The following is a 57,671-nucleotide window of genomic DNA, read 5'->3' as shown; positions in this document are numbered from 1 at the left end:
ACAGCAGATCAAAGTAATAGGTAATAGCCCGCATCGTCACTTCTTCGGTAGCTGTGATAAATTCCGCTTTCGCTTCGGCATATCGCACAGGTTCTATACGCCTGTTCCACTTCACATTATTCACACCAAGAATAGGTTGGGTCAGTTTTAAAGTAACAGGAACGGACATCAGATGGCGATCACCGCTATTACCCAGTTGCTTTAGGTAGTCGAGGGAAGAGGTTAGTGAAAGTTGTCCACCGGTAAGCCAGATATTCTGGTCGATGGAAAGTTCACCGGAAAGACCTAAGGCGCTGTTGCGGACAAAGCTGTAAGAACCGTCCGGATTCTGATAGGAGCCGTAAGATTTATTGTAATTAGGCAGTGTTCCTTTCAGATTGATTTCCGGAAGAAGATCGGCACGGAATGTGCGATATTCCCAATAAGATGTTTTCAACTCATTCAAGGCAACGGCAGCGTCAACAGACTGCATACGCGCCATAGCGATAGCTTCGTTCAAGGTGATTTCCCTCTCTTTCTGTGCCGACACTGCCAAAGGCAGACAGATTGCAGCCAGAACAAACAATATACTTTTCTTTTTCATTGTACACGGTATTTTCCAGTCAGATAGAATCAAACCATGTGCCAAAAGAATAATACATTTACTATCAATCGGTTAGAGAAATGTATCAGTGTTCATTTTCGGACACTATGCACAGAAATGAACGTTCAGTCTTATTCGCAGAAATTCGGGATACGTACAGTAAAGCGAGTTCCCCTGCCTACTTCGGAAGTCACAAAGATCGTTCCTCTCAGACGTTCGACAATCGTCTGGCAGATACTCAATCCAAGACCGGCTCCCTGTGTAAAGTTGTCCACCTTATAGAATCGTTCGAAGATATGACGGATACCTTCTTCGGAAATGCCGACTCCCGTATCTTCCACAAAGATTCGGGTATATTCGGGATCTTCATCTTCCTCATATCCGAAAGTAATGGAACCGTAAGTCGTAAACTTGGCAGCATTATTGATCAGATTATTGACGACTTGTTGGAGACGGACATTATCTGTCACCAGATATTTTTTCTCATTATCGGGCATACGAAGCAACAGTTCCACTCTCGGAGGCATATTCAGTTGTTGAGAATCATGCACTGTCTTCAGCAGCAGAGGCAAATTATGATTGGCAAACATAAATTCCATTGTTCCTGACTCGATACGCGACAGATCGAGAATATCATTAATCAATGCAAGTAACAATCCGCAATTCTTATTGATCGTTGCTATAAATTGCCCTATTTCCTCTTCTGTAAAGCCGCTTGTATCGCTCAACAAGTCGGAGAAACCGACAATAGCATTCAGTGGTGTACGGATTTCATGACTCATATTGGCAAGGAAAGCAGATTTCAGTTTGTCAGCCTGAAGTGCCTTATCACGCGCCTCCCTCATTTCCTGTTCTGCTGTCTTATAACGTTGGATACTTTGGCATACACCTAATATATTATATAGCGAATCTCTCGTCAGACCGGAAATAACAGAGGAACGGTATTCCCACCATTCATATTCTCCATTGGCATTGCGCTGACGGAAATTCAAACGGGTATTGGTTTCTTTTCCCGCCAATGTTTTATCAAAGAGAATACGCATTTCCTTCAAATCCTCCGGATAAACCATACGATCCATTTCGTCGCGGGTGATGGAAGTAATCGACTCATCATAACCAAAACGAACAAGAAAACCTTGCGGAAAGATGAAACTATTACTCTCCACATCAAACTGCCAAGGGTAAATAGAACTTTCCTCCACGGCCATGTCAAAGAAACGTTTCTGCATTTCTTCATCCGATACGTTGCGTGCCGAAAGTGCCATACCGGTAATCTGCCCGCCTGAATGAATCGGAACAACTTCCCCGGAAACCGGGAAATAATGTTCGCTATGTACTTCTTTCATAAAAGCCCCATCGGGAATAATGACACTCTGCCCAGTCTCTCCCACCTTCTTCAATATCTTGTAAAGGATATCCTGACCGTTATAGTATATTTTGAAAATACTGCCCGCCATCATTCCTTCATAATTCCGTCCGCCCGATTCTGAGGGTAAATGAAGGATCTTCAGCAGAGAACGGTTGGTAAAGTGAATATGAAGATCAGTATCATATGTGATCACACCGTCGCGTATGGAATGGAAGATATTATCAAACTCATTCCGCTGTTCCACCAGTTTATTCTGCACCAACAAGCGGGTCTGGGCATGTATCCGTCGCTTAGCTTCACGACGGTTGACACGAATGAGCCACACGATAGAGACGATCAACAATGCCAGGATAGATGGATAAAGAAGAATAAACAATAATTTATATCTTTCCCAATACGGCTGATTAACAACACTGCCACTGGAGGAAACCTTATCCGGGTCTATATGAAAGAAGTCCAGCTGTTTATAATCGTAAATAAATCCCTGTTCCGTCTCCGTCACACCCAGTTTCAAGGGAGATTCCCCCTTCAACACTCGCGATGCCTTCTTTGCAGCAGACATCGCAGAGGTATAGGCGTCTGCGTCATATGCCGCAAATACACCGTTCATCAGCCCCACATTCTGACTGGAGAAGACCGGTGCTTTGGAGTTCTTGCCTACAAACGAAAGGAACGGTGACCATTTGGGAGCAACCACAACCCGAGCATAACTATTGCGGGGATAACAGATAGCCGCAATAATATGATTGGTTGATTCATGCTGGGTATTGTAGAGTTTCATCTTGTAATCTGGATTCTCTTCCTGAAAAAGCTGCCATTCTTGTTTGAAGTCCTCACGTCCCTTATTACTCAGAAAACTGTTGTCAATCACACATATCACTTCTTTCCGTTGGGGAAATACCTTTTGTGCCTGCTTTAAGATCACATAAAAATCGGGATTAGCGGTGAATCCGCATACATTGGGAAGACTCGCTATAAGTTCTTTATCGGGATATTTGATTCCGAAAAACACAACCGGAACTTGGTAAGGCAACGAATCGCCGGAAGAGAAAAGAGTGTAAAAAGCCTCATCGCTGGCTGTGATAATCATATCCGTCTTTCTGTCACGGGCACGCTGACAAAAACGCTGCATAATCACTTTCTCCGAACTGAATGACCAAAAATCGGCATCCAAATATTCAGTAGTAATATTTACTTTCAGTCCATTCTCTTTGAATCCCTTGGTCAGCCCCTCATTCAGGTCGTTATGCCAAGGGGTTTGCGAGGTATAAGATTGAATAAAAAGTATGTTGTATGTATGTTCTGCTGCCGCCGCCCGGGCAAAAACAACGAAGAACAAAACAACAAACAAACAGTAATATTGTCGGTTCATAAGCAAAAAACAGCATTGTTTTTCAACATTTTGCCTACAAAGATAAGTTATTATATTGAAAACAATGCAAATAGCTTCAGTTTTTTATTCCTCGCGTAAGGCTTCTGCCGGCTGTATACGGATCGCCTGCCGGGCGGGGAACCAAATGCCTATGAGTATCATCAAAGCCATCAAAAGACTTGTCACACAAAAAGTGATAAGAAAACGAATGATACTCCACTCTATACCACCTTCCGTCAGTTCCAGATAACCTATATTATAACAAATAATTGCAGCAGGCAAAGCAGCCAGTGCCAGTAGCAACAAGCCTTCTTTATTAAGACGATGCCAGAGTCCCATGCGGGTGGAACCGACTGCGACACGAAGTCCGAGTTCTCCACGACGATGCTGGGTACGAAACCAGAATGTACCGACTATTCCCAACAGGATATTCACCAACAAAAAGCCCATCATCCAAAACCGCGTCTGCATCTGATTGACATTGGTACGATTATAATCCTCACGTATCATCTCGTAATCGTGTACCTTCAGTATAAAAAGATTTCCCACACTGAACTGGGTATCCGACTGTTCCATCAGACGCTCCGGAAAGCCGGGAGCCGTATTCGGCTTTACACGCAGGCAAACTTCCGTATTGAGCGGATACAGGTCATCATTAATCTCGGCCAATTGTGCTTCCGTAAGAGGAATAGCCATATAGCGATCGCTGTAATTTGGCCAAAAATCATTGTAACGTACCTTAGTCGATACGGCAGCTATTTTATAAACGTCTGTAGAATCATCCACATTCATGACTTCTTTTCCCAACAACGTACGGTCACCCTTATAACCGTCAGGCCATATATTCTCGCTGAGAACCGCATTTCCGTTTTTTATAGCCTGCATTAAAGGCTGATATCCCTGTCCATCCGCACTTTGATAACGGAACACCTGAAAAAACTCCGGTGTTACCGGACGTCTCAACGGACTGCGCACCAGCGTATCAAGGCGAAAACGGATGCCGGAATTACTTCCTATATACGGACGTGCATTCACTGATATCGAGACAGCCTCTACTTCCGGCAAGCGACGGAGTCGGTTAGTCAGTTCAACAATGTCCTGTCCCGTCGTCGTTTCCTTCTGCCCTTTCGGAATATAAGAATCACTCTTATTGTTTTTCAGACTGAGTTCCAGATAGTAAGTATTGGTGATGTCATATCCCAGCGGTTCGTAATAAGTACGCGCTGTTGCATACGTCCAATCGACAATATACCACAACACCACGAAAACAATCAGCAATTCTGCCCACAGCCACCCGTTCGAGCGACGTTCGTTCCATATTTGTTTTAACAGTTGCATCTTCTTAAAAATTAGTTTGTTGAATGTTTCGGTTATCTCTCATTGATGGCATCCACAATATTTGTCCGTGTCACTCTCCATGCCGGAATGGCAGCACTCAATAAATTAAGTGCAAAGCAGGCAAAAAATGCGAGCAAGAACACAACCGGGTCAAACAGCAGATCCATACACATGGTCCGCAAATCCGTCACACCATTACCCATAAAGTCAATGGAAAACAGCATACTTCCCAAAAAGAAAGTTGCGCCATAACTCAGAATTAATCCGAGCACTCCACCCAACAGTGAATAAAGCATATTCTCAGAAAGTACCTGTATCATCAGTTCGCGTCTGGGCGCACCGAAAGCTTTTCGAACACCGATTTCAGAAAGGCGTTTGCGCATACGCGACAATGTCAGTCCGGAAAGGTTGACAGCAGGTACGATCAACAGAATGATTAACGTTATTATATACTGACGGACAGCCTGCTTCACAGCCGGAGGATTATTGGCTGAATATCGTTGCGCCGCCACAAAATAAGTATCCGGCTGGTCACGATAGAGCAATTCATAATCCGGATAACCTTCCATATATCTGTCCCTGAGACGTTCAGCTTCCATACGGATTGCCGGAAAGTCATCCTGAGATTTAGCCAAAATGTAGACACTCACCATTCCCATAATTCCATATTCACCCCAACTGGCGGTAAACGCATCTGTTGAACTTAAAGGAATCCAAATCTGGGCATAAGCATACCGTGCCAGTTTGGATACGGGACGCACAACTCCACAAATCATATAAGCGGAGTGATTTAAAAGGAATGTTTTTCCGACTACATCCGATGTTCCGAACAATTGCCGGGCTATATCCTCAGATATTACTGCTTTGGTTGCACCGGCATCAAAAGTAGCCTTATCAAACGGATATCCCGAAAGGAAATCGAACTTAAATACTTTCCAGAAATCATCATCCACCTGCAATACACTGCAACTAACCTTCTCTCCCGCTGGCTTGGCAGCCAGCATCGTTTCCGAGAAACTGCTGGTTATAGTAACTGCTTCAGGGGCAGCCATTTCTTTAAAACAGGCTTTCGCTGTCTTATAAGAAACAGGTCCGTTACTCTGCCAGTTCTCGTTTGTTTTATACTGAAATCCCGCATACCTGAAAATCAACATACGGTCACGATAGCTTTCCGGAGCAAAGGGTGCAATAGTAGCACGCAATGTGATCACAATCACCATAATCATAGCAATAGCCAATGCCGTACCTATGATAGAGATAGAAGAAAGTAACTTATTCTCCCTCAACAGGTGAAATGCTTGTTTGAAATAGAGTTTTATCATTGTAATCTCATTATCTTCTCATTCATTTTCATACTTATCAGAATCCCCAGCCTTTCGTGCTCACATCCGGGCATTTCAGGCCTTTATGATTGATTCTGCCTACTCCGTCACGCTTCAGAGAAGCTCTGTCTGCCTTGCCGGACAATTTGATATTTCCGACTCCATCCACTTTGGCTTTCACAGTATTGCAGTTTACATTGACATTCATATTCCCTACCCCGTCTACCATTAATTCCAACTCATCACAATGGAGCTTTTTCACCTCACAGTTTCCCACTCCATCGAGTTTGAAAGTTACATTTTTCAGTTTCAGGGTTTCTTTAGCATTGAAGTTGCCGACACCATCGATCTTTACACTCTTCAAATCAGGGGCTGTGATATAGAACGTCAGGTTCTTAACGTTTTTTACATTCTTCTGCTTATATTCGATAACCAATGTTTCTCCTTTTACCGTTACTTTTGTTTTATCGACATATTCAAAAGGACCTTCCATCCGACAGGAATAAGTATCGGACTGAGTGAAAATAATGTTACCTACCGACCGCAGATTGATAGCGGAAAATTCGCCTACTTTACAATCTTCACTCACATTTTGTGCCCAAAGCGGGCAAAAGGCTACACTTAATAATACCGCAACAGCAGTTATAAAAATATTCTTTGTCATGATTAGCTTTTTTAGAGTTTAAAAGGGGATTACTGTACCTGACGGCCATCGAAGAAACGGATAGTTCTTGAAGTCTGTTTCGCCTGTTCTTCATTATGCGTCACCATAACGATAGTTCGGCCGTCTTCCTTATTCAGCCGATGGAGAAGTTCCATGACTTCGGCACCCATCTTAGAATCCAGATTACCGGTAGGTTCATCGGCCAGAATTATCTCCGGATGACCGATAATTGCACGCGCTATGGCCACACGCTGACACTGACCACCGGAAAGCTGTGTCGGAAAGTGATTCATACGATGACTCAATCCGACTTTTTCCAGTACCTCCTTCGCCAAACGCTTGCGTTCACCGCTGCTGATACGACGATAGAGTAACGGTAACTCAACGTTATCCATCACATTGAGTGAATTAATCAGATGGAAAGACTGGAATACAAAGCCCAGTGTTTTGTTACGGAAAGCCGCCAGTTGCTTATCTTTCATTCCCTCAGTGTGCGTACCGTTAATTTCAACAGTTCCTGTTGTGGGTGCATCAAGCAGTCCCATAATATTCAACAAAGTAGATTTGCCACATCCGGACGGCCCCATAATGCTTAGAAATTCTCCGCGGTCTACGGTCAGATTCACGTTTTCCAGTGCTACCGTTTCAATCTCGTCCGTACGGTAAATCTTAGAGAGAGAAGTCAATGTTATCATAACTATAAGTATTTAATTTAGATCGTTTTTATCTCATTTTCAGCTTATTCTTGTTCTTATAAGAGCTCATATCACTGACTACCACTACATCTCCCGGTTGTAAGCCACTCACCACTTCCACATATTCAAAGTTGGAATCGCCCAGCTGTACTTTACGTTTCACCAGTTCGTCATCAGATGTCCGGACAAAAAGATCATACTCACCACGTCCCACATAGAAAGAAGCGTTTGCCATCCGCATCACATCTTCCTTTACGGCATTCATCACATAAACGTCCGTTTTCAGTCCCGAACGTAAACGGTGGTTATTATCGTCTTTCAACTGCACTGTAAAAGAAATGACTCCGTTTTTAGACAGGGGTGTCACACTGCTGACCGTTCCTTCCAGTTTGTCATTGCCTATCTTTACAACCGCTTTTCCTCCGGCAGCTACCCGGTCACCGTAGGTATCGGCTATTTCACCTTCTACCTTAAAATGGCTTAAGTCTGAGATGATGGCCACCTGTCCGCCTTGCGAAATCTGAGCACCGATCTGATTATTAATGTAGGTAAGAATCGCTTTACGCGGAGACCGAATCTGGGCATCGTCCAGTGTACGCTTCATTTCGGCAAGACTTTTACGGAAGATATTGAAATCCAGTTCCTGCACTTTCAGTTCGGCAGCCGCTACTTCTTTTTCGTTCTTATATTGTTGTTGGAGCTGTTCGTATTCCAGTTGTGCTACGTTATAGCTCAATTCTGCCTGACGCACTTTATCTGTTGTTCCCGCTCCCAGACTGTCCAGATAGTGTTCGTTCCGAAGTTCCACTTTCATGCGGCTCAATTTCATGGCAGAGACCTTAATCTGCATCGCCATATCGGAAAGTTTCGTCTGATTATTGACGCGAAGCTGATCCAGCTTATAGCGGCGCATCTGTTCTTCGTCAAGCAGTTTTTTATATTCCGTTTCCGTGCTCTGAAGGTCGAGTTTCAGAATCGGAGTACCGATTTCCACACTGTCTCCACCTTTTCTATATACTTCAACAATACGGCTGTTAATGGGAGAATTGATGATTTCTTCAAATGCAGGGACTACCTTGCCGGAGGCACTGACACTAACTTCAATCATTCCCTTATCAACTGTAGAAAGTACCAGATCCTTTTTTTTCCACTCCTGTCCGCATGACAGATATAAGTATGCCGATAACAACTATACCGGCCACTCCTATCGATGAATAACGGATGATCTTTTTATTGCGTTCTTTGTTACGCACTTCTTTGGGTATTTCTCTGTCCATATCTAAGTATTTACAATTTCACTTTCAGTTGTTTTACCTTTTATTATACCAAATCTATGCCAAAAGCATAATCAACTGATTAACAGAGAATAATAAAAAAGAGAAGGTGTCCGATATCGGACACCTTGTACGAATTTACCGTTTAAAAAACATGGTGTCACTATACTGTTGTTATAGTGTCACTATCTCCTTGTAATAGTGTCACTATACCGACCGGATAGTGACACCATCGCAAAACGGTGCTATACTATTTCTTTTGAGTTTGGTTGCGGTTCTTGTTTGGCCGGTTGCGGCTCCTGCATGAGGTCTTTCCCCCAATGGGTAGTTGCCTCAATTGCTTCCCGGTCACGGATCTCTTTCGCCTTGCGGGCATAGACAATCATTCTCATGGACTGATCATAGGTGAAGTAATTCCATACCCAGTTCAACAACACCACTACTTTATTGCGTACTCCCAGAATAGAGCGCAGATGTACTACCAGCCACATTACCCAGGCAAACCATCCCTGCATCTTCACCTTGCTGAATTCCGCCACGGCACGATTACGCCCGACAGTCGCCATCGACCCCAAGTTACGATAATGAAAAGGCTTCATCTCTTTTCCTTTTTCCAGGCGGATCAGATTCTTTGCCAGCAATTCCCCTTGCTGGATGGCAACTTGTGCCAGTTGAGGATGTCCGTTCGGATAATCTTCGTCACCGGAAAGAATACATAAGTCACCAATGGCAAACACATTATTCGTTCCTTCTACCCGATTGAAGGCATCTACTTTGATACGGCCTCCACGACCGATTACGGACGTATTCATATTCCCAAAAGAAACTCCGGTCACTCCACTTACCCAAATAAAAGTACGGGTAGCAATCTCACTGCCGTCTTCAAGTGTCACCTTATGGTCACGGTAATCCGTGACACGCTTATTTAAAAGAATGTTGACTCCCATTTCACGGAGGAACTGTTCTGCATGGCTCGATGAGTCTTCGGACATTCCGGCAAGTAGCCGCGGACCCGCTTCTATCAGATAAATATGCATCAGACTGCTGGGCATATCGGGATAATCATTCGGCAATACAAATTTCTTCATTTCCGAAAGTACTCCCGCCACTTCCACTCCCGTGGCACCACCACCTACGACAACGATATTCAGCAACTCCTGCTGTTCCTGTTTGTTGGAGCAGGTCACAGCACGCTCCAAGTTGGCGAGAAGCGCATTTCTGAGCCCCATAGCTTCGGACACGTTTTTCATTGGCATGGCCTCCTCTTCGATATGTTTATTACCGAAGAAATTGGTCGTCGTACCCGCAGCAAGAACCAGATAGTCGTATTCCGCCTTCCCTATGGAAGTCTGTATCATGTTCTTTTCGGGGAAAACAGCACGTACTTCCGCCATACGGAAATAAAAATCTTTCCGATGCTGGAATATCTTGCGGAAAGGGAAGGAAATGGAAGTCGGTTCCATACCTGCCGAGGCCACCTGATAAATTAACGGAGGGAACTGATGATAGTTGTTCTTATCTATCAACACAACTTGAAAGCCTGATTTTTTCAGCTTATTAGCCAACTTCAAGCCACCGAAACCACCGCCTACAATGACGACCCGTTTCTTACTGTCCTTTGCAATATTTAGACTCATATATTAATCATGTTTTATCATACATAATAACACATGAGTATGGCATAAAGTTTTCTAACGCAGACGCAAACGATCTCCTACCTCCGGAATATATTCTCCGTCCTTACGATTCATCTTGTACAGATTCTTGAGACGGATACCATATTTCTGCGAGATGGCATGCATAGAATCACCATCTTTCACAATATATACAGTATGAGGCTTGGATGCTTTCTTCTTTTTGCTCTTCAGATAGATGATATCTCCGGCTACTAAAGTATAATCACGCTGCAAGTCGTTATACTTCACCAACTTCTTCCAGCTGATATCAAATTCCTTACCCAAATCCTTGAAAGTATCCCCGCTGCGGGCCACGATATAAGCGATATCATTGGCGATATACACCGGATGCGGACTCAGCAGCCACGGGTTCTTTCGCAACTTGCGTTCCGAGTAGACACCTTTGCTGTCATATTTATACAGGTCGTAATCTTCGATAATCGTAATCAGTCGATTGGCATAGGAAGGGTCTGTGGCGTATCCTGCCTTTTTCAATCCACGTGCCCATCCTTTGTAATCGGTGATATCGAGTTTGAAAAGGAAGGCATAGCGGGCACCTCTTTTCAGAAAGTCGGAATGGTCTTCGTACGACTCGCGGGGATGCTTGTAGGCACGGAAACATTCATTGCGGGCATCGTCATCATGACGTACCGAACGTCCGCGCCAACTGCCGCCACACTTAATACCGAAATGATTATTACTCTTGCGTGCCAACTGGCTGTTTCCGGCTCCGCTTTCAAGCAATCCCTGTGCCAGAGTGATGCTTGCGGGAATTTTGTGAAGCTTCATCTGCTCCACAGCCAAGTCACTATACTTATTTATATATTCTACATAACGTGCATTCCGTCTTTGTGCCTGTACTCCTACGGCAAAGAAGATAATGGCAGTTAGAAAGACTAGTCTATACAATTTGTTCTCCATTTTAACTTATATGTGGATTATCGGACACAAAAATCTGAAAAATAATTGGGATTATCAATCTCTTTTCTAACTTTGTAACATTAATAATGTAGAACTAACCTATTTACCGATATGAAGGACCTCACAATTACCGCTATAATCAAAGTATATCAATACGATGAACTGAACGAAGCTGACCGGTCATTAATGAAAACAGCCATGGAAGCAACCGCCCGCAGCTACGCTCCTTATTCGCATTTCTCAGTAGGCGCCGCCGCACTGCTGAACAACGGAACCATTGTGACGGGAACCAATCAGGAGAACGCAGCTTACCCGTCGGGACTTTGTGCGGAACGTACTACCCTGTTCTATGCCAACTCGCAGTATCCCGACCAACCGGTAAATACCCTCGCTATCGCAGCAAGAACCGAAAAGGACTTTATAGAAACTCCTATTCCTCCTTGTGGCGCCTGCCGCCAAGTGATTCTGGAAACGGAAAAACGTTACGGCCAGCCTATCCGTATTCTGCTATACGGCAGGGAATGTATCTACGAAGTAAAAAGTATCGGCGATTTACTACCGCTGTCATTTGACGCATCAGCCATGGAGGAATAAATTATGTTACAACAGTATCACACCAAACTAAAAGGAACACTCGCTCTCACAGATTCTTATCTGACAGAGAAAGCTTTGCAAAAAGAAAAAGGACTCTATAAGTTTATATGGGTCCGCCAAGGAAGCATTACAGTAGAAATCGACCATCAAGAGATGGTACTTTCAAAAGACGACGTTATCTCACTGACTCATCTGCAGCATCTTGAATTTAAGTCCATAGATGGTGAATATATGACTTTGCTGTTCAACAGCAACTTCTATTGTATCTATGGAAACGACCACGAAGTGTCGTGCAGCGGCTTCCTTTTCAACGGTTCGTCCCACCTTGTCCGCTTCACACTAAACGAAGCAGAGCGCCGGCAACTGGACCAGATTACCGAAGCCATGGAAAACGAGTTCACCGTTTCCGACAGCCTGCAGGAAGAAATGCTACGTATCCTGCTGAAGCGTTTCATCATCCAATGCACCCGAATCGCCCGTCAGCGACTGGATATCACGCGCGAAAAGGAATCCGGCTTCGAGATTGTCCGCCAGTATTACAATCTGGTAGACGAGCATTACCGGACCAAAAAGCAGGTACAGGACTATGCCGATATGCTTCACAAGTCACCGAAGACACTTTCGAACATTTTCTCAACATGTAAGTTGCCTTCTCCGCTAAGGGTCATCCACGAACGGGTGGAAGCGGAAGCCAAACGCCTCCTGCTCTACAGCAATAAGAGCGCGAAAGAAATTGCCGATATTCTGGGATTTGAAGACCAGGCTTCTTTCAGCCGTTTTTTCAAAAACATGACAGGACAGAGTGCCGTACAGTTCAGAAATACGGAAGTTGGGAAGAATTGATAAGTGAAGCGGAAGTATTGCCATTTCGGAGGTATGCAGAAAGCACGACCTTTGCGGTATAAAGTTAAACCCATAAAAAGACCGCAAAATGAAAGAGAAATTTATTGCTTTGCTTACCTTCACTTCCAGCTTGAAGAATTTCGGAATTAAGTTTATCCGTGTAGCTATCTTAGTCGTATTCGTATGGATCGGTGGACTGAAATATTTCCACTACGAAGCCGACGGAATTGTTCCTTTCGTAGCCAACAGTCCCTTCATGAGCTTCTTCTATGCGAAAGATGCTCCTGAATACAAAGACCACAAAAATCCGGAAGGAGCCTTCGTTCCGGAAAACCGCGCCTGGCACGAAGCCAATCGCACTTATACTTTCTCCTATGGATTAGGAGCGCTCATCATGAGTATCGGTATTCTGGTATTCCTGGGCATTTTCTTCCCGAAAGTAGCGCTGATAGGTGACACGCTCGCCATCATTATGACGTTAGGCACACTATCCTTTCTTGTCACCACGCCCGAAGTCTGGGTTCCGAATCTGGGTGGAGATGAATTTGGCTTCCCGCTATTGTCCGGTGCCGGAAGACTGGTTATCAAAGATATCGTTATTCTCGCAGGAGCCGTAGTGCTTCTTTCAGACTCGTCACAACGCGTACTCAAAACACTGAAAAAAAGCTGATTCTGTCCGCTACGGACACCTTTGCTTCCCGGATATGACGCAAAACAAATATACTCTTCATGTGTTATAATAGCTGAGTATAAATCGTTAATGAAAGGAAGTTATGAAACAATATGATGCAATTATTATAGGGTTCGGCAAGGCAGGAAAAACACTGGCTGCCGAACTTTCCAACAGAGGATGGCAGGTCGCTGTCGTCGAACAGTCCGATGAAATGTACGGAGGAGCTTGCCCTAACGTAGCCTGTATACCAACCAAAACTTTGATTCACGAATCAGAGATTTCCACCCTGCTTTATCACAATGATTTTGATAAGCAGAGTAACATGTATAGGCAGGCGATTGCCAGAAAAAACAAACTTACCTCTTTTTTAAGAGAAAATAACTACGAGAAATTAAGCAAACGCCCTAATGTGACTATTTACACAGGTAAAGGGTCTCTCGTTTCAGCCAATACGGTGAAAGTTGCTCTTCCCGAAGAAGAAATCGAACTGCAGGGAAAAGAGATTTTTATCAATACCGGCTCTACACCTATTATTCCCAATATAGAGGGTATTCAGCAAAGTCGAAATGTGTACACCAGTACCACTCTTCTGGAGTTGGATATTCTGCCAAAACACCTGATTATTGTAGGCGGAGGCTATATCGGACTGGAGTTTGCTTCGATGTACGCTGGCTTCGGAAGTAAAGTGACTCTTCTCGAAGCAGGAAACAGATTCATGCCCCGCAATGATTCGGATATTGCAAAAAGCGTTCGGGAAGTGATGGAGAAGAAAGGAGTCGAGATTCGTCTGAATGTCCGTACTCAATCGATCCATGATACACACGACGGGGTAACTCTGACTTATTCGGATACTTCGGACGGCACTCCTTACTTTGTAGACGGTGATGCGATCCTTATTGCCACAGGCCGCAAACCAATGATTGAAGGACTGAACCTGCAAGCAGCTGGTGTAGAAGTCGATGCGCACGGGGCAATTGTAGTCAATGACCAATTACATACCAATGCCCCTCATATATGGGCAATGGGAGATGTAAAAGGAGGAGCGCAATTTACCTATGTCTCACTGGATGATTTTCGTATTATCCGGGATCAGCTTTTCGGGGACAAGAAACGTGACATCAACGACAGAGATCCTCTGCCTTATGCTGTATTTATCGATCCGCCATTGGCACATATCGGAATTACGGAAGAGGAGGCACTGAGAAAGGGGTATTCTTTCAAAGTCTCCCGACTGCCGGCAACCTCCATTGTCCGTTCGCGTACCTTGCAACAGACTGATGGGATGCTGAAAGCTATTATCAATAGCCATAGCGGTAAGATTATGGGATGTACCCTATTCTGTACCGATGCTCCGGAACTGATCAATATGGTTGCAATGGCTATGAAGACAGGACAGACTTCTACGTTCCTGCGTGACTTCATCTTCACACATCCGAGTATGAGCGAGGGGTTGAATCAATTATTCGACGTATAAAATTAATAATAAACAGAGCCTGCAAATCTAGTAAACAGAGGCTCTATTAGTACTAAACAGAGCCTCTAAACTAAGAGAATAGAGGCTCTAAAATCATAGACTGTAATTCCCGGATTCCATATTTTTATTTATTTACGCAAGAATCTAAAGATAATCTTGTATATTTGTTAAATGGAATCTAATAGAATGCAGTATAATGGTATATAGAATATTCTGGCTACTTCTTATTACAACAACTTTATTAATGTTTCCCGTCCATGCACAGGATCGTCTGAAGAATTTAGAATTCAAACAATTCTCAACTCCGGACGGATTACCCAACAGTATGGTTCATCAGGTCTATCAAGATCGGGACGGTTACATCTGGATTCCCACCTTCTATGGATTATTCCGGTATGATGGTTATGAAGTCAGAACATATAAATCAAATCTTTACACTCCGGGACTACTGACCAATAATAATGTACTTTGCGTAGAAGAAGACTATTCCCACAGACTATGGATAGGAACTCATGAAGGTCTCTGTGTACTCGATAAGCAAACGGGACAAATGAGAAAAATGCAACTGGAAGGAATCAACAAACATCGTTTGAACGAAATCCACGTAACCAAAGAGAACAAAGTCTATCTGGGATATATCCGTGGAATGGCATATTATGATGCAGGACAGGATACATTGGTCCTGATGACACACAAGAATTGTAAAGGCGAAGTACCCGAACAAAAGAATGTTCAAACCATACTTGAAGATGAAAATGGTGATTTACTGATTGGTACCTGGCAAGACGGGCTCTACCGTTATCACATAAAAGAGAATAAGTTCACCCATTACCCTCCATTGAGCGAAAACAATTCCGTTTTGTCATTATTTCAGGATTCCAGAGGAGTTCTATGGGTGGGAACAAGCGGGTATGGTCTTTATAAGGTTAATTTCTCTTCGGACAAGCAGACATTGTCTATTGAAAAAAATTACAGATACGATCCTCTGAATATTTCCTCTATCCCTTCTGATTATATTTATTCTATCCATGAAGACTTGCAGACACATTCGTTATGGCTGGGAAGCCGGGATGGAATTGGCATTATGAATATGGCTAACGAAGGGACGTTCATCAATTACAAAGAATCGAACCCAGAACATTATTTGCCCGTACGCGAAGTGAACACCGTTTTTCGAGATAAAAACGGCTTGATGTGGATTGGAACAAAAGGAACAGGAGTTTTTCATACAGATACACACGCACGTTCTTTTGATGTCCTCTACCCACGTGGTAACGGGAAGTTCTTTACTGATTTGATCTCTACCTTATATATAGAAGAGAATGGAGCTTCCTGGATTGGTTTCGGATATGGAGTGGATTACCAGTCGAGAGACAAGAAGATATCTTTAATACCCTCCAAACGTCCCTATCACATTTCCTACAGCCCTACTTCCCAAGAAGTGCTGCTCGCCATTCATGATGGCGGAGTGATGGCTTGTCAGAATGGAAAGATTATCCACCAATATAAGACTTCAAATTGTGATTTCATTCCTCATGATCTGGTATATTGGATACATGAAGACCATAAGGGGAATTGGTGGCTAGGCACCTATAAGGGAGTTGGAGTCCGATATAAGGATGGTCGTGAATATTGTTTCAGCCGTATGCCTGGCATTGATGCCTTACTCTCTAAAGAAATTACCTGCATAATGGAAGATAATGACGGCTCCTTGTGGCTGGCAACCAACAATAATGGTATAGTTCATGTAACTGGAAATATGGAGCAACCGGAAACATTACATTGCCAAAACTACTGTATGGAGAACAAACTGTTACCGGTCAATACTCCCCTTTGTTTTCTATTGGATAAAAGCGGCAGAATATGGGTAGGCACAGAAGGAAGCGGACTTTGTCTGTATAATGTACAAGATGATTGTTTTGAATCCGTCCATCAAGCATACAATTTACCGGGAGATATGGTAGGCAGTATGGAAGAAGATAATCATGGAAACCTTTGGTTAGGCACTAATCAAGGATTGGCAAGATTGACTATCACCGGGGAGGAAAAAGGAAGAGTACGGACTTTTACTGTTGCAGATGGATTAGCAGATAACTTCTTTAATCAAAACGCATCTTTTTATCGCAATGGAACTTTCTATTTCGGATGTAGCCGCGGAATAGTTACTTTTGACTCCGAAATGATGAAGGAGAAACACTCTGATATTTCTTTGCGCATAACGGATATATTAATAGACGGCAAATCATTGGAACAAATACCGGAACAGCAAAAAAGCAAGATATCCTCTTTTACTGCCGATTATACAAAGACTCTCATCATCCCGTCAGCATATACCAATTTTACTATCCGCTTTGCATCGCTCACTTACAACCAGCCCCAACTGAACAAGTACGCATACAGGCTGCAAGGTTTTGACACAGACTGGCACTATGTGAATGCCGCCAACCGTAATGCATATTATTCTCAATTACCTGCGGGAGAGTATGTATTTGAATTACGAGCCACCAATGAGAATGGAGACTGGGGAGAAATGCGGACAATGGAAATCCTTATCGAACCTCCTTTCTGGGCTACCTGGTGGGCATATCTTATTTACGCTTTACTAACTGCATCTTTTTTAGGATTGATATGGTGGGAAATACGCCGAAGACTTATGTTGCGTAATCGGAAGTATCTGCAAAAAGGAGAAACAGACAAAGTACACCATATCAAACTACAATTCTTTTCGAATATTACTTCAGATGATGAGAAATTCCTCCAGGATGCCATTGACTGTGTAAACCGACATCTGGATGATCCTGAGTTTGACGTAACTCAATTTGTCAATGAGATGGCAACAAGTCGTACCACACTTCACAAAAAGATGAAATCACTCACAGGACTCAATACAACCAGTTTTGTACGGAGCATTCGTTTGAAAGCAGCCTGCAAAATCATGGATGAGAATAAGAATATCCGCATCTCTGATCTGGCATACAAAGTGGGGTTCAACGACCCTAAATATTTTTCGATCTGTTTCAAGAAAGAATTCGGTATGCAACCTACAGAATACTCGATGAAATCGGCAAAAAACACTTAATTGAATTCTAAAGAAAGAGAGTTGAAAGATGTTCCGAAAAGGTAGAAGGAACATCTTTCAACCTTATCGGGCAATGCCTCCCCCCTTTAATACTGACAGCCGGTTACCTTTGTGACATTAAAACTCTAATGTCTAATTTAAAAAGGTTGGCTTATGAAATCTAATTTTTATGGAAACAGAAAGTCGTTTATAGCGATATGCTTCTGTTCAATTTTTCTTTTCGGAAATCGGATTGTTTGCACCGCGGCAAATCACAACGAGGGTGAGTTTGTCTGGTACAATGGAAAACAAGCGATCACCTATTCCGTATCAAAATCCGTATCACCTGTGGTGACAGTTGCACTGGATATGTTTACCGGTGACATGAAACAAGTGACAGGAGTATTACCTCAAAAAAACTCATACAGGAAATACAGCTATTAAAATTGTACAATTGGACAAGAATAGATCTGCACTGAAAGAACTTCTTAAACAGGATGTTCCTGTAGATAGCCTTATGAGTAAAAAGGATGCTTTTTTTATCAAAGTTACCGAAAGCTCCAATAAGAAACAATTGCTGGTGGTAGGCAGTGATGGCAGAGGGACTGCCTACGGAATACTCGAATTGTCACGTTTAGCCGGTGTGTCTCCATGGGTATGGTGGGGAGACGTCACACCCATAAAGAAAAATCAATTAACATTGCCTGCCGATTATACAACCTTTCAAAGCCCCTCAGTAGAGTATCGTGGAATCTTTTTGAATGACGAAGACTGGAGTTTACAACCTTGGAGTTGGAAAAACTTCGAACCGTCTGACACAAAAGGACGAATCGGTGCCCGTACTTATAAGGAGATTTTCAAGCTGCTGATGCGTCTTCGTGCCAACGCCATCTGGCCGGGTATGCACGGAATTACGACTCCTTTCTACTTTGTACCAGGAGCCAAAGAGGCTGCCGATAGCTGCGGTATCGTTATCGGCACTTCTCATTGTGAACCTTTGATGCGTAATAATGTAGGTGAATGGAAAGTCAGCGAACGAGGCGAGTATAATTATATTACGAATCGTGAAAGTGTACAGTCCTATTGGACAGAACGCTTGAAAGAAGCCGGACGCTATGAAAACTTCTATACGATAGGCATGAGAGGTATTCACGACAGCGGTATGGAAGGAGTAAAAACTCTTCAGGAAAAAACCGATGCTTTGCAGCAAGTTATAAATGACCAACGCACCTTATTATCTAAATATGTAAAAAAAGGATGTAGCGAAAATCCCACAGGCTTTTGTTCCCTATAAAGAAGTACTTCAGATTATGGAGAACGGTTTACAGGTACCCGATGATATTACACTCATATGGTGTGACGACAATTATGGCTACATGACTCGTCTGAGTGACCAGGAACAGCAAAAACGCAGCGGAGGTGCCGGTGTATATTATCATCTCAGCTATTGGGGACGTCCGCATGACTATATGTGGCTATGCACTACCCAACCGGGGTTGGTCTATAGTGAAATGAAACAAGCCTATGATTGCAATGCCCGTCGTCTGTGGATTGTCAATGTGCATGATTTAAAACCTGCAGCCTATGACCTGGAGCTTTTTCTGGATATGGCATGGGACATCAACTCTGTATCTCCCTCTACCCTCGTACAGCATCAGAAAAATTGGCTTTGCCGCGAATTCGGTACAGAAGCGGGAGAAAAGTTATTGCCGGCCATGCTGGAATTTTATCGTCTGTGCGGTATCCGCAAGCCAGAGTTTATGGGCTGGAACCAAGTAGAACTGGATAAAAAGAAATATATAAAAGGATGGTCTCCAATCAAAAATACAGATTTCAGTCTCACTGAATTCGGTGGAGAACTAGACCGTTATCTGGAATCTTATGAGTCAATAAAAAGAATCCTGTCCGAAGTAGAACCGATCATTCCTCAAGAGAGAAAAGACGCTTTCTTTGCACAAATTAAATATCCTGTATTCGGTGCAGCAGCTATGAGTACTAAAATGCTGGAAGCACAAAGGGCGCGCTGCATTTTTCCGGGAAGTTGTGATACTAACTTGTGGACTCGTGAAAGCCAATTGATGAATGCTTGTGCAAAAAGTATCAAAGCCTATCAGGAAATTCGTGACTTGACAGATTATTATAATCATAAATTAGCCGGTGGTAAATGGAAATATTCCATGTGTTACAATCCACGTGATTTATACGTATTTTATCCGCCTACCCTCCCTATATGGTTAACTGATCAGGAAATTGAGCAATATACTTTTCCTGAAAGTACCAAGTCGCTCCCCCTGAAAGAGGTATCAAAAGACAAATGTATTGTTGCCAATGCTTGCAACTATACCAAAGCAACAGACGGGGTGATCGTCATTCAGTCATTGGGACACAGCATGAACGCTGTATCCCTACCAAAAGGAAAGACAATCACCTTTGATTTTGAAAGTGCATGGGAAGGAGAGGCTATTCTGCGTACAGCCGTCATCCCGACACAGCCGAACGATAAAGGAGATATTCGCTTTAGTGTCAGCATAGATGGTGAAACGCCTCAGATATGTTCCTTTAAAGAAGGTTTTCGTACCGAATCCTGGAAGCAGAATGTTCTTCGCGGACAAGCAGTAAGAAATACCAAGCACAGACTGACAAAAGGAATGCACACTCTATCCATTACTGCTTTAGACAATCATGTATTAATAGACCAATGGATGATTGATTTCAAACCGGAAAGACAGTTTTATGTATTCCCTATAGAACCAACCTATCAATATTAAAGAATGAACCTATATGAAAACATTTATTTTTATAATCTTAAGTTGTTTATTCTCCTTAGCTGTAAATGCACAGACTACGGAAATCCAATATCTGTCGGGAAGCGGATATCAAGACACAAAGACATGGGAGTTTTATTGTTCCGCAGGCATGAACAGTGGCAAATGGAGCAAGATAGAGATCCCTTCGCAATGGGAATTACAAGGGTTTGGCGAATACACTTACGGACGTTTCTATTTGAATAAAGGAGCTAAACCCAGCGATGAAACCGGGCTATACCGATATCAGTTCAAGGTACCCGCTAAATGGAAAGATATGCAAGTCAGTATTGTTTTTGAAGGAGTAATGACAGATACTGAAGTGAAAATAAACGACATACCGGCAGGCGACATTCACCAAGGCGGTTTCTATCGTTTTAGCTATGACATAACAGATAAACTAAATTTTGGAAAAAAGAATAATCTGGAAGTAAAGGTATGGAAAGAATCTGCCAATAAATCAGTGAATGCTGCCGAACGACGTGCAGACTGGTGGCTCTATGGCGGTATTTATCGGCCCGTATACCTCAAAGCCATGCCCCAAACACATATCGAACGTATCGCAGTAAACGCGATGGCAAATGGAAAACTAGCAACAGAGCTACATCTGAGAAATATTTCCCAAGACTATTCAGTAGCGGCAACAATTACTCCTGTAGACAGTAAGACAAGTATTGGCAGGCAAATCATTTCACTGAACAGTGATGAAATACAAACTATAACTACAGAATGGAAAGGCATTCAGACATGGGACTGTGAAAACCCCAATCTTTACACTTTAAAGCTGGAACTTATCAATCCTCAGAAGCAAATTGTCCACATCCATGAAGAGCGTATCGGATTCCGTACCATTGAGTTCCGCCCCAAGGACGGCATTTATGTCAATGGAACCAAAATTATAGTAAAGGGAACCAACCGTCATAGTTTTCATCCTGATGGCGGACGTACAACAAACCGTGAACTCAGCCTGCAAGATGCCTTATTAATTAAAGAAATGAATATGAATGCCGTACGTTCTCATTATCCTCCCGACAAACATTTCCTGGAAATATGTGACTCGCTTGGCATATTCTATCTGAACGAACTTGCCGGCTGGCAGAATAGCTATGACACGGAAACAGGATTAAAATTACTGTCTGAGATGATAAACCGTGATGTAAACCATCCCTGTATCTTTATGTGGAGTAATGGAAACGAAGGAGGATGGAATAAAAATATAGATGCCCACTTTGCAGATTATGATCCGCAGAAACGTCATGTCATCCATCCGTGGGCTGATTTCAACGGGCTTGATACTCATCACTATCCAGCTTATCAAACAGGTCCTTACCGCTTGGCAAACGGATATAATGTATTTATGCCTACCGAATTTCTACATGGACTTTATGATCGCGGACAAGGAGCCGGCCTGGATGATTTTTGGGATAGCTATAAGTCTAATCCCTTATTTGCAGGAGGATTTTTATGGACATACGTTGATGAAGCCGTTAAAAGGACCGACCAAGGAGGGCGTCTGGACTCGGATGGTCCTAACGGTCCGGATGGCATTGTAGGCCCCAGACGGGAAAAAGAAGGAAGTTTTTATACCGTCCGTGAAGTCTGGGCACCTATACAATTCCAGAACCTCTTTATCACCCCATCTTTTAAAGGAGATTTCATGATAAGCAACAACTATCTTTTTACGAATCTGAAAGAGTGCAGTATGAAATATCGAGTCTATTCCATTTCATCACCTTTAAAGAAGGGGACACAAACGCTGCTTTCCGAAGGTGCAGTGCCCCTTCCGGATATTGCTCCGGGTGAAACCGGCAAGGTACATATGAAATTACCTGCTGTTTTTTTCCAAGGGGATGTGCTGGAACTGGAAGCTTATGATAAACAGGGACATTCTATCTGCAATTGGACTTGGCCAATCAAATATGCCAATGAATATTTTGCAATGCAATATAATAAACATATTAGTACTTCATCCGCAAGTATTAAAAAGCAGAATGGAGAGGTCACTTTGTTTGCTAATGGTATCTCTGCCACCTTTAGAAATGGGATACTTATCGAAATAAAACAGAAGGATGAAATCATCCCGTTAAATAACGGTCCATTACCTGTCGGTATGAAAGCTAATTTTAAAGAAGGCTATGAGTACATGCAAGGTAATGACGCCTGTTACATTGCCAAATATGAAGGAGGAATAGATTCAATTGTCTGGCGTATGTCCGGAGACGGATTATTAGGTATGGAAGCTGTACTGCTGAATGATCCTAAAGGTCATGGTTTTGAGGGAGCCTTCTTTGATAAGAAAATATATAATCTCGGGCTCACTTTCTCTTTTCCGGAAAAAGAAGTGAAAGGCATGAAATGGATGGGACGTGGCCCTTACCGTGTATGGAAGAATCGTATAAAAGGTACCAATTATGGCATTTGGGAGAAAGAATACAATAATACCATAACCGGTGAAAGTTTTGATCATTTAATCTATCCGGAATTCAAAGGTTATCATGCCAATGTTTATTGGGCAACATTAGAATCAGATCGCGTACCTTTCACTGTTTACTCTGAAAGTGATGGCTTGTTCTTCCGTGTATTTACTCCGCTGGAACCTGTCCATCGACGTAATGGTGAAAACACAATGTGGGAATTCCCGGAAGGTGACATCTCTTTTCTTTATGATATTCCCGCCATGCGTTCCGGAAAATCCATTCCTGAACTTGGTCCCCACAGTCAGCCAAGCAGTATTCGCATTAAAAAAGGGGATGACGGTTTTAAAATGAAATTATGGTTTGATTTTCGAGTGGAAAAGATGTAATAAGTTAATAAAGTAGGTAGTGAAAATGAAGAGCGGGACATTTTTTAATTGTAGTCTCTGCTCTTCATTTTTTTATTCCATATTCTGAATTAGTTCAAAGAATCCATTTTTCCAGCCAAAACCCAACAATATTATAAAAGAAAGTACTATCTTTGCGCCCAAATTAAACTATATACTTACCACAATGAGAATTTCTAAGTAAGACAACACTCTAGTAAACATCACTTTTCATCTATGCTTTTTCTTTATCGTTAAGCATCACGAAATTCGTGTTGTTTAGCCAGTATTGTGTTTGTCGTTCCCCTGCCCCGTGATTATCCTCACCCAGTTTTCAACCTCAAACCCAATAGACCATCATGCCTATTAGTATTCAACAAATCAGCTATATCCATCCGGATAAAGAAGTATTATTCAGTGACCTTAACTTTGCCATCAGTAAAGGGCAGAAGTTAGGATTAGTCGGCAATAACGGCTGTGGCAAATCTACCCTGCTGCAAATTATTGCCGGACAATTAACACCCTCTTCCGGCGTCATCGTCCGACCGGACGACCTCTATTATATTCCCCAACATTTCGGGCAATATGATTCGTTGACCATCGCGTAAGCCTTACAGATAGACCATAAGCAGAAAGCACTACATGCTATCCTTGCGGGAGATGCCTCAATAGAAAATTTCAGCATATTGAACGACGACTGGAATATAGAAGAACGTTCCGTCGCCGCCCTCGATTCGTGGGGATTGGGCCAATTCCCACTATCCTACCCGATAAATCTGCTCAGCGGAGGAGAAAAGACACGTGTATTCCTCGCAGGTATGGACATTCATAATCCGTCCGTCATACTGATGGATGAACCGACCAATCATCTCGATTCGTCAGGCAGACAACGTCTGTATGACTGGGTGGAAAAATGGCGTTCCACGCTGTTGGTAGTAAGCCATGACCGTACACTGCTGAATCTTCTTCCCGAAATATGTGAACTGGAAAAGCATCAGATCAGCTATTACGGTGGAAACTATGAATTTTATAAAGAACAAAAAACACTGATGCAAGAAGCCTTGCAACAACGCATCGAAGAAAAAGAGAAAGCACTCCGCACTGCCCGCAAGGTAGCCCGCGAAACAGCTGAACGGAGGGATAAACAGAATGTACGTGGTGAAAAAAGAAACCTGAAAAAAGGTGTTCCGCGTATTGTACTGAACAGTTTACAAAGCAAATCGGAAAAGAGCACTGCCAAACTAAGCGGTGCACATCAGGAAAAAGCCGAAAAGTTAACTGACGAGCGTAACCAACTCCGAAGCTCACTCTCGCCGACAGCTGCACTAAAGACTGACTTTAACAGTTCCGGACTTCATACCGGTAAAATACTGGTTACGGCAAAGGAGATTAACTTCGGTTATCATCCCGATCAGCCACAACTTTGGCAAGTTCCTCTCAGTTTTCAGCTGAAAAGCGGAGACCGCCTTCGTATAGAAGGAGGCAATGGCAGCGGAAAAACAACTCTGCTGAAAATCATAACCGGACAACTCCAACCACTGAAAGGCACGCTCATACAGGCAAATTTCACCTATGTATATCTGAATCAGGAATATTCGATCATCAATGATCGAAACAGTATTTTGGAACAAGCCTATGCCTTCAATGGCCGCAACCTGCCGGAGCACGAAATAAAGATTATTCTGAACCGATATTTATTTCCGGCTTCCGAATGGGATAAATCTTGCCGGAAGCTAAGCGGCGGAGAGAAAATGAGACTTGCCTTTTGTTGCCTGATGATCAGTAATAATATGCCCGATATGTTTATACTGGACGAACCGACCAATAACCTGGATATACAAAGCATCGAAATTATTACTGCTACCATCAAAAACTATGCAGGTACTGTGATAGCCATCTCACACGATAATTATTTCATTCAAGAGATTGGAGTGGAACAAAGTATATTTTTAAGTTAATCTATTCATATTTTATCCGGTAAACCCTACATATATCGATACAGTTTTTATAACTTCGCAGCGCGAAGAAAATAGAAAAATATAAAATGAATCAAACAGCTGAATCCCTGTGGTTTGTCTTTTACAAAGATGAACTACTGCTTGAAAAGGAGGGGAACGGTACATTTGCCATTCCCTGTGGAGAAATTCCTCCTATCCTTATCAAAGACAAGACTACAGTACACAATATCACCACACTGGAAGGAAGAAACTGCAAAGCCTATTCCGTATCCCAACCTATTGAAGAGACAGAACAATATGCAATGATAGGGCTTCGCGCTTCTTACGAATACCTCCCGCTGGGACATTACCAGGCAGCAGGCAAAGCCCACGAAATACTGCATTGGGACAGAAACAGTCTGTTCTGCTCGGCTTGCGGCACTCCGATGGAACAAAAAGAATCCATCATGAAACGCTGTCCGAGTTGTGGCCGTGAAGTGTATCCGGCTATCTCGACAGCCGTCCTTGTTTTAGTGCGCAAAGTCGACTCCATACTTCTCGTTCATGCCCGCAACTTTAAAGGCAGATTCAACAGCCTTGTAGCCGGATTCCTCGAAACAGGCGAAACACTGGAAGAATGTGTAGCCCGCGAAGTGAAAGAGGAAACCGGACTGGACGTGAAGAACATCACTTATTTCGGCAACCAGCCCTGGCCCTACCCCAGCGGATTAATGGTAGGATTCATTGCCGATTATGCCGGAGGAGAAATCAAATTGCAAGAAGAAGAATTAAGCTCCGGTGATTTCTATACAAGAGATAATTTGCCGGAACTTCCACGAAAACTGAGCCTGGCACGGAAAATGATCGACTGGTGGCTGGAATGCTCCCACAAATAAACAGACATGGAGAACATCATCAAAGGAATCCGCCGATATTATCCGGTATCTGACAGCTCACTGGAAATGCTTTTCAGCCACATGAAAAAGCTGGAATTGCCAAAGAAACACTTACTGATACACGGCGGAGTATCAGATCGTCACGTCTACTTTATTGAGAAAGGATTTTGCCGCTCCTATTGCCTGCGTGACGGTGAAGAAATCACGATCTGGTTCTCACGCGAAGGCGATATCACTTTTGCCATGAAAGACTTATACCACAACCAACCGGGATACGAATATGTAGAGTTACTGGAAGATTGCGAACTATATGCCATACGCATTGATGAATTAAATCAGATTTATGAAACAAATATCGAAATTGCCAACTGGGGACGCATTATCCATCAGGAATGTCTGCTCTACATGGACATACACCACATAAACCGACTATACCTACCGGCCAAAGAACGCTACGAACAACTTCTACGCGAACAGCCGGATGTAATTCACCGTGCCCAACTGGGATATATAGCTTCCTTTCTTGGGATGACTCCACAACATTTAAGCCGCCTGCGCTCCGAATCCTGAGTTCTTTTTAATCTATGTGAATTTTTATATCACAGAAAAACTGTACTTTTACAGCCGAATACAAAAAAGAAACAGATAAACGTCGTGATCAACACATTAACATCTTTACGAATATTCTTTGCCTTGATGGTATTCGGAGCACATTGTTATGTACTGGATACAAGTTTCGATGCCCACTTCTTTAAAGAAGGATTTGTCGGAGTCAGTTTCTTTTTTGTCCTCAGCGGGTTTATTATTGCCTACAATTATCAGGAAAAACTACTGACAAAAACGACTACTAAACGCACGTTCTGGGTAGCACGTATTGCCCGCATTTATCCCCTGCATCTACTTACACTATTAATTGCCGCATGTATAGGAGGATATGTTCAATATAGCGATACGACGGACTGGATCAAACACTTTGTCGCCTCTACCTTTCTGTTACAGCCCTTCTTCCCCTCTGCCGATTATTTTTTCTCTTTCAACAGTCCTTCATGGAGCTTGGGGTGCGAACAGTTATTTTATTTCTGCTTTCCTTTCGTGATTCCTTTCTTAAACAGCAGGCGAAAACTATTGGTTGTACTCTCAATCTGTCTTCCGGTCATGCTGGCAGGTATGTATCTGACTGCCGACGAACAAATCAAAGCATATTGGTATGTCAATCCCATCACCCGCCTGCCGGACTTTTTTGTAGGAGTATTGCTTTATCAGATCTATCAGTCATTACACAATAAAAAGATTTCTTCTTCCACGGGAACATTCTTGGAAGTAGCATCCGTCGCTTTATTTCTTCTTTTTTATCTTTGTGCCGCAGATATACCTAAAGTATACCGTTATTCTTGCTATTACTGGTTACCTGTTTCTCTGATGATACTCATCTTTGCCTTCCAGAAGGGAGGTATATCCCGGCTATTATCCAATCGGTTTCTGATAATAGGTGGAGAAATCAGCTATAGTTTCTACCTGATACATTTGTTTATTATACTCACATATACGAAAATGGCAGCGCTCTATCAATGGCAGGTGTCATGGATGATCAGTGTTCCCCTCATTTTCGGTATCACCATTATACTTAGTTTACTTTCTTACTATTATTTCGAAAAGCCCGCCAATAAATGGGTAAAACGAATACTAACTAAAAAACAATCATAAATCAAACCCATGGAATTATTAAAAAAGACACCACGAATTGAAGTAGTAGATGCCCTCAGAGGATTTGCAGTTATGGCCATCCTCTTGGTACATAATCTGGAACATTTCATTTTCCCTGTTTATCCGGAGAGTTCTCCCGAATGGCTTAGCATTTTAGATGCCGGAGTGTTTAATGCAGTATTTTCACTGTTCGCCGGAAAATCTTATGCCATATTCGCACTGCTTTTCGGATTTACTTTCTATATCCAATCACATAATCAGCAGTTGAAAGGAAAAGATTTCGGCTACCGTTTTTTATGGAGACTGGTTTTACTTGCCGGTTTTGCCACTCTTAACGCGGCTTTCTTTCCGGCTGGAGATGTTTTGCTTCTGTTTGTTGTTGTCGGTATCATATTATTTATTGTACGCAAATGGAGCGATAAGGCTATTTTAATCACTGCTATCTTATTTTCATTACAGCCTATTGAATGGTTCCATTATATAATGAGTCTGTTCAATCCTGCCTATACCCTGCCCGATCTGAATGTCGGAGCCATGTATAGCGAAGTGGCAGATTACACCAAAAACGGAACTTTTTGGGAATTCCTCATTGGCAACGTCACATTAGGACAGAAAGCAAGCTTGTTCTGGGCCATTGGTGCCGGACGTTTCTTGCAGACTGCCGGACTTTTCCTGTTCGGTCTGTACATCGGACGCAAAGAACTGTTCATCACTTCCGAGTCTCATCTGAAATTCTGGACCAAAGCACTGATCATTGCAGCTATCAGTTTCGCTCCGCTTTACTCTTTGAAAGAGCAGATCATGCAAAGTGACAGCAGCCTGATTCAACAGACCGTAGGGACAGCTTTCGATATGTGGCAGAAATTCGCATTTACCATCGTACTGATTGCTTCCTTCATCTTACTTTATCAGAAGGCTAAGTTCCAGAAAACCGTTTCCAACCTGCGCTTTTACGGAAAAATGAGTCTGACTAATTACATCACACAATCTATTATGGGAGCTATCATCTACTTCCCATTCGGATTTTATCTGGCTCCCTATTGCGGATATACGCTCAGTCTGATTATCGGAATCATTCTGTTCCTATTACAGGTACAGTTCTGTAAATGGTGGCTGTCGAAGCACAAACAAGGACCATTGGAAACCATCTGGCACAAATGGACTTGGTTGGGAGCTAAGAAATAATGAAGAAAGCAGGCCACGAAGTACACACAAACTACAAACGAACAACTTATGAAAATGAAACGTTACGTATCACTCTAAAGCATCAACAAAACCGTGTATCCCCGTAGCCTGCATGTTTAAATTGAGATGATTTAGATAGAACAAGATTTCCATAAGAAGGATTAGAAAGGGAACTTAAAGAATGCAAAGGAAATGAAAGACCGATGAAAAGGCGGTTACATAAAAGAAACGCCTCCATAGTCTCGAAGATTATGGAGGCGTTATTTATTGTTTCTCTATTCTGAAATATCAGAAGAAGAACGGAATCAAATACCTAATGACTTCTTCACTGCTTCAATCTTTTCCATTGCAGCAGCATCAGCAGAAGCGAAACAGTTGCGACAACCCATTTCTCCTTGTACTTCCATATAGAATTTGATCTTCGGTTCTGTTCCCGACGGGCGAACTGAAACTTTGCTTCCATCTTCAGTGAAGTATTGGAGCACATTAGATGTTTCCGGCATATCAAGGTCAGTCACCTTGCCTTCTGCATCTGTCTGTTTCAGCGTCTTATAGTCTTTGCTCAAAATCACCTTGGAGCCACCCAGTTCTTTCGGAGGATTAGCACGGAAGTTTTCCATCATAGCTTTGATTTCTTCAGCACCGCTCTTGCCCGGTTTCACTACGTTCACTGTGAATTCTTTGGAGAATCCATATTCTACGTAGATATCCAGCAACAACTGGTACAATGACTTACCGTTATCTTTTGCCCATGCAGCTACTTCTGCAATCAGACAGCAAGCTGATACGGCATCTTTATCACGTACGAAGTCTTCGGCAAGGAAGCCGTAACTCTCTTCACCACCACCGATATATTTCTTTTTGCCTTCACGCAGACGGATTTCACGTGCGATCCATTTAAATCCGGTGTAGCAGTCGAGCATTTCGATGTTATTCTTATCAGCAATCTTCTTGATAAGTTCGGTAGTAACGATAGTCTTCACACAGAACTCATTACCCTTAATCTTACCTAACTGTTTGTACTGAGTCAGAATATAGTAAAGATACATCATACAAGTCTGGTTACCGTTGATCAGTACCCATTCACCCTTGTCGTCCTTACAGGCGATACCTACACGGTCAGCATCCGGATCGGAAGCCATCACAAGGTCGGCATCAATTTCTTTAGCCAGATTGACAGCCATAGAAAGCGCTTCGGCATTTTCCGGATTCGGAGATATTACTGTCGGGAAGTTACCGTCTTTGATCATCTGTTCGGGAACAGTAAATACATTTTCGAATCCCCACATCTTCAAAGCGCGCGGAATCAGCATCATACCTGTACCGTGAATCGGAGTATAAACGATCTTCATATCCTTATGACGGGCGATAGCTTCCGGATCAATAGAAACTGTCTTCACCATATCGAGGTAAATCTTGTCAATATCTTCACCGATGATCTGAATCAGATCCGGATTACCCTGGAACTTGATATCAGCAGCGGAAGCGATATTATTCACTTCATCAATGATACCAGCATCGTGCGGAGCCAGTACTTGCGCACCATCATCCCAGTATGCTTTGTAACCGTTGTATTCTTTCGGATTGTGAGAAGCAGTCAGGATAATACCGCTCTGGCAACCGAGGTGACGGATAGCGAAAGACATTTCCGGAGTCGGACGCATATCATCGAACAGATATACTTTGATGCCATTAGCAGAGAAAATGTTGGCAGAAGTTTCAGCGAACAGACGGCTGTTGTTACGACAGTCGTGACCAACCACTACAGAAATCTGAGACAGATCTTTGAAGTTCTTCTTCAGATAGTTGGAAAGGCCCTGTGTAGCAGCACCTACCGTATAGATATTCATACGGTTGCTACCTACTCCCATGATACCACGCAAACCACCCGTTCCAAATTCAAGATCTTTGTAGAATGCTTCGATCAATTCTGTTTTATCTTCGTTCTCCAACATGCGTTTCACTTCAGCCTGAGTTTCGGCATCATAAGCCGGGGTCAGCCATTTTTCGGCTTTCTCAGTGACCTGCTTGATAAGTTCCTGATTTTCCATTTCGATTATTGTTTATTGGTTAATGATTATTTCTCTATTCTCTGTCAATCCTTGAATATATGCCAAGTCTTGAGCACACAAATGTAAAAGAATAAGTTTATAAATCCTAGTTATTTAATGAATAATTGACAACTATTTCACCAAATATCTCTCTCCTGTCTGCTTCACATATTCCTCCAGAAACTCCTTCGGATATCCCGGACGAATGACACCGGCAGGCTGTCCGATAGAATTCCGTTCAAACTGTCCGTCCTTCACGCGCTTCACTACTCCGTCGTTGTACTTCACAATCAGGAAAGTGCCCAGTTGCTTCCAAGTATCAAAAGTACTCTGGGCGGTCATATTAGTATAGTTAGTCAGGAAAGCGATTGCGGCATTCTTATCTTTTGCCAGCAATTTGGCTGCCATTTCTTCAATACCTTCCTGCGCATTATTAAAGGTCGTTTCCATCTCTTTCTGAGTTGCACGCACGTCACCGATCATCAGATCATAACGTGGATAGACCATATTAGACACCCAGTTGAAAATCCAGAAAGCGGAATTCCAGGAGAAAGTGATGTAATCTGCGCCATCTACACGTGTATAGCATAACGGAGCTTTCGTCGTACAGCAATAAACAGGAGTAAATACGGCCATATTCGCATCGTCCACTCCAAACCAAAGAACTCCGCCTATGGGGTCCGGCTTGTTGGCACGCATTTGTGCAACAAATACGAAGCCACTTTGTTGAGTCGAAATCGGACGTTCGTTAAAATACTCCTTATCACCTACCTTGAAATTCAGTGGAGAAAGGCGGTACGGGGTTTTATAAGGACCGGCACCGAAATCATTGGAAATATCAAGCGGTGTTCCTTCGTAGTGGTCACGCATCATATCTTTCACGTCCTGTACGGAAAGTTTACGGTTCGGCTTTACGAAAAGAGGCATCGGAGTATCTGTCTTTCCTTCGATATAAGGAAGATAGTCATTTCCATGGTCAGTAAATTTATTGAAATAGCTCCACACACGGGCTTCGCAGAAGCGACGGGCACCGAAATCAAGGGGCGCATAAGCCTCAGCAAAGCTGAAATCCTTGTTCACTCCATTGAAGTAACCTTTCTCGCGAGCGAAGGAAATCACATCCGGAGAAGTGATACAGTTTTCTTTGTCGTTCATGTCAAACTGATGGATACGGGATTGGTTGGCATGAGCCGAAATACAGTCATCCGGTACACGTACAGCCACCCAGACAGCACCACGTACCCCCGGTCCCTTACCGATCATTTCCATAATCCAGATTTCATTCGGATCGGCAATCGTAAACGATTCCCCTCCACTATAATAGCCATATTGCTGTACCAAATCAGTCATGATACGGATCGCCTCGCGGGCAGAACGTGAACGTTGCAATCCGATATAAATCAGACTTCCGTAGTCGATGATTCCGGTAGAATCTGCCAGTTCCGGACGTCCGCCGAAGGTGGTTTCACCGATAGTCACTTGAAATTCATTCATATTGCCAGTCACATTATAAGTCTGGCGTGCCTGTTCGATTTCGCCCAAATACTTACCCGTATCCCATTCATAGACTTTTAACATCGTCCCTTTGGGATATGTAGCAGCCGGATAATGATAAAGCTCACCGAACAGACCATACGAATCGGCCGAATAGGAAACAATAGTCGAACCGTCAGTCGAGGCATTTTTGCCAACAATCAGATTCGTACAAGCGAAAGAATTCGCCAGAGCCGCCAAAGACAGGACAGCAGATAGAATGATTCTTTTCTTCATATATAATACATTTTAATAGTTTACCAAACAAAGGTTTCCTTCGAAACGGTCTGATTTCCACAAGCATCCGTGACAGTCATTTCTACGGTATGCTTACCGCCTTTCTTCACATGTTTCGGATCGAGCACACATTCCCAGTAAGACTTTACAATATTGGGACGACCGAAAAGTGCATATTCACCGTCAATCGTTCCCCGATAGGAAGCGATACCTGCTCCTTCATCTTTCAGCCGATAGACAATCTTTCCGTTTCGTCCCCACAAGTTCTTGTTAACAGGTATAATTTCCGGAGGAACAGTGTCCAAAGCAACCGTATATGTGCCCAGTTCACGAATAGATGCTTTCATAAATCCATCTTCGTACTTCCCTCCTACGCTGTATTTAGTCCCTTTAGGGGTCACTCGCGCCACGTAATATTTCGTAGTGTCCGCCACCGGTTTGCGCCGCAATCCGATTCGCAGTTCACAGCTTGCATGTAGCGGGACCGGCTTATCATTCAACTGATAGGTAAATGCAACCGCTCCGCTATCCGCTTTTACCTGATATTGAAGAGGTACATTATCATATAGCATCCCTTTCGGAACAATCAGACTCAAGCCCGGTTCCTGCAGATAATTCGTCTTATCCCAGGCAAAGAAATATTTCTCCCGATGATTCAACGGTTCAACCGGCTGTTTCTTGCCACGTACCGTAAAGTGATAGCGGGAAGTATTGCCAAAAGCATCTTTCAATGTATATTGAAACTGATAATCCCGTTCTTCGTCAATCGTTACCAAACCACGGTTATCGTTCGAGGCTTTCAACAACCGTAATGTATTTCCGGGATCAATAAAGGATTTCATGTACTGCCCATACGTCCAGGAGTTTATCATTCGGTTTTCTTCCTGCGAAAAGCGGTCTACGGTACTACGGAACACTTCGGCACCATCTACCGTAAGCACTACGGAATACACTCCATAATGATTATTTACCCCGTCCATGTAGTCATACGCTTTGATACCTGTGCCGATTACCCCCCATGCTTCCACCGGATGTTCACTGTTCGGCAGAATCGTTTTATTTTCCTGACTTCCACTGACCACTCCTTTGCCAAGCTGCGGAAAAAGCATGATACCATCCGCTTTCGGGGCACGTGTATCTTTCAGATTCTTTTTAAAGAAAGGCATAGGGTCGATATAGTCTCCCGTCTCCGTCTCGAATACATCCAAATGAAGATGTGGTCCGAATGAGTATCCGGTATTCCCGCTCAACGCAATCCGCTGTCCGGCTTTCACCGGATATTCATCGGGTTCGGGGATGATTTCTACTTCCCAGTTCTCATTTTCATATTGAAGTTTCTTTACCCTTTCGGCAATGGGAGACAGAAAAGCGCTCAAATGGCGGTTGATAGTGGAATAGCCGTTGTGATAGCAGACGTCAAGCACATACCCCGAACCATTGGTGACACGTATACGTGAGATATACCCGTCAGCAAGTGCCCGAACCGGTTTGCCGATTGTTCCTCCCGTCTTAAAATCTAATCCGCCATGAAAGTGATTGGAACGAATTTCTCCGAAGTTTCCACTCAATGTAAGGGGAAAGTCGAAAGGTGGCACAAAGGCAGCCTGCTTTTTTTCCTGTGCATACCCCTCCACGCAACAGGCCAATAATAAAGCAGCAATATATCTTTTCATTATCTTCTTCACTTTTTTACTCCTGCAAATGTACATTATTCCAACTAGATTACGAAATATCCGGGAAGAATGATAGCAGATGAACCTAGTTAATAATTCCTTTTATTATTATATTCGCAACTAAACTGTAATCATTATATTATTAATATTATTACTTTTGCGGCTGTTTTTAATAATAATTAAAAGTAAAAGGACTTAATGAGAATGTATGTAAAGGTAATGGCAGCGGTCATTGCATGTATATTGCTGAGTGGAGAAGCGTACTCAGCACTTGCAACTACCCCTGCTACAGAAAATCTGAGTTGGTTCAAAAAGAAAAAGAAAAAAAATTCAGAAGAAGAGAGAGTAAAAAGCGACTACGAGAAATTAGTGGAAGGCAGCAGTGTTAAAAAAGGGATGTTTGCCGTTTATCAAAAAAAGAACGATTATTATTTTGAGGTTCCCACATCATTGCTAGGGCGCGATTTACTTGTTGTCAACAAGTTACAACGAGTACCGGCTGAATTGAACGATGCTGGAGTAAACCGGGGTGTAAATTATGAAAATCAAATGATTTGCATGGAATGGGACAAAGCAACCGGGAAACTGATGTTCCGCCAACAACGCCCGTTACCTCTGGCTCCTCAGACGGATGCTATTTTCCGTTCGGTTAAGGACAATTTTTATATCACCGCTTATTGCCGCATTCAAGATAGAGGCTGTCAATCAGGACTCTACAGCATTGGTGATCAAGATCAACGACATCTATGACGGTACGGAAACCAGCATTAATAATGTATTTACCAATATCAATCTGGGAACATCGGCTATTAAAAATCTATCACGTATCTTATCCGTGAAATCCTTTCCGAACAATGTAGTTGCCACTTCCGAGCTGACTACTAAAGTGACGGAAGGAACAACAAGCGTATATGTAACGGTAGAAGTCAGTTCTTCTATCCTTCTGCTGCCTGAAACTCCGATGATGGGACGTTTTGATAATCAGAAAATAGGTTATTTCACCAATCCGCTATTGAGTTTCAGCGATGCACAGCAAAGAACGGATAAAAAGCAGTTTATCACCCGTTGGCGTATGGAACCCAAACCGGAAGACCGGGAAGCTTACCTGAAAGGAAAGGTGGTAGAACCTGCCAAACCAATCGTATTCTATATCGACAATTCCACACCTTATCAATGGCGCAAATATATAAAAAGAGGTATTGAAGACTGGCAGATCGCTTTTGAAAAAGCCGGATTCAAGAATGCAATCATCGCCATTGAAGTTACCGATAGTATGGAAATAGATATGGATGACGTGAACTATTCCGTACTGACCTACGCAGCTTCGGAAAAGAAGAATGCGATGGGACCTTCTTTGTTAGACCCCCGTTCCGGAGAGATTCTGGAAGCAGACATCATGTGGTGGCACAATGTGCTCTCTATGGTAAGCGAATGGATTACAGTACAGACCGGAACTGTTTGCCCGGAAGCACGCAGCGTGCAGTTGCCGGATTCACTATTGGGTGATGCTATCCGCTTTGTTGCCTGCCACGAGGTAGGGCACTCTTTGGGATTGCGTCACAACATGATGGGATCCGCAGCGTTCCCAACTGATTCCTTACGTTCCGCAACGTTCACTTCCCGATTAAATTCCACCGCTTCTTCTATTATGGACTATGCCCGCTTCAACTACATAGCCCAACCGGGAGATGGCGTGAAGGTTCTTTCCCCGCATATCGGTCCTTACGATATCTTTGCCATCGAATATGGATATCGCTGGTACGGAAAGAATAGTCCGGAAGAAGAAAAAGATATCTTATTTGATTTCCTGAGCAAGCATACCGACCGTCTTTATAAATATAGTGAAGCACAGGATGTACGTGATGCCGTTGATCCACGTGCACAGAATGAAGATTTAGGCGATGATCCCGTACGTTCTTCCTTACTTGGCATTGACAACCTGAAACGCATCGTTCCGCAAATCCTTCAATGGACTACTACCGGAGAAAAAGGGCAGACTTACGAAGAAGCCTCACGCCTCTATTACGCAATTATCAATCAATGGAACAACTATCTGTATCACGTACTGGCCAACATCGGTGGTATCTATATCGAAAATACAGTCATAGGAGATGGTGTCCAGACCTACACATTCGTTGAGAAAGAGAAGCAACAGGCTTCCTTGAAGTTTCTGACAGATGAAGTACTGACTTATCCTAAATGGTTGTTCGATACGGAAGTAGGAAAATATACCTATTTGCTCCGTAACACCCCGGTTGGACAACAAGAAAACGCCCCGACGCAGATACTGAAGAATGCACAAGCCTACATCCTTTGGGACTTGCTTGGCAACACCCGTCTGATGCGTATGATTGAAAATGAATCAGTCAATGGAAAAAAAGCGTTTACCGTAGTGGAACTAATGGACGGACTCCACAAGAATATTTTCGGCATTACCGAACGAGGAGGTATTCCCAATGTGCTGGAACGCTCTTTGCAAAAAAACTTTCTGGATGCATTACTCACAGCTGCCGCAGAGCCCGAAGCTGTGAAAATCAATAAAAAGATTGCAGACGATCATTTCTTGCTCGATCATGCCACTCCTTTCTGCAGCTGCTATGCGGCCGAACAACGTTCGCTCCGACAGGAAGATAAAATGGGAGCTCACCGAGTTCTCAACTTCTACGGCAGCCAACTGAATCGTATCTCGGATGCAATATCCGTGAAACGCGGAGAGTTACTGCGGATTAAGAAATTATTGCAGAGCCGCCTCGGAACGTCTGATACAGCAACACGTTATCATTACGAAGATATGATTTTACGTATCAATACAGCTTTAGGTATTAAATAATTCGATTCAATCACTTACGTTTATTTACAATTAATGAATAAAAAACATCTTTGCATTATTATATGCTTCCTTGTTAACGCACTGGCAATGGCCAGTGCGGCTAATCGCACTATCACCGGGGTAGTAATCTCCGGTGAAGATAACGAACCGTTGATTGGTGCTTCGGTCTACGTTCATACGGATGAACTGAAAAAGGCAGGAGCATCCCAGACATCGCTAGGTACTATTACAGATATCGATGGTAAATTCTCTCTTTCCGTTCCGGATAAAGTAACCCGTATTCATTGTAGCTACATCGGATTTGAAGAACAAGTTATAGTTCTTCAGGGCGACAAAAAAAGCTACCGAATCGTACTTCAAACTTCAGCACATACATTGGGAGATGTAGTTGTAACAGGATATCAAACCCTAGAACGTAGAAAATTAACAGCTGCGATCTCTAAAGTTGAAGTTTCGGATGCTATGGTAGGTGCTGCAAAAAGTATTGACCAGGCGCTGACAGGTCAAATAGCTGGTGTATCCGTAACAAACACTTCCGGTGCACCAGGATCACCTGCCAAAATTCGTATTCGTGGTACTGCATCAATGAACGGAACACAAGACCCATTGTGGGTACTGGATGGAATTCCTCTGGAAGGAACAGATATTCCCAAAATGGACAATAAATCTTCTGATAATGATATTGTCAACATCGGTCAATCATCAATCGCCGGATTAAGTCCAAACGATATCGAAAGCATTACCATACTGAAAGATGCAGCAGCAACCGCCATTTATGGTGCTCGCGCTGCTAATGGTGTAATTGTAGTTACTACAAAAAGAGGTAGAACAGGAAAGCCTGTTGTCAATTTTAATACAAAATTAACCTATACTCCTAATTTGGAGACCTCCCGCCTTAATCTCCTAAATTCTGAGGAAAAAGTAAACTTGGAACTTCAAATGATGAAAGAAGCACCTTTCAATAAATGGGGATTTTATCCGATACCTGTATATTCAGAAAAAGGAGGAGTAGCGGCTATATTAAAACAATACAATCTAATGGATATTTATCGGGAGAAAGGCTGGGAAGGGCTTACTCCTGAAGCTCAAAACGCAATCAACCGTTTAAAAAGTATTAATACTGATTGGAATGATATACTATTCAGAGATGCCATTACTCAAGAATATAATATCAGCATTTCCGGAGGTAGCGAAAAGGTGACTTATTATAACTCCCTTGGCTACACTCTCGAAAACGGGAATATTCCGGGAGTAAGCTTAAGTCGTTTTAATCTGACGAGCAAAACTTCTTATCAAATCAATAAATTACTGAAAGTAGGTGTTTCTATTTTTGCAAATAGACGTAAAAACACCACTTTTCTGACAGATACCTATGGGCTTACTAACCCTGTCTATTATTCCCGTATTGCCAATCCTTATTTCGAACCATTCGACAATAATAACAATTACCTGTATGATTACGATGTCGTAACAGGTAGCATACCCGATCTTTTACAAGGATATAATATTCTGGAAGAACGTGAAAATACCAGTAATAAATCAGTTACTACCGCTATTAATAGTATTTTCGATATAGAACTTCGCTTTAACGACCAGTGGAAAGTTACTTCACAAGTCGGTGTACAATGGGATCAACTATCCCGGGAAGAATATGCCGGTACTAACAGTTTCAATCTGCGTAACCAACGTGAAAACTCTGCATATTACAAAGGAAACGACCGTATATATCTCATACCGGAAGGCGGGATGCTCAAATCGACCAATTCTACGACTTCCCAAATTACATGGAAAGTTCAGGGTGAATACAAGAACACATTCAATGACATCCACAATATACAAATAATGGCGGGATCAGAAATCCGTAAAAATTGGTACGAAAATCAAGCATCTACCGGATATGGATATGACCCAAAAACATTAACGTTCAAAAACCTAGAATTCAGAGATTCCAAACAAGCCAATGAATGGAAATTAAAGACCAAAAGTTTTAAGGAAAATGCTTTTGCGTCTTTCTACGCCAATGGTTCTTACACACTGATGGATCGCTATACTCTGGGAGGTAGCGTCCGCATGGATGGCTCTGATCTCTTCGGTGTAGATAAAAAATATCGTTATTTACCTATTTACTCAGTCAGTGGACTGTGGCGTATCTCAAACGAACCGTTAATTAATCAGTTCAAATGGATTGATAACCTTGCTCTCCGTTTGTCTTATGGTTTACAAGGGAACATTGACAAAAACACTTCACCCTTTATCGTTGGTACTTATGGCAATATAAGTATCTTGCCCGGTTCAAATGAAGAGAGCATCACTATCAATAGTGCTCCGAACAGTAAATTACGCTGGGAAAAAACAGCTTCTTATAATACCGGAATAGATTTCTCTGTATTTAATCAGGCTATCAACCTAAGTGTAGACTATTATTACAGAAAAGGCACCGATCTCATTGGTAACAAAATGCTACCATTGGAAAATGGATTTACCAGTATGGCTGTCAACTGGGCAAGTATGAAGAATCAAGGTATCGAAATAAACTTGCAGACACGTAACATTGCAACTAAAAATTTCTCATGGTATACTTCATTTAACTTTGCATACAACCAAAATAAAGTTTTGAAAGTGATGACTGAAAAGGATCAAGTAACTCCAAGTCTGGAAGGATATCCGGTTGGCGCTATTTTCACCCTAAAAACCAAAGGGATAAAATCAGAGACAGGACAGATATACATTGAAAATAAAGATGGAGAAGCTGTCACTATTGAGGAACTATTCCAAATGGCAGACAAAGGCAATTTAGACGGAGAATACAGTATTGGCGTAGATAAAGAAACAGAGAGAGGTTTTTATAGTTATGCCGGAACGTCCGATGCTCCCTACACCGGAGGATTCATGAATACATTTAATTACCGTAACTGGGAACTGAACTTAAATTTCTCTTATAACTTAGGTGCACATGTAAAAACAGATCCTACTTATTACATAGCAGATCCCGATCCGGGACGCAATATGAATAGGGATATATTAGATAGATGGACACCAGAAAATAAAAACGGAAAGTTTCCTGCATTAACTAGCCTAAATACTAATCCGGCTGACTATTATTTATTCAGCACTCGGAGAGATCTCTACAAATCGCTGGATATATGGGTCAAAAAGTTAAGTTACATACGTTTACAGAACATACGCCTGGCCTATCATTTTCCTTCCGAGTGGCTGCATAAACTGAGCATCAGTGGAGCAACTGTAGGTTTGGAAGCACGAAATCTCTTTGTTTTTGGTTCCAGTTACAAAAACTACATGGATCCGGAGTCAATGAGCAATCTTTATTCAACACCTGTTCCTAAATCAGTTACTTTCAATCTAAGTCTTAACTTTTAAACAAGAAAAATATATATGATCAAAAAAATATATTTCATAATGGTTGTCATAGGAAGCATCCTGCTATCTTCATGTGACAGCTACCTGGATATTCAACCTGTAGGACAAGTAATCCCTACTACACTAACAGAATATCGTGCTTTACTGACTACTGCTTACGGACTAAAACTCATCGACAAATCCGTCACTGAATTTCGCACAGACATAGCTATGGTAACAGATAACAGTAATTCTCAAAATTTCTACTCAGAAATTGAAAAGTGGAATGATATGAGTCCCAAAGATGGAACCCGAGAATTTGGCTGGGCAGTATATTATAGTGTGATTTATTATGCAAATGCTATAATAGCAAATAAAGATAATATAAAAGAAGGCAGTCAGGAAGACATTGATCAACTCGTTGGAGAAGCTTATTTATTAAGAGGCTACATGCACTTTATTCTTGCTAACCTATATGGACAACCTTATACTAAAGAGGGAGCACCAGAGACCAAATCCATACCCATAAAATGGGACCTTGATCTAGAAGTGGTACTGCCACGAAACACCGTAAAAGAGGTCTATACTGCTATTCTATCCGACATAGAATCGGCCCGCGGCTTAATGCATCAAAAAGAATGGGAAGCCGTATATGCTTACCGCTTCTCCACCCTATCTGTGGATGCAATGGAATCACGTGTACGCCTGTACATGGGAAACTGGAAAGAAGCCTATGATGCGGCAGAACGCATATTAGTTCAAAAATCCACATTAGAAGATCTCAATGATCCGGAAGCCAAACTTCCCAATAATTATACATCAGCAGAGATGATTACTGCTTATGAGTTTTTCAATGATGACGTTACTTCAGCATCCATATTGATACCTGCGTTCATGGAAAAATATGATGCAAATAAGGATCTCCGCCAGAACAAATACTATAGTTTAAGTGGAGATAAGTACATCTCGAAAAAAAGCGGAAAAGCAGAGCATAACTGTACTTTCCGTACAGGAGAAATTTATTTGAACGCTGCCGAAGCAGCTGCACAAATGAATAAATTGCCCGAAGCTCGTACCCGCCTGCTACAATTGATGGAAAAGCGATACACTCCGGAAGGTTATGCAGAAAAGAAAAAAGCTGTGGACGCTATGAATCAAGCAGATTTAATTAAAGAAATTCTGGAAGAACGGGCTCTTGAACTTGCTTTCGAAGGTCATCGTTGGTTCGATCTACGTCGTACCACCCGTCCACGAATTGAAAAAATATTGAACGGACAAGCTTATCTATTAGAACAAGATGATTCACGCTATACACTACGCATTCCACAAAGTGCTATTGCCGCAAACCCGGGTTTATTAAATTGACCGAATTATATATAAGCATTCTGTTTTTAAACATCCCCTTGCGAATAACAACGTAAGGGGATTTTTCGTAAATTGGTCCATGTTAAACCTTTAATATATAACAATATGATCATCGGAGTACCCAAAGAAATCAAGAACAACGAGAATCGGGTAGGCATGACACCTTCCGGAGTTGCCGAAGTTGTGAAGCAAGGTCACCAAGTATATATCCAGCATACGGCAGGTATCAATAGTGGTTTTCCTGATGAAGCATATCTGTCTGTCGGTGCACAGGTGCTTCCGACAATAGAGGATGTCTATGCCACAGCAGATATGATTGTAAAGGTTAAAGAGCCTATCGCGCCCGAATACCATCTGATCAGAAAAGGACAGTTATTGTTCACTTACTTCCATTTTGCTTCCGATAAGGAACTGACTCTTGCCATGATTGACAATAAGTCGATCTGTCTGGCATACGAAACGGTAGAAAAGGAAGACCATTCTTTACCCCTGCTTATCCCTATGAGTGAGGTAGCCGGACGCATGTCCATTCAGGAAGGAGCACGCTTTTTGGAAAAGCCGCAAGGAGGAAAAGGTATCCTTCTGGGAGGAGTCCCCGGTGTGAAGCCTGCCAAAGTATTGATTCTCGGAGGCGGTATTGTCGGAAGTAATGCAGCGCAGATGGCTGCGGGAATGGGTGCGGATGTTACAGTTGCAGATATTAATCTGTCACGCCTGCGCTATCTCAGCGAGACATTACCGAAAAATGTCAAGACGCTGTACGCATCCGAATTAAGGATAAAGAAAGAATTGCCGGATGTTGATCTGGTCATCGGTTCCGTGCTGATTCCGGGGGATAAAGCGCCTCATCTGATTACCCGAAATATGCTTGCAATGATGCAACCCGGTACGGTACTTGTGGATGTAGCAATAGATCAGGGAGGATGTTTCGAAACGTCACATCCCACGACCCACAGTGCGCCGACCTATGTGATAGACGGTATCGTTCATTATGCCGTAGCCAATATCCCGGGAGCTGTACCTTATACTTCTACGCTGGCTTTGACCAATGCTACTCTCCCTTATGTCATTGCTTTAGCAAATAAAGGATGGAAAAAAGCTTGTAAAGATGACCCGGCACTAGCACTCGGCTTGAATGTAGTGGAAGGAAAAGTGGTATATAAAGCAGTAGCGGATGTATTCGATCTAAAATATGAAAATATAAACCTATAAATTGATTAAGCAGCCAACTTTCTGAAGTAGTAAAGTTCTGAAGTAGTCAGGTTTTTCCAAGCCCGACTACTTCGGAACTTGTTTTTCTACAAATATTTCTTCTCCGCTGCCCGCTGCATAGCCTCCACCAATTCATTCATGACTTCCGCTACTAACTGCTGACGGGAAACAATAGCCGACACCTGCCCTATCTCCAGTTCGCCTTCTTCCAGATCCCCTTCAAAGATACCTTTCTTCGCACGACCTCTCCCTAGAAGAGTTCGCAATTCTTCGGCAGAAGCACCGCCATCCTCAGCCCTCTCCACAGCATCCCGGAAATTATTCCGTACCAAACGTGTCGGAGCCAGTTTCTTCAATAATAATTTAGTATCTCCTTCTCCCAAACCCAGACAATATTCTTTGAAGACCGGACTTGCAGAACTTTCATCCGTCAACGCAAAACGAGTTCCGATTTGTACCCCTTCTGCTCCCAGCACCATGGCAGCAAAGATACCTTCTCCCGTACCGATACCTCCTGCAGCGATCAAAGGCAAAGTGGTCGCATTGCGTACCGCAGGAATCAAGCAGAAAGTGGTAGTTTCTTCACGCCCGTTATGTCCGCCGGCTTCGAAACCCTCGGCGACTACCGCATCTACTCCCGCCTCTTCACATTTCATCGCGAAACGGGAAGAGGAAACGACATGAGCCACGATAATACCACGTTCGTGCAGCCATCCGGTCCATGCTTTAGGATTTCCGGCAGAAGTGAAAACGATCTTGACGCCCTCTTCGGCAACAATCGCCATGATTTCTTCAATCTGAGGATACATCAAGGGAATATTGACTCCAAAGGGACGGTCTGTAGCCGCACGGCATTTCCGGATATGTTCACGAAGAGTCTCCGGATGCATAGAGCCTGCGCCAAGCAGTCCCAATCCTCCCGCATTACTTACTGCGGAAGCGAGACGCCAACCGCTACACCACACCATGCCACCTTGAATAATAGGATACTGAATACCGAAAAGAGAAGTAATTCTGTTCATAAATTAATCGTTTTTCAATGTGCTAATCTGATAACATGAAACATGAGACATGTCCATATTTAATAAAACAGTTTCAGCGGGCAATCTGTTCAATGGGGCGATTGATCAGTACAGTCGTCGAATCGCCATAGGTTCTCAACACTTCCAACGTACGCTCCCGACGTTCTTTTCCTTTTTTATCCCAGAAGTTTTTGGTGAAAACCGCCATCAGATCAAGCCCTCCGATAGTTCCTCCATTGATGTACACGCCGCTGCCTCCAAACAAAGGAATCGGGCTATCCATCACTACCGAATTAACCATCATTCCATTCGCCCGCTCGCTCAACTGACGGAAACGTACCCCGCTCGCCCGTATCTCCTCCAATGATTTGCGGACTCCTCCCGCCATCGGATTACGCGCCCAGTTGCTGTACGACCTTTGATGACGCATTTCGTAATGCGGATCTCCACGCCAGGTATTCTTATCCATTCTTATTTTCTTCTGAAAAACGGGGTCCCAATTATAAGGAGTATTTGCCTTATAGGGCATCAGACTCAATACCACTTTCGGTTTAGGCAATGCTTCGGGAAGCGACTCATCGGGCAGCATCCACTTCTTTTCCACCGACATGCGGGGAGTACCGACAGCGCTGCCGAAATCAATCTGCCTGACTGCATCCTGATTCAAATTCAGCTCCTGATCACTGTCCAGCAACTTTCTCAGACGCAAGGAATCCTCCTTCGTCCATTCCTGCGCATGTACCAGCAAAGCTGTCAAGCACAGTGTCATAGCTGTTATCAAACGTTTTATCAATTCACTCATCTTTCTACCTCTGTTTTCTATATTCCTCAAGTACCCCCATCGTACGTGTGCGCATTCGTTTCTTCCTGAACTGCCAGAACTCTCTCGTAAAGACCTGCAGTAAATCCAAACCGCTAAACGTACCTCCGTTCACTCTTACTCCATTCCCTAAAGATATTCCTTCGGGGGGAGGGAGCTTAAACTCCATCGCAATTTTCAATGTATCCAATGGCAAGTGAGCATAAACAGGCTTGTACACTTCAAGCATTTGAAGAGGAAGTTTCCCACCTGTTATCCTCCGTTTATCGTACAAAGTATCCGATTCGACCACAGCAGAAGGAGAAATCACACGCGGAAGCGACTCATCAAAACGCATCCATCGTTTCTCCTCATACACACGCGGATTGGCTGCTCCTGCATTCAAATCAATCTGTCTGACGGCTTCCTTATTCAGCTTCAGCTCTTCGCCCTCCTTCAGTGATTTCTTCAATCGCAGAGAATCTTCCTTCGTCCATTGGGCATAGCACGCCCCTGTCAGCAGTACAAAGACTGCTGATACAAATAAACGTTGCCTCATGTTTTTTAGTTTTTATGCCCCGAAGGATTTTTCTTTTTTTTACCACCATCGGTATCCTGAGCCACAAAGTGGCTCGTCGTAGCACGGATCAATCGTCCAGGTCGTCTTCGGATATTTCCGCCCTTCCCACCATCGACGATAGCAGGCTGCCGCGTCGAGCACTTCGTCGTCGGTCAGGAAATAGATGGCTTCGTAATTTTCGGCATTCGCCAGTACCATCCTGCAACCTAACGACGGGGCTGTTCCCTGACGGATCGATTCTATCACCCAAAGCATACATTCACCTAAACGGATTTTACCGTTATTCGTATTGTAGACTGACGGGAAAGAAGGAATAATAGTCAGATCTTCCGCATATTTCAATAGTTCGGGAATGTCCTCTTCAGTGAAATGAGGAACTTCCACGACCCCTTTTTCATTCTTCATATTATAGGTACCCGCTTTCAGCTGTTTCACAAAAACGGTTACATCGGGATTCTCATAGTCCATTTCTTCGCTGCTGCATCCCACCAGGGATACCATCAGGCTAACAGCCATCCACAGCATCATAAGTGTTTTTTTCATTTTCATAAGGATTAATACGTCATGCGAAGTCCGCAAAGTAAATTAAAATTAGTCGGCCGTTTCGTGCGTACCGTAGCCAGTTTCGAATCCGTCTTGAAATGATGGGAAACACCCGGCTCGGCAAAAACCGCCAATCGGTCATTAATTTTGTAAGTGATTCCGATACCGGCAGTAACTGCCAGTTGGATAGGTTCTTCTTTAAAACTGTTGTCCGGCGCACCGGCTATACATTTGTCCGCCACTCCGCCTACCGTAGCGTAGAGGTCGATTTTCTTTGTATCCATCAAGGTAATATTCGCTTTCAGCGGGATGCCCAGATAATGCAGGTGCTGTCCTTCCGAGCGCAGATTCGAATAAAGCAGTCCGGTCTCTATTCCGAGATAGTCATTCAGTTTCCGCTCTACAGTGACTCCTGCGGAGATCGGCATCTTGTAGGCACCGTCCTCTGCCGGAAGTGCCGTCCCCATCTGCGCTTTCAGAGCCCAGCGATGTTTTTTTACGTTTTCCACCGGAGCAGGTGTACCGGTAGTATATTTTTCTTCTTGTGCGGCGGATGGTTCTGTGTTACCATTATTCGCCTGCCAATAACCGTTGCGACCTTGGTTGCCGTATCGGTTGCCATTTCCCGTGGTGGTAGTTGCCGAGAAAGAGAAAGACATGGAGAAGGAAATGGAAACCGAGTCTCCCTCTTCCGGATACTGCGATAATAATCCGAATGATTTAGGTGCCGGTTTCGGCAATACAGGTTCCATTGCCGTCGGCAACTGATTAGCGCGTACACCATCTCCATCCATTCTTCCGCTGTTCGCCACCACGATTTTGGTAAACGCCTCCTCCATCTCTTCTTTCGGAGAGAGATACCAGAAAGTAGCTGAGGATGCAGCCAATACCAGCAACACAGATGCTGCCGCTGCCACACGGAAGAATATCAACCGACGGCGATGCTGGCAAGCCACAGGGATATCCTGCGAAAGCTCTTCCCAAAAGCCATCCCGAACAGTCATCCCGGCATCAGCGAGACGAGTGCGAAACAGATCGGTTATTTCATCATTTTCTTTCTTCATGATTTCTATATTCTTTTATTCTTTTTGCTAACAAATACTTGGCTCTGTGTAACTGCGAAGTAGACGAATGTTCTTTAATGTGAAGCATCCCGGCTATCTCCTTGTGCGATTTCTCTTCAAACACATAAAGGTTGAAAACGGTTCGGCAACCATCCGGCAATTCGGCGACAAACGCCATTAATTGTTCTTCGGAGATCCCTGCTCCTCCTCCCGACGACGAAATATCCGGTATGTCGGGAAGCTGCTCTTCATGCACTACCAACTGATTGACTCGTTTCTCCCGTCTCAGATAGTCCAGTGACTGTGTCACCATCACCCGTGTGATCCACGTACAAAGCGAGGATTCACCCCGGAACGAGAAGTTGGTAAAAATCTTGATGAAACCGTCATGCAGTACATCGTGCGCCGCATCCATATCGCCCGTATAGCGGTAGCATACCGCCAACATTTGTTTGGCATAGAGGGTGTAAAGTTCCTTTCGGGCTGAATCCTGTCCTGCCCGACAGCCCTTTATCAGTTCTATCTCGTTTTCCAATGCCAATTGTCTTTTTTAAATCGAACGTATGTCTGCGCCGTTTTTATCCTTTAGACGCAAGTATTTGAGGAATGCTGCAAAGAGTTTTGCTAAAAGAAGTTAAAGAAATGATGATTCGTAAATAATAAACGGTGAACAGCTGCAGCACGATAGCAACAGCACTGTTCACCGTTTATTTATTATCAGTTCATCACTTATAGATTCAGCATGCTTTGAAACTCATGTCAAGTCCTTTCACCGAATGAGTCAAAGCTCCTACAGAGATAAAGTCTACGCCACATTCGGCATAGTCGCGAAGGGTATCGAAAGTGATACCACCGGAAGATTCTGTTTCGTATTTGCCGGCTACCATATCGACTGCCTTCTTAGTCATTTCGGGCGTAAAGTTGTCGAACATGATGCGGTCTACGCCACCCAAGTCAAGCACTTGCTGCAATTCGTCGAAGTTGCGTACTTCGATTTCAATCTTCAGGTCCTTGCCCTTTTCCTTGCAGTAATCCTTGGCACGGTTGATCGCTTTGTCGATGCCTCCGGCAAAATCCACGTGATTGTCTTTCAGCAGAATCATGTCGAACAGACCGATACGATGGTTTACACCGCCACCGATTTTGACTGCCATCTTTTCGAGGATACGCATCCCCGGAGTTGTCTTGCGGGTATCCAGCACGCGAGTGTGAGTGCCTTCCAGTTGTCTGGCATACTTGCGGGTCATGGTTGCGATACCGCTCATACGCTGCATGACGTTCAGCATCAGGCGTTCGGTCTGGAGCAAGGATTGTACTTTTCCTTCTACGATCATAGCTACGTCGCCCGGTTTCACTTCAGTGCCGTCATTGATAAACACTTCCACTTTCATGGACGGGTCGAAACGGTTGAAGATTTCTTTGGCAACTTCGATTCCGGCCAGTACACCGGCTTCTTTGATCAGTAGTTTTGATTTTCCCATTGCAGTAGCGGGAATACACGAAAGGGTGGTATGGTCACCATCACCTATATCTTCTGCAAAAGCAAGATCGATCAGTTTGTCGATCAGTTCTTTTTCCTTATTCATTGATCTTGTCAATTCTTATTTGGTGTATTAAATATTGAGTCTGCACTTTTTTCAGGAAGCAGTTCACACGGAATTTTCCTTTTGTAGTCGTCAGCGTACCTATGACAAAACTGGATTCATCCCGTTTTCCCTGATGATTCACGTCAAATGCGCTGACCTTGTTTTCCGTGAAAAACTCTTGCATCATTGCTGTTGCTTTCTTCTTGTCAACGTTTGCCGAGCTGCCTTGGAGAACAAGGTTTACCTTGTCTCCCATATACTTACTCAGTTCCTGCGAGCTTCCCCGCTTAAATGCCGTAATCACTCCTGCCGGTATCTCCTGCGCCATCAGCAATGAGACAGAAAGAAGCAAAGAGGCCATTCCTAAAAGCACTCGTTTCTTCATAAATCCAAGCTTTTGGGTTGAAGTTTAAAGGCTTAAACTTTCAACTAATGATAGGCAAAGGTAAGCATTAATTGCAGAATAACATAAAAAATGCCTATTTTTGTGCTCGAATCAGAATATCAGACGCATGAAAACAACTTTGCTCGTCGTTGGACGAACCGTAGAACAACACTATATTACAGCTATTAATGACTATATTCAGCGTACCAAACGCTTCATCACTTTTGATATGGAAGTGATCCCCGAACTGAAGAACACCAAGAGCCTTTCGATGGAACAGCAGAAGGAGAAAGAAGGGGAACTGATATTGAAAGCGTTGCAACCGGGGGATGTGATCGTACTGCTCGATGAGCACGGGAAGGAAATGCGTTCACTCGAATTTGCCGATTACATGAAGCGGAAGATGAATACGGTGAATAAGCGGTTGGTATTTATCATCGGTGGTCCTTACGGATTTTCGGAGAAGGTGTATCAGGTAGCTAATGAAAAGATTTCAATGTCGAAGATGACGTTTTCACATCAGATGATACGGCTGATCTTCGTAGAACAGATTTATCGGGCGATGACGATATTGAATGGAGGGCCGTATCATCATGAATAACATGCCTCCATTCAACAGCAAACTCTCCTTATCCTGCTGAGTTTTCCGCTAAATATAATTTATCAAATACGGTCCGCAGTTCCTCCTCATTCTTCATCAACTGACGCAACTCCGCCAACCGTCCGGCATTATCAGACTGGGGTATCCATAACTTCAGATACCCTCCTTCTGCATATTTATCGGCAAGATGTTTCCGGAAGCGTTCATACTGCTGCTCTTTATCCATCTCCGGATAATGAGACAAACCATACTGTACGGTACGCCGCAGTGTTACTTCCGGATCAATAATCCGGTCTGCCTCAGCCACTATTTTCCCGTAGATACTTCGCGGAGCATCTCGGTTGGAGGCACGATGATCCTCTATCGCTTCCTTCATCTGCAGCATTTGTTCATCGGTAAACCACTGACGCAAAGTTTCATCCGCCAACAATATTTTGCCCGAAACGATATGATGAAATTCACGTCCCTCGCATAAACCCAAGTCGTGATAAGCGGCAATCGTATAAACCATTGCAGAATCGACTTCATAATGAAGAGCCAGCTTCAGACTTTCTTCGATCACTTTTTCTGCATGGTCTATCTGGTGCGCCTTATCAAAGCCGGCATATTGCGGGATAATCCTTTCCTGCACGTATCTCTGCAATTCAGTAGGTATATTATGAGTCATATTCTGCTCGTATTATTATTTTTATATCTGGTTATTCCCGATTCATCAACCGGTGCTCTGCCATCTGTTCGAACTTCGTTCCCGGACGGCCATAATTGGCATACGGATAAATCGAGATACCACCACGAGGAGTAAATATACCTGTCACTTCGATATATTTGGGATTCATCAGTTTTATCAGATCTTTCATGATGATGTTCACACAGTCTTCATGAAATGCACCATGATTACGGAAGCTGAACAGATAAAGTTTCAAACTCTTGCTTTCCACCATCTTAATGTCGGGGATATAGCTGATACGTATTTCTGCAAAGTCAGGTTGTCCGGTTATGGGGCACAGGCTTGTAAATTCGGGACAGTTGAAACGTACCCAGTAGTCATTTTCCGGATGCTTATTATCGAAAGCCTCCAATACTTCAGGAGCATAGTCTTGTTTATACTCCGTTTTTCTTCCTAATAAGGAAAGTTGGTCTTTTAATTCAGCCATTGTTTAATATAGTTTTAAACTCTCTTCATATAGAAAAAAACGCAAAACATCTTTCACCTGTCACCATATTCTCTGAAACGGCTTATCCATCGATGGTTCAGCGGTGAAAGATTGATTATTGCAATCTTTCACCGATCTTTCATCTTTCACCATCCAGTATTCCTATTATCATCCGGTACTCCTATTATCAAAACGACCGTTGCTTTTAGTCGTTTCCTATAAAGGAATGAAGTGTTTCACTATGATGGAACTCTAGTTTCAAAGCCTTGAAACTAAAAGTTTCGAGCGTATGAAACTATGGTTTCAAGTAATAGAAACTAAAGTTTCAAGCCTATGGAACTAAGGTTTCAAACCTATGGAACCAAAGTTTCAACCGCTTGAAACTTCTTGAAACAACCGGCAATGACTCTTTACCCTTGCACATCCCGAAATGAAACGAACACCAATAATAGAATGGCAAGCAGCTGTCAGCAACAATAAAGGTGACAATAAAAAAGCATTCATCGGTTATTATCACCCTATTATCACCATCTATTATCACCCTTTATTCATTCGTAATCAAGGAGTTAATCTTCAAAAGTGACAAGTGACAATAAAAAACACGTTTTTAGTCTCTATGTAGAGATATTATTGATTCTTCTTTTTTAAATACTTCTCCAGCCCCTCACGACGCAGCGTACAGGCGGGACAATGCCCACAACCATCCCCCTGAATGCCATTATAGCATGTCAAAGTCTCGTTACGGATCAAATCCAGTACTCCCAATTCATCTGCCAAAGCCCAAGTTTCTGCTTTATCAATCCACATCAGAGGGGTATGAATCACGAATTGTTCATCCATTGCCAGGTTTAATGTCACATTCAAAGACTTAATAAACGCGTCCCGGCAATCGGGATAGCCGCTAAAGTCAGTCTGAGAAACTCCCGTCACCAAATGGTTGATGCCACGTTCGCGGGCATATACCGCAGCAATACTCAGGAAAAACAGATTACGTCCCGGAACAAAAGTATTGGGGACGCTGCCTGCGGGCTTTTCCTGATCCATTACCATCGTGGTGTCAGTCAACGAATTATGTCCCAATGTTCCTATGAAAGACACATCCATCACATCAAATTCCACTTCTGCCTTTCGGGCTATTTCTCTGGCGAGTTCCACTTCTTTCTGGTGCTTCTGACCATAAAGGAAACTCAAAGCATATACTTTCTTAAAGTTGCGTTTCGCCCAAAAGAGGCAAGTGGTAGAATCCTGTCCGCCACTGAACACAACCAATGCAGTCTCTCTGTTCATCATAAAATTCTCTTTATATTCTCAGCCCTCGAAGCAGGCCGGAAGAAGTCGTTTCATTAAATATCTTTGACTTTCAGTACGTTATAAGAAATATTAGTATCGTACACGTCGCTGCCGTCTACCTTCTTAATCACTTTCACTACGCGGATAGTCACCGGAAGGATGATAACTTCGTACATAGATTTCAGTACGATCTGAAGTCCCATCATGATAAGCAGTTCTTTCCAGGCAATGATGCCTCCGAAAGCTATCGGGAAGAAAATCAACGAATCGGCAGTCTCGCCGACAATCGTTGAGAGAATAGCCCGGGCAGAGAAGTTCCGCCCCTGACTGGCAATCTTCATCTTACTCATCACATACGCATTCAGGAATGAACCGACAAGGAAAGCCATCAAACTGGCTGCTACGATGCGGGGAGCCATACCGAATACAAAATCGAAATGCTCTTCGCCTTCCCAGAACGGAGCAGCAGGTATCGCAACAGCTATCAAGCCAAGCCCTACCACAAAGAAGTTCATGGCAAAACCACTCCAGATAATAAGACGTGCTTTCTTGAATCCCCAAACTTCGGCGATACAATCATTAATGATATAAGAAATGGGAAAAACCAATAATCCGGCTGTGACAGTCAAGCTGCCGACCTGAATTACTTTCGTTTCAAGAAGATTGGCTGCAATGAGGCATACATTGAAGAGAATGCCCAGCAACATAAAAGGTACTGATACTTTTTCTTTCATAACTCCTGTTTTTTACGTGGTGTTCTAGAATACACGACCGCTATTCACGGCATCATACATCTTTTTACTTGTTTCGGGGTGCAAAGGTAGAAGAAAAAAGCGAGAAGGCAAAGTTATCCGATAACTTTATTCGGGGCATGAACTACAACCCCGAAAGATACTCCTTCAGCGTCTCCACATATTCCTCCATCGCTTTCCTGCCTCCGGCAGTGATCCGGCAGGCAGTACGCGGCCTTTTGCCTACAAAGCTTTTTTCCACCTCGATATATCCGGCTTCACTTAGCTTATCCAACTGCACACTGAGGTTTCCCGCTGTCGACTGGGTCTTCTCTTTCAAGTAGACGAACTCAGCCTCCTCCACCGTCAGCAGAATCGACATTATAGCCAAGCGAAGCTGTGAATGCAAGATAGGATTCAGTTCTTTAAACATTGCTTCTTCATCTGTTTATTCATAATATGTCCGGGGACAATCATCATCACTATAAAGATGGCGGCAAACACCAGATATACCCCGCTTCCATGAATAAAAAGCATGGAAAAAGAAAGGGCGATACCAGTCATCCCTGCTATACTAAGCGGCTTGTACTTACATACCAACCCCGTAAGAGTAGCCCCCATCCCCATCAATAAGGAAATTACAAACAGAATATCAATACGGACAACAAATGCCATGCAAGACAGACAAAAACCTACTACTCCAAACACAGCCCATATCTGACCAGTCACCCGGTCTATGTAATTTTTTGCTCCCTTATTCTTGTCTTTCCTATTAAAAAAGATAGTCAGCGGTCCGGCAATGACAGGCAAAGCAAACCAGAGAAAATTGATCTGCCACACTCCCGTCTGCAAATAAAAGTACCATACCACAAGTGATATAGCCACAGTAGTATATCCCCATATCAATAATGGGTAGGCTGCATAACGGGCTGTATTGTCCTGCGTCTCCCGAATCATGCGGGCAATCAGTTCCAAACTCTCTTTCTCTGAAATTCTCTTGTCTTCCATATTCTATCAATTTTGTTTCAAAAATAATATTGTTTACGTAATAAACCAAAAATCCTTGTCTATTTTCCTTCGATACGGCTTCTTTCACTTGCCGATTTCTTTTCTACAGTCACCGCACCCGATTTCTTTCCATGATTGAAATTCCAGGTAAATGTGAGTTTCATCAGTCTTCCGCTCGAAGCCAGTTCAAAACGATTTTGAGATGAATAACTCGGTACATTGCTGAAATAAGAATTATATCGGTTGAAGATATTGTCTACCCCCAAAGTAGCTACACAACGCCCGTCTTTCCATTTTTTGCGCAGGTGCAGGTTGAATGTATGACGAGGATCGATCCCGCTATTACCGGAATACAACCGGCTAACTCCATTATATTGTGCTTCCAACGAATAGTCTGACGGTAAAAGGACCGTAGCATTAGCATTGGCGAAATAAAGGAAGTGCCCAAAGTAATCGTCCTCCCGATACATGCGGATATCTTGCCTCACTCCGATAAAGCTGGCATTCAGATTCAGCCAATTGAGCGGCTGCCAGGGAGCAGTGATGGCTACGAACCAATGGTTCTCACGATTGTGATTCTCATTGATGACATATGATATATCCGAATTCTCCGCATCTTCTTTACCAAACTGACGGATCAGATCATGGTGCAAATTGCCGCCAACAGTCAATGTATACCGGAAGTTATAGACCAGCGTAATACTGAATTTATTAATATAAGTAGGACGCAACATCGGGTTGCCTATCAGATAACTGTATTCGGAAGTCTGAATCCGGTTCGGGTTGAGAGCCGAAAAAGTCGGACGTTCTATATAGCGTCCATACTGACCGATAAGCATCCACTTGTGAATTTCATCAAAATAGAAATTTCCGTCGATATGTGGAAACCAATCCCAGTATTTTCTCGTCCGACGTTCTGTTTCATTGGAGGTTTGCGTATATTCTCCCCGAAATCCAATATGAACAGATCCTCTTTTCATATCCAGAGAATAAGTTCCGTATAAAGCACCGATATTCTCGTGATAATCGAGTTCATATCCATAAGCAACATTGGGCTTCCAACTTTCGTCAGGTTCCAGCCCTTCGTAACAGGCATCATCTTTCATTCCCGTATAGGTATATTTCATTCCTATCTGGAAAAACGATTTCTTATGTAACTGTTGTTTCCACGACAGATCGGCAGTTGCGATCTGATAAGTGGCATTAGAGCGGGAACGGTAAACGGTATCTTTATTTAGAGCACCTATCTCCTGAAAAATTTGATACTGATTTCTGCCATGCAGATCTTTAGAGATATAGTCGGTGACAAGCTTCAGCACCGAACCGTCCTTATCCAGTTTATGTATGTAGTTGGCAGTAGCTGTATACATATTGTAAGTCTCTTTCTGACGATACACACCCTGACTTTCCATATCCAGCGGTCCTACCGACAGAGTAGAGTAACTCTGAGACGGCCAGATGTATCCGCGACGAACATACTCCAGCTCTACTCCCAGACTATTGGAAGAGTCCATCGTATAAACTGTTCCCATCCGAATCGTCCCGTAACGCGAAGGCTGCTTCATACGGGTCAGACTGGAAAAACCTTTATCTCCCGCTACATAATCACGGGTAACGTACAAATAAATCCGGAAAAACCATACGTGCCGCTTAACAAAAACGATGCGTTTCAAAAAGTACAAAAACGACGCGTACAAAAAAAACGGTGAGCGCGGTCCTGTTCTGCATGACCAAAGCCCACCGTTTTTCTTTCACTTGAACCTTCCTTGAACAACTTTAAAATACCATTCAAAAGCCATTGCCGATTCAAAATAAATCACTATCTTTATGCAGTGTTAGGCTGCGATTGTCTGCTCTTCATCCGGTACCGTGTACAGCATCATGTCTGTATATTTGGCTTGATAGTTTACGTTTGCACTAAATTCCACTTTCCTGCATTCCTTGAACGGGTTGCCAAGAAACGGGTTCCGACCCATCCAGTCACACAGTTCCAGGATGGAAGACTTGTTTGAGGTGAAGTACACGAATGCATGTCCTTTCAACACGTTCAATACGTTCAAATAGTCAGCCAGGCGCCAATACATTTTGTAGGTTCCTACTTCAGTGGAAAGGTACGGCGGATCAACCAGGAACACCACACCCGGGACATCCTTGTAACGTTTGAACACTTCCTTGTAGTCTTCGCAGGTGACGGTAATTCCTTCCAGGTAATCTTCCGCTTCGGGATAATCAGTCCTCCGAATCCTATTGTAGATGGTCTCTTTCTTCATTTCTTTCAAACAAGTCACGTACTTCATGGCGAACAACAAAGATGCGGAAATCGTGATATAATCCACGTAGCCGTGCTCCTTCTCTTCCCTCTCAATACGGGCAAACATTTTATTGCGAACCTCCCCGGTTATACGTTTGTTTCTGGGTTCCCCTTCAGCTATCCGGTGCAAATCGGATAACAGCACATTGGTGACCGGGATATTCGCAAGCCGCTGGCGGTAGTTGTCGAAGTCGTTATACACAACGACGGCATCAGGCCTGACACATTTGGTAATATGTGACAGCAGGCCCGATCCGCCAAACAGGTCCACAAACACGGTGCTGTCCGGGAACTGTCCCAGCACCTTGATAAACTCCTTCGCAAACATGCGTTTCTGCCCCACGAAAGGAAGCGGGGCGGACAAATACATCTTTCTCATTTCATTCTGCTTTAAAACGGCCGCAAAGGTCCCCAGAATAAACGAAAAACAGCGGGAAACATGAACTGTTCCCGCTGCAAGGCATATACAGCAAATCACACGTTCAGCCCGAAGCGGACCGTCTCGTCACCGGCGATCAACGCACGTGTACCCGGGATATTATTCTCGTAGATATGTACATTGCCCAGGTAGAGGGTGATCGACTTCAGGGGAAGTTCTATCTGCCTGGCCATCAGGTACAGGTGGTAAATGTCGGAAGGCAGTCCGAGGTTCGCATCGCTGCTGCGCTGGTAGGCGGACAGAACCAGTTCACCACCGTCCAGCTGGAACTGCACCAGACTCAGGCAGGGCGCCTGGTTGCTTTCCGCACCGGTCTCACCCAGGAAAAGCACGTAGTTCTTGCTGTTGCGTTTCTCCCGGTTGATTTTCGCTATCAACGGAGGAAGCTTCTCAAAATATGTGGGGTAACTGTTCACCAGGATAGAACCGCAATAATCCCACCAGTTGATGCCAGCCTCCCGGTACTTCTCTACATTACGTTCCCCCTGCATGAACAGTTGGAGCTCGCTGCGGAGTTTCTTGCGGGCGATATTATGCCCCTCGAATATGTCAAGCAGGTCTGCCGGAGTCAGCGACAGTTGCTCGTTCAGAAGGTATTGTATGTTTCCCTTCTTGTTGGTCTGTGTTTTTCCCGCGACAAGAATCTTGTCCAGGATACGGTAATACTTGTTCATAGCCATTTCCTCCTTCTAAAATTGAAACACCCTAAAGATAAGGG

At 43.3% G+C, this 57,671-nt stretch carries 43 protein-coding genes and 4 pseudogenes (1 of these 47 running past the window's edge); 18 read left to right on the top strand and 29 right to left on the bottom strand.

The window, feature by feature from the left end:
• From HMPREF9007_RS09310 to HMPREF9007_RS09350, 9 genes and pseudogenes are all read right to left on the bottom strand, one after another.
• Positions 1-583: the 5' portion of a TolC family protein gene (locus tag HMPREF9007_RS09310; protein WP_008762236.1), read on the bottom strand. The gene continues 896 nt to the left of window position 1, outside the view; the window shows 583 of its 1,479 coding nt (coding positions 1-583); its start codon is at positions 581-583; the stop codon falls past the left edge of the window.
• A 131-nt stretch (positions 584-714) separates the two neighbouring features.
• Positions 715-3,324 (bottom strand): ABC transporter substrate binding protein, encoded by a 2,610-nt coding sequence (locus HMPREF9007_RS09315; RefSeq protein ID WP_008762235.1) that lies wholly within the window; start codon positions 3,322-3,324, stop codon positions 715-717.
• Between the two features lie 84 nt (positions 3,325-3,408).
• Positions 3,409-4,662, bottom strand: a complete 1,254-nt coding sequence (locus HMPREF9007_RS09320) for an FtsX-like permease family protein (protein ID WP_008762234.1) — start codon at positions 4,660-4,662, stop codon at positions 3,409-3,411.
• Between the two features lie 32 nt (positions 4,663-4,694).
• On the bottom strand, positions 4,695-5,984 hold the full coding sequence (locus HMPREF9007_RS09325) for an ABC transporter permease (protein WP_008762233.1): 1,290 nt from the start codon (positions 5,982-5,984) through the stop codon (positions 4,695-4,697).
• A 37-nt stretch (positions 5,985-6,021) separates the two neighbouring features.
• Positions 6,022-6,648 (bottom strand): DUF2807 domain-containing protein, encoded by a 627-nt coding sequence (locus HMPREF9007_RS09330; protein WP_008762232.1) that lies wholly within the window; start codon positions 6,646-6,648, stop codon positions 6,022-6,024.
• Positions 6,649-6,677: 29 nt separating this feature from the next.
• Positions 6,678-7,343, bottom strand: coding sequence for an ABC transporter ATP-binding protein (locus tag HMPREF9007_RS09335; RefSeq protein WP_008762231.1), 666 nt, complete (start codon positions 7,341-7,343; stop codon positions 6,678-6,680).
• Between the two features lie 28 nt (positions 7,344-7,371).
• Positions 7,372-8,620: pseudogene (locus HMPREF9007_RS09340) on the bottom strand (efflux RND transporter periplasmic adaptor subunit).
• 242 nt (positions 8,621-8,862) lie between these two features.
• Positions 8,863-10,254, bottom strand: coding sequence for an NAD(P)/FAD-dependent oxidoreductase (locus HMPREF9007_RS09345; protein WP_008762230.1), 1,392 nt, complete (start codon positions 10,252-10,254; stop codon positions 8,863-8,865).
• A 54-nt stretch (positions 10,255-10,308) separates the two neighbouring features.
• Entirely contained in the window at positions 10,309-11,214 is a 906-nt protein-coding gene (locus HMPREF9007_RS09350) for a glucosaminidase domain-containing protein (RefSeq protein WP_008762229.1), read from the bottom strand.
• A 111-nt stretch (positions 11,215-11,325) separates the two neighbouring features.
• On the opposite strand from HMPREF9007_RS09350, the gene cdd reads away from it, so the two are divergent.
• From cdd to HMPREF9007_RS09410, 12 genes and pseudogenes are all read left to right on the top strand, one after another.
• On the top strand, positions 11,326-11,808 hold the full coding sequence (gene cdd / locus HMPREF9007_RS09355; RefSeq protein WP_008762228.1) for a cytidine deaminase: 483 nt from the start codon (positions 11,326-11,328) through the stop codon (positions 11,806-11,808).
• Between the two features lie 3 nt (positions 11,809-11,811).
• On the top strand, positions 11,812-12,651 hold the full coding sequence (locus HMPREF9007_RS09360) for a helix-turn-helix domain-containing protein (protein WP_008762227.1): 840 nt from the start codon (positions 11,812-11,814) through the stop codon (positions 12,649-12,651).
• A gap of 88 nt (positions 12,652-12,739) precedes the next feature.
• On the top strand, positions 12,740-13,321 hold the full coding sequence (locus HMPREF9007_RS09365) for a DUF417 family protein (RefSeq protein WP_008762226.1): 582 nt from the start codon (positions 12,740-12,742) through the stop codon (positions 13,319-13,321).
• 103 nt (positions 13,322-13,424) lie between these two features.
• Complete coding sequence (locus HMPREF9007_RS09370; protein ID WP_008762225.1) at positions 13,425-14,798, top strand: FAD-dependent oxidoreductase; 1,374 nt, start codon at positions 13,425-13,427, stop codon at positions 14,796-14,798.
• 193 nt (positions 14,799-14,991) lie between these two features.
• Positions 14,992-17,877, top strand: coding sequence for a two-component regulator propeller domain-containing protein (locus tag HMPREF9007_RS09375; RefSeq protein ID WP_128567863.1), 2,886 nt, complete (start codon positions 14,992-14,994; stop codon positions 17,875-17,877).
• 153 nt (positions 17,878-18,030) lie between these two features.
• Positions 18,031-20,624, top strand: a pseudogene (locus tag HMPREF9007_RS09380) (glycosyl hydrolase 115 family protein).
• Positions 20,625-20,637: 13 nt separating this feature from the next.
• On the top strand, positions 20,638-23,463 hold the full coding sequence (locus HMPREF9007_RS09385) for a glycoside hydrolase family 2 TIM barrel-domain containing protein (protein WP_008762223.1): 2,826 nt from the start codon (positions 20,638-20,640) through the stop codon (positions 23,461-23,463).
• 356 nt (positions 23,464-23,819) lie between these two features.
• Positions 23,820-25,418: pseudogene (gene abc-f / locus HMPREF9007_RS09390) on the top strand (ribosomal protection-like ABC-F family protein).
• Between the two features lie 86 nt (positions 25,419-25,504).
• Entirely contained in the window at positions 25,505-26,293 is a 789-nt protein-coding gene (nudC, locus tag HMPREF9007_RS09395) for an NAD(+) diphosphatase (RefSeq protein ID WP_008762222.1), read from the top strand.
• A gap of 6 nt (positions 26,294-26,299) precedes the next feature.
• Positions 26,300-26,863 (top strand): Crp/Fnr family transcriptional regulator, encoded by a 564-nt coding sequence (locus tag HMPREF9007_RS09400; protein WP_008762221.1) that lies wholly within the window; start codon positions 26,300-26,302, stop codon positions 26,861-26,863.
• Between the two features lie 84 nt (positions 26,864-26,947).
• The gene (locus HMPREF9007_RS09405) at positions 26,948-27,997 is read left to right on the top strand and encodes an acyltransferase (protein ID WP_032850522.1); all 1,050 of its coding nucleotides are present in this window, start codon (positions 26,948-26,950) and stop codon (positions 27,995-27,997) included.
• 9 nt (positions 27,998-28,006) lie between these two features.
• Positions 28,007-29,182 carry a DUF418 domain-containing protein gene (locus HMPREF9007_RS09410; protein WP_008762219.1) on the top strand — a complete coding sequence of 392 codons (1,176 nt, stop codon included), beginning with the start codon at positions 28,007-28,009 and terminating at the stop codon, positions 29,180-29,182.
• Between the two features lie 305 nt (positions 29,183-29,487).
• Here HMPREF9007_RS09410 and HMPREF9007_RS09415 read toward each other — a convergent pair whose 3' ends face one another.
• The 3 genes from HMPREF9007_RS09415 to HMPREF9007_RS09425 form a co-directional block, all read right to left on the bottom strand.
• Positions 29,488-31,233, bottom strand: coding sequence for a phospho-sugar mutase (locus HMPREF9007_RS09415; protein WP_008762218.1), 1,746 nt, complete (start codon positions 31,231-31,233; stop codon positions 29,488-29,490).
• A gap of 132 nt (positions 31,234-31,365) precedes the next feature.
• Positions 31,366-33,003, bottom strand: coding sequence for a C69 family dipeptidase (locus tag HMPREF9007_RS09420; protein ID WP_008762217.1), 1,638 nt, complete (start codon positions 33,001-33,003; stop codon positions 31,366-31,368).
• A 20-nt stretch (positions 33,004-33,023) separates the two neighbouring features.
• Positions 33,024-34,676, bottom strand: coding sequence for a M23 family metallopeptidase (locus tag HMPREF9007_RS09425; protein ID WP_008762216.1), 1,653 nt, complete (start codon positions 34,674-34,676; stop codon positions 33,024-33,026).
• A 198-nt stretch (positions 34,677-34,874) separates the two neighbouring features.
• Between HMPREF9007_RS09425 and HMPREF9007_RS09430 the strand changes: the two are divergent.
• The 4 genes and pseudogenes from HMPREF9007_RS09430 to ald all read left to right on the top strand — a co-directional run bounded on the left by HMPREF9007_RS09430 (position 34,875) and on the right by ald (position 43,440).
• Positions 34,875-37,506: pseudogene (locus HMPREF9007_RS09430) on the top strand (zinc-dependent metalloprotease).
• 33 nt (positions 37,507-37,539) lie between these two features.
• Positions 37,540-40,884, top strand: a complete 3,345-nt coding sequence (locus HMPREF9007_RS09435; protein WP_008762215.1) for a SusC/RagA family TonB-linked outer membrane protein — start codon at positions 37,540-37,542, stop codon at positions 40,882-40,884.
• A gap of 15 nt (positions 40,885-40,899) precedes the next feature.
• On the top strand, positions 40,900-42,228 hold the full coding sequence (locus tag HMPREF9007_RS09440) for a RagB/SusD family nutrient uptake outer membrane protein (RefSeq protein ID WP_008762214.1): 1,329 nt from the start codon (positions 40,900-40,902) through the stop codon (positions 42,226-42,228).
• A gap of 105 nt (positions 42,229-42,333) precedes the next feature.
• Positions 42,334-43,440, top strand: a complete 1,107-nt coding sequence (ald, locus tag HMPREF9007_RS09445; RefSeq protein WP_008762213.1) for an alanine dehydrogenase — start codon at positions 42,334-42,336, stop codon at positions 43,438-43,440.
• Positions 43,441-43,526: 86 nt separating this feature from the next.
• On the opposite strand, the gene HMPREF9007_RS09450 is transcribed toward ald, so the two are convergent.
• The 8 genes from HMPREF9007_RS09450 to HMPREF9007_RS09485 all read right to left on the bottom strand — a co-directional run bounded on the left by HMPREF9007_RS09450 (position 43,527) and on the right by HMPREF9007_RS09485 (position 49,419).
• Positions 43,527-44,462 carry a nitronate monooxygenase gene (locus HMPREF9007_RS09450; protein ID WP_008762212.1) on the bottom strand — a complete coding sequence of 312 codons (936 nt, stop codon included), beginning with the start codon at positions 44,460-44,462 and terminating at the stop codon, positions 43,527-43,529.
• A gap of 73 nt (positions 44,463-44,535) precedes the next feature.
• Positions 44,536-45,231 carry a DUF4858 domain-containing protein gene (locus HMPREF9007_RS09455; RefSeq protein ID WP_022470062.1) on the bottom strand — a complete coding sequence of 232 codons (696 nt, stop codon included), beginning with the start codon at positions 45,229-45,231 and terminating at the stop codon, positions 44,536-44,538.
• Positions 45,232-45,268: 37 nt separating this feature from the next.
• Positions 45,269-45,820: a DUF4858 domain-containing protein gene (locus HMPREF9007_RS09460; protein ID WP_008762210.1), complete on the bottom strand. Its 552-nt coding sequence runs from the start codon at positions 45,818-45,820 to the stop codon at positions 45,269-45,271.
• 39 nt (positions 45,821-45,859) lie between these two features.
• Complete coding sequence (locus tag HMPREF9007_RS09465; protein WP_008762209.1) at positions 45,860-46,384, bottom strand: DUF4943 family protein; 525 nt, start codon at positions 46,382-46,384, stop codon at positions 45,860-45,862.
• Positions 46,385-46,395: 11 nt separating this feature from the next.
• The gene (locus HMPREF9007_RS09470) at positions 46,396-47,448 is read right to left on the bottom strand and encodes an outer membrane beta-barrel protein (protein WP_008762208.1); all 1,053 of its coding nucleotides are present in this window, start codon (positions 47,446-47,448) and stop codon (positions 46,396-46,398) included.
• Positions 47,432-47,983: a sigma-70 family RNA polymerase sigma factor gene (locus HMPREF9007_RS09475; RefSeq protein ID WP_032850560.1), complete on the bottom strand. Its 552-nt coding sequence runs from the start codon at positions 47,981-47,983 to the stop codon at positions 47,432-47,434. Before HMPREF9007_RS09475 ends, HMPREF9007_RS09470 begins: the two co-directional genes overlap by 17 nt.
• A gap of 202 nt (positions 47,984-48,185) precedes the next feature.
• The gene (gene nadC, locus HMPREF9007_RS09480) at positions 48,186-49,034 is read right to left on the bottom strand and encodes a carboxylating nicotinate-nucleotide diphosphorylase (protein WP_008762206.1); all 849 of its coding nucleotides are present in this window, start codon (positions 49,032-49,034) and stop codon (positions 48,186-48,188) included.
• A complete protein-coding gene (locus tag HMPREF9007_RS09485; protein ID WP_008762205.1) occupies positions 49,027-49,419 on the bottom strand; it encodes a DUF4783 domain-containing protein in 393 nt (130 codons plus the stop codon). Before HMPREF9007_RS09485 ends, nadC begins: the two co-directional genes overlap by 8 nt.
• Before the next feature lie 127 nt (positions 49,420-49,546).
• Here HMPREF9007_RS09485 and rlmH point away from each other — a divergent pair, with 127 nt between their 5' ends.
• Entirely contained in the window at positions 49,547-50,020 is a 474-nt protein-coding gene (rlmH, locus tag HMPREF9007_RS09490; RefSeq protein ID WP_008762204.1) for a 23S rRNA (pseudouridine(1915)-N(3))-methyltransferase RlmH, read from the top strand.
• 28 nt (positions 50,021-50,048) lie between these two features.
• Here the strand turns inward: rlmH and HMPREF9007_RS09495 are convergent, their stop codons facing one another.
• Together HMPREF9007_RS09495 and queF are read right to left on the bottom strand one after the other, a co-directional pair.
• Entirely contained in the window at positions 50,049-50,687 is a 639-nt protein-coding gene (locus HMPREF9007_RS09495) for an HD domain-containing protein (protein WP_008762203.1), read from the bottom strand.
• Positions 50,688-50,718: 31 nt separating this feature from the next.
• Positions 50,719-51,174, bottom strand: coding sequence for a preQ(1) synthase (gene queF / locus HMPREF9007_RS09500; RefSeq protein ID WP_008762202.1), 456 nt, complete (start codon positions 51,172-51,174; stop codon positions 50,719-50,721).
• A gap of 430 nt (positions 51,175-51,604) precedes the next feature.
• On the opposite strand from queF, the gene HMPREF9007_RS26375 reads away from it, so the two are divergent.
• Positions 51,605-51,757 carry a hypothetical protein gene (locus HMPREF9007_RS26375; protein ID WP_008767948.1) on the top strand — a complete coding sequence of 51 codons (153 nt, stop codon included), beginning with the start codon at positions 51,605-51,607 and terminating at the stop codon, positions 51,755-51,757.
• A gap of 44 nt (positions 51,758-51,801) precedes the next feature.
• On the opposite strand, the gene queC is transcribed toward HMPREF9007_RS26375, so the two are convergent.
• The 7 genes from queC to HMPREF9007_RS09535 form a co-directional block, all read right to left on the bottom strand.
• The gene (gene queC, locus HMPREF9007_RS09505; RefSeq protein WP_008762201.1) at positions 51,802-52,461 is read right to left on the bottom strand and encodes a 7-cyano-7-deazaguanine synthase QueC; all 660 of its coding nucleotides are present in this window, start codon (positions 52,459-52,461) and stop codon (positions 51,802-51,804) included.
• 56 nt (positions 52,462-52,517) lie between these two features.
• The gene (locus HMPREF9007_RS09510; protein WP_008762200.1) at positions 52,518-53,198 is read right to left on the bottom strand and encodes a queuosine precursor transporter; all 681 of its coding nucleotides are present in this window, start codon (positions 53,196-53,198) and stop codon (positions 52,518-52,520) included.
• A gap of 142 nt (positions 53,199-53,340) precedes the next feature.
• Positions 53,341-53,628 carry a transcriptional regulator gene (locus HMPREF9007_RS09515; RefSeq protein WP_008762199.1) on the bottom strand — a complete coding sequence of 96 codons (288 nt, stop codon included), beginning with the start codon at positions 53,626-53,628 and terminating at the stop codon, positions 53,341-53,343.
• The gene (locus HMPREF9007_RS09520) at positions 53,613-54,203 is read right to left on the bottom strand and encodes a hypothetical protein (protein ID WP_008762198.1); all 591 of its coding nucleotides are present in this window, start codon (positions 54,201-54,203) and stop codon (positions 53,613-53,615) included. Before HMPREF9007_RS09520 ends, HMPREF9007_RS09515 begins: the two co-directional genes overlap by 16 nt.
• 59 nt (positions 54,204-54,262) lie before the next feature.
• Positions 54,263-55,885, bottom strand: coding sequence for an outer membrane beta-barrel family protein (locus tag HMPREF9007_RS09525; protein WP_277754683.1), 1,623 nt, complete (start codon positions 55,883-55,885; stop codon positions 54,263-54,265).
• A gap of 153 nt (positions 55,886-56,038) precedes the next feature.
• Positions 56,039-56,893: a DNA adenine methylase gene (locus HMPREF9007_RS09530; RefSeq protein ID WP_008762196.1), complete on the bottom strand. Its 855-nt coding sequence runs from the start codon at positions 56,891-56,893 to the stop codon at positions 56,039-56,041.
• A gap of 95 nt (positions 56,894-56,988) precedes the next feature.
• Entirely contained in the window at positions 56,989-57,633 is a 645-nt protein-coding gene (locus HMPREF9007_RS09535; RefSeq protein ID WP_008762195.1) for a thymidylate synthase, read from the bottom strand.
• Positions 57,634-57,671: the final 38 nt, after the last annotated feature.

It is taken from the genome of Bacteroides sp. 1_1_14 (assembly GCF_000162515.1).
Classification (GTDB): Bacteria; Bacteroidota; Bacteroidia; order Bacteroidales; family Bacteroidaceae; genus Bacteroides; species Bacteroides thetaiotaomicron.
The sequence above is the reverse complement of the archived record's forward strand: the minus strand, read 5'-3'. Positions and strand labels throughout refer to the sequence as shown.

Excerpts from the sequence above, each read along its gene's own strand:
- HMPREF9007_RS09315 (WP_008762235.1), bottom strand. The coding sequence starts at position 3,324 with ATGAACCGACAATATTACTGTTTGTTTGTTGTTTTGTTCTTCGTTGTT.
- HMPREF9007_RS09320 (WP_008762234.1), bottom strand. The coding sequence starts at position 4,662 with ATGCAACTGTTAAAACAAATATGGAACGAACGTCGCTCGAACGGGTGG.
- HMPREF9007_RS09325 (WP_008762233.1), bottom strand. The coding sequence starts at position 5,984 with ATGATAAAACTCTATTTCAAACAAGCATTTCACCTGTTGAGGGAGAAT.
- HMPREF9007_RS09330 (WP_008762232.1), bottom strand. The coding sequence starts at position 6,648 with ATGACAAAGAATATTTTTATAACTGCTGTTGCGGTATTATTAAGTGTA.
- HMPREF9007_RS09335 (WP_008762231.1), bottom strand. The coding sequence starts at position 7,343 with ATGATAACATTGACTTCTCTCTCTAAGATTTACCGTACGGACGAGATT.
- HMPREF9007_RS09345 (WP_008762230.1), bottom strand. The coding sequence starts at position 10,254 with ATGAGTCTAAATATTGCAAAGGACAGTAAGAAACGGGTCGTCATTGTA.
- HMPREF9007_RS09350 (WP_008762229.1), bottom strand. The coding sequence starts at position 11,214 with ATGGAGAACAAATTGTATAGACTAGTCTTTCTAACTGCCATTATCTTC.
- cdd (WP_008762228.1), top strand. The coding sequence starts at position 11,326 with ATGAAGGACCTCACAATTACCGCTATAATCAAAGTATATCAATACGAT.
- HMPREF9007_RS09360 (WP_008762227.1), top strand. The coding sequence starts at position 11,812 with ATGTTACAACAGTATCACACCAAACTAAAAGGAACACTCGCTCTCACA.
- HMPREF9007_RS09365 (WP_008762226.1), top strand. The coding sequence starts at position 12,740 with ATGAAAGAGAAATTTATTGCTTTGCTTACCTTCACTTCCAGCTTGAAG.
- HMPREF9007_RS09370 (WP_008762225.1), top strand. The coding sequence starts at position 13,425 with ATGAAACAATATGATGCAATTATTATAGGGTTCGGCAAGGCAGGAAAA.
- HMPREF9007_RS09385 (WP_008762223.1), top strand. The coding sequence starts at position 20,638 with ATGAAAACATTTATTTTTATAATCTTAAGTTGTTTATTCTCCTTAGCT.
- nudC (WP_008762222.1), top strand. The coding sequence starts at position 25,505 with ATGAATCAAACAGCTGAATCCCTGTGGTTTGTCTTTTACAAAGATGAA.
- HMPREF9007_RS09400 (WP_008762221.1), top strand. The coding sequence starts at position 26,300 with ATGGAGAACATCATCAAAGGAATCCGCCGATATTATCCGGTATCTGAC.
- HMPREF9007_RS09410 (WP_008762219.1), top strand. The coding sequence starts at position 28,007 with ATGGAATTATTAAAAAAGACACCACGAATTGAAGTAGTAGATGCCCTC.
- HMPREF9007_RS09415 (WP_008762218.1), bottom strand. The coding sequence starts at position 31,233 with ATGGAAAATCAGGAACTTATCAAGCAGGTCACTGAGAAAGCCGAAAAA.
- HMPREF9007_RS09420 (WP_008762217.1), bottom strand. The coding sequence starts at position 33,003 with ATGAAGAAAAGAATCATTCTATCTGCTGTCCTGTCTTTGGCGGCTCTG.
- HMPREF9007_RS09425 (WP_008762216.1), bottom strand. The coding sequence starts at position 34,676 with ATGAAAAGATATATTGCTGCTTTATTATTGGCCTGTTGCGTGGAGGGG.
- HMPREF9007_RS09435 (WP_008762215.1), top strand. The coding sequence starts at position 37,540 with ATGAATAAAAAACATCTTTGCATTATTATATGCTTCCTTGTTAACGCA.
- HMPREF9007_RS09440 (WP_008762214.1), top strand. The coding sequence starts at position 40,900 with ATGATCAAAAAAATATATTTCATAATGGTTGTCATAGGAAGCATCCTG.
- ald (WP_008762213.1), top strand. The coding sequence starts at position 42,334 with ATGATCATCGGAGTACCCAAAGAAATCAAGAACAACGAGAATCGGGTA.
- HMPREF9007_RS09450 (WP_008762212.1), bottom strand. The coding sequence starts at position 44,462 with ATGAACAGAATTACTTCTCTTTTCGGTATTCAGTATCCTATTATTCAA.
- HMPREF9007_RS09455 (WP_022470062.1), bottom strand. The coding sequence starts at position 45,231 with ATGACACTGTGCTTGACAGCTTTGCTGGTACATGCGCAGGAATGGACG.
- HMPREF9007_RS09460 (WP_008762210.1), bottom strand. The coding sequence starts at position 45,820 with ATGAGGCAACGTTTATTTGTATCAGCAGTCTTTGTACTGCTGACAGGG.
- HMPREF9007_RS09465 (WP_008762209.1), bottom strand. The coding sequence starts at position 46,384 with ATGAAAAAAACACTTATGATGCTGTGGATGGCTGTTAGCCTGATGGTA.
- HMPREF9007_RS09470 (WP_008762208.1), bottom strand. The coding sequence starts at position 47,448 with ATGAAGAAAGAAAATGATGAAATAACCGATCTGTTTCGCACTCGTCTC.
- nadC (WP_008762206.1), bottom strand. The coding sequence starts at position 49,034 with ATGAATAAGGAAAAAGAACTGATCGACAAACTGATCGATCTTGCTTTT.
- HMPREF9007_RS09485 (WP_008762205.1), bottom strand. The coding sequence starts at position 49,419 with ATGAAGAAACGAGTGCTTTTAGGAATGGCCTCTTTGCTTCTTTCTGTC.
- rlmH (WP_008762204.1), top strand. The coding sequence starts at position 49,547 with ATGAAAACAACTTTGCTCGTCGTTGGACGAACCGTAGAACAACACTAT.
- HMPREF9007_RS09495 (WP_008762203.1), bottom strand. The coding sequence starts at position 50,687 with ATGACTCATAATATACCTACTGAATTGCAGAGATACGTGCAGGAAAGG.
- queF (WP_008762202.1), bottom strand. The coding sequence starts at position 51,174 with ATGGCTGAATTAAAAGACCAACTTTCCTTATTAGGAAGAAAAACGGAG.
- HMPREF9007_RS26375 (WP_008767948.1), top strand. The coding sequence starts at position 51,605 with ATGAAACGAACACCAATAATAGAATGGCAAGCAGCTGTCAGCAACAAT.
- queC (WP_008762201.1), bottom strand. The coding sequence starts at position 52,461 with ATGAACAGAGAGACTGCATTGGTTGTGTTCAGTGGCGGACAGGATTCT.
- HMPREF9007_RS09510 (WP_008762200.1), bottom strand. The coding sequence starts at position 53,198 with ATGAAAGAAAAAGTATCAGTACCTTTTATGTTGCTGGGCATTCTCTTC.
- HMPREF9007_RS09515 (WP_008762199.1), bottom strand. The coding sequence starts at position 53,628 with ATGTTTAAAGAACTGAATCCTATCTTGCATTCACAGCTTCGCTTGGCT.
- HMPREF9007_RS09520 (WP_008762198.1), bottom strand. The coding sequence starts at position 54,203 with ATGGAAGACAAGAGAATTTCAGAGAAAGAGAGTTTGGAACTGATTGCC.
- HMPREF9007_RS09530 (WP_008762196.1), bottom strand. The coding sequence starts at position 56,893 with ATGAGAAAGATGTATTTGTCCGCCCCGCTTCCTTTCGTGGGGCAGAAA.
- HMPREF9007_RS09535 (WP_008762195.1), bottom strand. The coding sequence starts at position 57,633 with ATGGCTATGAACAAGTATTACCGTATCCTGGACAAGATTCTTGTCGCG.